This window comes from Cognatundibacterium rugosum (assembly GCF_014284365.1).
Taxonomy (GTDB): Bacteria; Pseudomonadota; Gammaproteobacteria; order Burkholderiales; family Burkholderiaceae_D; genus Undibacterium; species Undibacterium rugosum.
Genome location: NZ_JACOGG010000006.1, coordinates 1 through 57,671 on the forward strand (window position 1 = coordinate 1; position 57,671 = coordinate 57,671).

Below are 57,671 nucleotides of genomic sequence, written 5' to 3' on the forward strand. Positions count from 1 at the left end.
GACTACATCCACTACTATAATCATGACCGTATAAAACTGAAATTAAAAGGGCTGAGTCCTGTTCAATACAGGAATCAGCCCTTGGCCACGTAACTATCAAGCTGTCCAACTAAATGGGGTCACTTCAAACCTGGGTGCCGTTTTTTTATTTGTCGACGAAGGACTAGCGCCCCGGCAAACGGTCTCCGACTATCGGCCCAGAACCACTGTATTTATCCAAAGCCAGATAAATCACAGGCGTAATGAACAGCGTAATCGCCTGCGAGAAAATCAAACCACCAACGACGGCAAGGCCCAGTGGCTGACGCAGTTCAGCACCGGCGCCCAGCCCCAGTGCAATCGGCAACGCGCCGACCAACGCCGCCAGTGTGGTCATCATAATCGGACGGAAACGCTGAATACAGGCTTCGCGTATCGCCTCTGCTGGTGTCATGTGTTGATGGCGCTGTGCATCGAGCGCAAAGTCGATCATCATGATCGCATTCTTTTTAACGATACCAATCAGCATCAAAATACCAATGGTCGCGATCAGCGTCAGATCTTCGCCAAACCACTTAAGCGTGATCAGCGCGCCGACTGCAGCCGATGGTAAACCGGCCAAGATTGTAATCGGATGGATATAGCTCTCATACAGCACGCCCAGCAGTACGTAGATCACCAGCAAAGCCGCAACGATTAACACCACCTGACCGGACTGCGAGTCTTTAAACACCGCAGCATCACCACCGTAAGACGTAATCACCGAAGGTGGTAATTTGATTTGTTCACGGTATTGTTCTATACGCCTGGTCGCTTCACCCAGTGCCATATCCGGGGCCAGATTGAAGGACACCGTCACTGCCTGCAACTGTCCGACGTGGTTAATCGCAGTCGGGCCCACTGTACGTTTGACCGTCGCGATACTGTTTAAAGGCACCAGCGTGCCGGTATTGCTGCGCACATAGATGCCATTGATCGCACTCTCATCTTTACGTGCCTCGGCAGCCAGTTCCATAATCACTGAATAGCTGTCAACACTGGTGTACATGGTCGATACCTGACGCTCACCAAATGCGCTGTACAGCGCTGAACGTATGCTGTCCATCCCCACACCCAGGCTATTGGCGCGGTCACGGTCAATATCGACCGATGCCTGCAAACCTTTGAGCTGAGAATCGGTGGTCACATCTTTGAAGCCAGGATCATTGCGCAGTTTATCCACCAGCTTAAGCGCCCAGTCATTCAGCTCACCCGCTTCCACACTTTGCAGGATGTACTGATACTGACTCTTACTCGGACGGCCTCCCAGCTGTAAGTTCTGGGTAGGGCGCAGGAATACGGTGATACCGGGAACAGCGGCGACTTTTTTGCGCAAGCCATCGACCACTTCCTTCATCGGCTTACGCTGATCGCGCGGCTTCAGATTGATAAACATACGGCCATTGTTCTGCGCACCGCTACCGCCATTGAAGGAGGTGGCGGTAGCCACATTCGGATCATCACGTATGATCTTCGCTACGCGATCCTGCAACACCACCATGGCCGGGAACGAGGTTTCTTCTGCCGCCTCGGTCGTCACATTGATCTGACCGATATCTTCTTGCGGGAAGAAGCCTTTAGGAATCACATTAAACAGGTAAGCTGTCGCTACGAAGGTAGCCAGCGCCAATATCAGGATCAGCTTGCGATAGCGCAGTGACCAGTCCAGGCCACGTGTGTAAATGCGCAAGGACGCATCGAAGCCACGCTCAAATGCGCCTAGCATGGCGCCGACCAAGCGCGGTGGTGCAGCCATTTCATGCTCGCTCTTCAAAAAGCGGCTGGCCAGCATAGGAACCAAGGTCAGTGAAACGAAGGCGGACGCAACAATCGCCAGACTAACGATCACAGCGAACTCATGGAACAACTGACCGATCACGCCCGGCATGAAGAAAATCGGGATAAACACCGCGATCAGCGAAGTAGAAATCGAGATAATCGTGAAGCCAACTTCACGTGAACCTTGCAATGCAGCCTTGAATGGTTCTTCACCATTTTCGACGTGACGCATAATATTTTCCAGCATCACAATCGCATCATCCACCACCAGACCCACAGCCAGCGTCAGACCCAGCAAAGACACGTTATCCAGTGTATAGCCAAAGCCCCACAACAGACTGATCGCACCAACCAGCGAGACCGGCAGCGACAGCGTAGGAATCAGGGTGGCCACCATGCGGCGCAGGAACAGGAAAATCACCAGCACCACCAGGAAAATCGTGAACAGCAGCGTCAGATTCACGTCGTGCAAGGCATCGCGAATCGAGACTGAACGGTCATTGACCAGATTCATATTCACCGAAGCGGGCAACTGGGCCTTGAACCCCGGTAAAGCGGCTTTGATCGAATCCACCACTTTCACGGTATTGGCATCCGACTGGCGCTGAATCGCCAGCGTAATCGAGCTCTCGCCATTAAAGTTTGCGCTGGTTTTGACCTGTTCGTAGCTGTCTTCGACCTTAGCCACATCGCGCAGACGCACTACCTGGCCACCTTTGTTGCTGACCACCAGATTGGCGAACTCCTGTGCATTTTGCAATTGCTTATTCGCAGTCAGGGTCAGGGTTTGCTTATCACCATCCAGCGTACCAACCGGCGTATTCGCATTTGAAGTGCGAATAGCAGCGGACAACTCATCCAAAGTCAGATTACGCGCAGCCAGCGCATCTGGCATCACGCGGATACGCACCGCATAGCGTTTGATACCGAAGATATTGACCTGTGCCACCCCTTCCAACGTAGACAAACTCGGTGAAATCAGATGCTCGGCATAACTGGTCAACTCTGCCAGACTTAAAGACGGCGAAGTCAGCGCGATAAACAAGACCGGAGCATCCGCCGGATTCACCTTGCGATACGATGGTGGCGAGGTCATATCGATAGGCAGGGAACGCTGTGCGCGCAACAGAGCAGCTTGCACATCAACCGAGGCGGCATCGATATTCCGGTTCTGATCAAACTCCAGTGTCAGTGAGGTATTCCCCAGCGTATTGCTGGAACTGATCACCGATAAGCCGGGTATAGTCGCGAATTGCTTTTCTAATGGTAGGGCCACCGAGGTCGCCATCGTTTCAGGACTGGCTCCCGGCAAATTGGCATTGACGCTGATGACGGGTGTGTTATAGCTAGGTAAGGCCGCAATCGGAATATAGCGGTAGGCCAGAATACCCGCTACCACGATAGACAGATTGAGCAAGACCGTCATCACCGGACGGCGGATAAATAACTCAGATAAATTCATGATGCACTCGCTGCAGAGGCGCTGTGTGCTTCAGCGGCTTTGGCTGGCTTGCCTTCTTTAGCCTCTTTACCATCCTGAGCTTTAGCGCTGTCTTTGTCATCCGCACTACGCTCTTTCAGCAAACCACCCGGACGCAGGTTCTGCTTACCATCCAATACAATTTTGACGCCAGCATCGACACCGGAAATCACCGCTTCATTGCCATAGCTTTCCAGCACAGTCACAGGTTTCACTTCGGCTTTTGACTCTGCATTCACGACATAGACCGACTTACCGCGTGCACCGACCACAATCGCATCCTGCGGCACTACTACGGCATCTTTGATGGTGCGCACACTCATGTCCAGATTGACGTAAGCACCCGGCCATAATTTCATCTCTTTATTGTCAAATACCGCTTTGACTTTGACTGTGCCGGAGGCTGCATCGACCACATTATCAACAAACTGTAATTTGCCTTTATATTTGCCCTGACCATCCGGCAGGCTGGCCTGCACAAAGCTGTCTGCATTACGCATACTTTGCAGCGCATCGTTCAGATGGCGCTGCGGCAGCGGGAAAGTCACGGCGATCGGATCGATCTGAGTGATGGTGACCATAGGCGTGGCTGTCGCATTAGGCTGCACCAGGGACCCCACAAACACGCTGATGATGCCGGTGCGTCCAGATGCGGGAGCAATGATGCGGTTGTAGCTGAGCGCGACCTTAGCGGCATTCACTGCGGCCTTATCCGAGGCGATCACTGCCTGCTGTGCATCGACCTGAGTCTGTGACGTGTCGAGCGCACTTTGCGCGACAAACTTTTTACTGACCAGATCCTTGCTGCGAACCAGCTGACGCTGTAAGTCAGCCAGCGTGGCCATATCCTTGTCCAGCTGCGCCTGCGCCTTAGCCAGGTTAACTTCGTCATTGCGGCTGTCCAGCGTAACCAATAACTCACCGGCACGTACAAACTGCCCTTCCTTGATATGTACGCGGGTGACCGTGCTGGTGATTTGTGGCCGGATATCGACGGTGTTCAGACTGGACACCACGCCGTTAGCCTGCAGGCGGACTGGGAAATCTTTTTTCTGCGTCAGGATGGTGGAAACACTGACCGGGCGGCTATCGCCTTTACCAGCCAAGGCGCTGGCGGAAGCCGATGCTGATGATTTTGCGCTGGCGTCAGCGTTCTTGGTATTGGCGCTTTCAGGATTTTTGGGTGCAGATGACTGGTACGCATAATAGCCGCCAGCGGCCAGGGCGGCGATCGCCGCAACGAGTGTGATGGTTTTCAGTTGGCTCATTTTTTCAATTCTTTTTTTACTTTGCGGACGCTAGGACTGACTTAGAGACATAAAGTTCGCAGAAGCTAAGCTGATTTGCGGTCAATTCCGGCAAATGAAGTAACAAAACCGGTTTCGCGAACGGGATCATGGCGAGTTAGTGAGCAAAGTACACTGTCGCGTCAAACGCTCATTTTGCCGATGTTTCACTCTGAAGTGCACGGCTTGCATACATTTTGTATGCTAACAAATAAAAAGCCAGCGTTTCCGCTGGCTTTCAGTGTAGATACTTTCCGTTACACGATAAAGACAAGTTTTATACAACAGCACCGTCTGTATCGTCTTTTTCTTTGACCGGCTTGATCAGATCTTCTCTGGTCACACCCAGCCACATCGCAATCGCTGCCGCCACAAAGACCGAAGAGTAGATACCGAAGCAAATACCGATGGTCAGCGCCATGGCGAAATAGTGCAGCGTCGGACCACCGATCAGCAACATGGACAACACCATCATCTGCGTACTTCCGTGCGTGATGATGGTACGTGAAATAGTGCTGGTGATCGCATTGTCGATCACTTCAGTCACCGACATCTTGCGCTGTTTACGGAAGTTCTCACGGATACGGTCAAAAATAACCACCGATTCATTGACCGAGTAACCCAATACCGCTAACACCGCAGCCAGCACGGACAGATTGAATTCCCATTCAAAGAAGGCGAAGAAGCCCAGAATGATGATCACGTCATGCAAGTTCGCAATGATCGCTGCCACCGCGAATTTCCATTCGAAGCGTATCGCCAGATAGGCCATGACGCCCAGCACCACAAATAACAAGGCCATCAGGCCATCGTGGGCCAGCTCATCACCCACCTGAGCGCCAACCTGTTCTACACGCTGCTTTTTAACTTCCGGGTCTTTTGCAACCAATGCTGCCATCACCTGATCGGCCTGCTGCGTAGAACTCAGGGTTTTCGACAGCGGTAAACGGATGACCACGTCCTGCGCCTTACCAAAAGTCTGCACCGAAGCATCCACATAACCCAGACTATCGACGGTACGGCGTATGCCGTCCACGTCTGCCGCCTTGGTGTAGCTCACTTCCATCACCGTACCACCGGTGAATTCGACGGAAAAATGCAGTTGTTTTTGTACCAGGAAAAACACAGCAGCGACAAAAGTCAGTGCAGAGATGACATTGAAAATCAGCGCATGGCGCATGAAAGGAATGTCTTTTTTAATGCGGAATAATTCCATGATAAATGCCTGTGTCCTTTAAAATTACTTCGCAGCGTCTTCGCTGGGTTTCCAGATCTGACCGATAGAAATTGTGCTCAGTTTTTTCTGACGTCCGTACCACAGATTCACAACACCGCGCGAGACAAACACGGATGAGAAAATCGAGGTCAGAATACCCAGGCAGTGCACCACGGCGAAACCACGGATAGCGCCAGAGCCAAATATCAGCAGGGCCAGACCGACAATCATAGTCGTCACGTTAGAATCGAGAATCGTCGCCCAGGCGTGCGCAAAACCTTCTTCTATCGCCTTTTGTGGCGCACGGCCAGCACGCAGCTCTTCACGAATACGTTCATTAATCAGCACGTTGGCATCAATCGCCATACCCAGCGCCAGCGCAATCGCCGCGATACCAGGTAAGGTCAGGGTTGCCTGCATCAGCGACAGTATCGCCACCAGCAACAGCAAGTTAACCGATAAGGCCAACACGCTGAAGAAACCAAACAGCATGTAATAGGCGATCATGAACACCGAGATCGCGGCAAAACCATACAGCGTGGCATTCTTACCCTGCTTGATGTTTTCCACGCCCAGTTGCGGTCCTATGGTGCGCTCTTCGATGATTTCCATCGGTGCTGCCAGCGAGCCAGCGCGCAGTAACAGCGCCAGATCGGCTGCTGCTGCAGGCGTACCCATACCGGTAATATTGAAGCGGGAACCCAGTTCACTCTGGATAGTTGGCGCGATCAGAACTTCGCCCTTGCCTTTTTCAAACAGCACGATGGCCATGCGTTTGCCGACGCGGCTACGGGTTGCATCGCGCATTTTGCGGCCACCGTCACCATTCAGTTCAACCGATACCGCTGGCTGCTGGTTCTGGTCAAAACTGGCGGTAGCACCGGTAATGTAATCACCTGTGACCACCGGATCTTTAACCAGCATCAGCCATTCACCGTTGCGGTCAGAACGGAAACGTTCTGCACCAAAAGGTGCCGGTGTATTTTCATCCACCGCACCCAGTACGCTTTCATCCAGCACACGGACTTCCAGGGTCGCGGTACGACCGATAATTTCTTTGGCACGTGCCACATCCTGCACACCAGGCAACTGCACCACGATGCGGTCAGGACCTTGCTGCTGGATGATAGGTTCAGCCACGCCAAGCTCATTCACGCGCTTGGACAAAGCCGTAATATTCTGTTTCACACCCTCACTGATGACGGCTTTCAAGGCTTCCGGTTTGAGTGCGACCTTCACTTCAAATTCAGTCGACTCTGGCACGTCCTGCAGGCTGACGTCCTGCATCTGATCAGCCAGCACGGCTTTCGCCTTGTTGCGGGTCTCCGCATCACGGAACTTAACAGAAATCACGTCACCATCGCGGCTCAAACCCGCATAGCGGATTTCTTTGTCACGCAAGCTGGTTTTCACTGTGGATTGCAGACCCTGGATCCGCTTGTTCATGACTGCCTTGGTGTCAACCTGCATCAGGAAGTGCACACCACCACGCAAATCCAGCCCCAGGTACATAGGCAACGCATGGATGCTTTGCAGCCATTTCGGCGTATTCGATAACAGATTGAATGCGACGGTATAGGTCGGATCATTATGATCGGCATTCAAGGCTCTTTCGAGTGCGTCCTTGGCCTTGAACTGGGTATCTGTATCGGCGAAACGCGCACGTACCGAACCCTGCATACCGTTGAAATCATAAAAAATGCCGCTGTCTTTGAGTGCTGCCTGTTGCAGTACCTGCTCAACGCGTTTGCTCATGCTTTCATCGATCTTAACGGTCGACTTGGCGCTGCTGATCTGTACCGCAGGAGACTCACCAAAGAAGTTAGGCGCCGTGTATAAAGCGCCGAACAGCAGGGCAATCAGGATCAGGACATACTTCCAGAGTGAATAGCGATTCATAATTATCTAAGAATGGGATGCTGAAAAGCACAACGCAGTCCACATTAAACATGGACTGCGTTGCCTGTACGATGCGCTTAAATCGCCTTGATTGTGCCTTTTGGCAGCAGGGTCGAAATCGCGATTTTCTGCACCACGACTTCGGTACCGTTAGCGACTTCCAGCGTGACATAGCTTTCGTTCACCTTGGTCACACGACCCAGTATGCCACCGGCGGTGACGACTTCATCATTCTTTGCCAGCGCATCCATCATGGATTTCTGTTCTTTCTGGCGCTTCATCTGTGGACGTATCATCAGGAAATACAGCACCACAAACATCAACACCAGTGGCAAGAAACTCATCAGACCACCATCGACACCTGCACCCGCAGTTTGCGCATAAGCGTTAGAAATAAACACGTTCAGACTCCAATCGTTGTAATAATCCACAGTATGTGATCAAACCGATAATCAAACCGACATACTGTTTTCGTTGCAATTCCAGATAAGCAGGATGGCAAATACCCGTCAGGCGGAAACTGATCCGGGCGGATGAGCCAGCTACGCGACTGCGCAAGTCAACTCTCCGGGAGGAATCACCGCAAGCCCACATCTGATGCCAAAAGCCATTTTTTCAATTGGCAAAGCGCCACATTCTAGCACCCGCTATCGAAAAAACAGCGTTTTCCTGCTTTTTACTACCCTTTCCTGCTTTTCCCTGTCTATTTCAGCATCTCAGCAGGCAAGTTTGCTACTTTAGAGCGCAGGCTCAGATTCCGCGCTGACGATCAGCATGGAATTGCTGTACAAATTCCGGGAAACGCTCGTCATCCAGCGCACGACGGATGTTTTTCATCAAATCCAGGTAGTAGTGCAGATTGTGGATAGTATTCAGACGGGCACCCAGAATTTCGCCGGTACGGTGCAAGTGATGCAGATAAGCGCGTGAGAAATTCTTGCAGGTATAGCATTCACAAGTCGCATCCAGCGGCTCTTTATCTTCTTTGTAACGTGCATTCTTGATTTTCACATCGCCAAATCGGGTGAAAATCCAGCCATTACGCGCATTACGGGTTGGCATCACGCAATCGAACATATCGATACCATTCGCAACACCTGCTACCAGATCTTCCGGTGTGCCTACGCCCATCAGGTAATGTGGTTTATTTTCCGGCAATTTTGGGCCAGTATGCGCGAGGATGCGCATCATGTCTTCTTTTGGCTCCCCCACCGATAAACCACCGATGGCTATGCCATGGAAGCCGAGTTCATTCAGGCCTGCCAGCGACTCATCGCGCAGATGTTCAAACATACCGCCCTGCACAATACCAAACAGGGCGTTTGGATTTTCGGTTTTATTGAATTCATCGATAGAACGTTGCGCCCAGCGCAGCGACATGCGCATGGATTTACCGGCTTCTTCCGTCGTCGCCGGACGGCCATCGATTTCATAAGGTGTGCATTCATCGAACTGCATCACGATATCGGAATTCAGCGAACGCTGGATTTGCATGGAAATCTCTGGCGACAGAAACAGGCGCTCGCCGCTGATCGGGGAAGAAAATTTCACACCTTCTTCGGTAATTTTGCGCATCGCGCCCAGCGAGAACACCTGGAAACCGCCGGAATCAGTCAGGATAGGCTTATCCCAGCCCATGAAACCATGCAAGCCACCGAATTTATTCATCACCTCCAGCCCTGGGCGCAGCCACAGGTGGAAGGTATTACCCAAAATAATGTGGGCATCGATTTCCTTGAGTTCCAGCGGCGACATCGCCTTTACCGAGCCATAGGTACCGACCGGCATAAAGATAGGCGTTTCAATCACACCATGATTGACTTTCACGCGGCCACGGCGCGCTGCTGTGGTTTTGTCTTTTTTGATTAAGGTAAATTCAAGCATGATCTTTCCCGGAAGTATTGGTCAGCAACATGGCATCACCATAGCTGAAGAAACGATATTGGTGTGCGATGGCGTGTGCATAAGCCTGCTTAACACGCTCATAGCCGGCAAAGGCCGACACCAGCATCATCAATGTCGATTTAGGTAAATGGAAGTTGGTAATCAGACGGTCTACCGTCTTGAATACATAGCCCGGCGTGATAAACAGGCAGGTATCGTCGCTGCCCGCCTGCAGACTGCCGGATTGCGAGGCAGATTCCAGCGCACGCATACTGGTGGTGCCGACTGCCACCACCTGGCGTCCGGCTGCCTTGGCGGCCCGGATCAGATCCACCGTCTCTTGCGATACGGTGTACCACTCACTGTGCATCACGTGTTCCTTCAGGTTTTCAGTACGTACCGGCTGAAACGTACCGGCACCAACGTGTAAGGTCACATAGGCCAGCGTAATCCCTTTATCGCGGCAACGCTGCAGCAAGGCTTCATCAAAATGCAAGCCTGCTGTCGGCGCAGCGACCGCGCCTGGCACACGGTTGTACACGGTCTGATAACGCTGCTCATCAAAAGCATCGGCATCGTGCTCAATGTACGGTGGCAATGGCAAACGGCCATAGGTGTCGAGCAGGGTAAAAATATCCTCAGGGAAGTGCAGTGTAAAAAATTCACCAGCACGCTCACCAACGGTCACATCAAACGCATCGGCCAGGCGAATTTTACTGCCCACTAACGGCGCTTTTGAGGCGCGCATCTGGACCAACACACTGCGGTTTTCCTCCGTATTGGACAAAATGCGTTCCACTAGCAACTGTACTTTGCCACCAGTTTCCTTGACACCGAAGAAGCGCGCTTTGAGCACACGGGTATCGTTAAACACCAACACATCACCAGCCTGCAATTGCTCCAGAATGTCAGGAAACTGGCGATCGAGCAGACGATCGCCATCCACATGCAATAAGCGCGATGCCGTCCGGTCTGGCAAGGCAGTCTGCGCGATTAAGGCATCAGGCAAATCGAAATCAAAATCACTCAAAGAATAGTTCATGCTCGGGAAACCGTATTAAATGGAACAAAATGCTGCGCACTGTATAAAAAATCAGTAAAATAAAGCGCAACAACCTGCCCCTCAGTAGAAACTCAGGGGGAAGTGCGCATGCGGTATGCTGATTTTTTAGCAAACTTGTTTATAACCGACCAGGCAAAGCCGACGGCAAAACCCACCATTTTACACCCATGGCAGCGGAACACCCAAATGCACAGGATGAGATCGCCCTGACTACGGCAACGCCCGCAGCGGAAAATGCGCTAGCAAACCACGCCAGTGGGTCAGCGCAGACTTCAGCGCGTACGAAAACCGGCGCAAAGAAAACTGCCAAAGCCCCCGCAAAAGCTCCCGTTAAAGCCAGTGATAAGCTGGCCAGGCTGGGCTTACGTAAAGACATGGATTTTATCCTGCATTTACCGATGCGCTATGAGGACGAAACCCAGATCCTGAGTATGCGCGAAGCCAGTCTGCGCGGCGGCAGCCAGGTGCAGATCGAAGGCGTGGTCACTGCGGCAGACGTGCAATACCGGCCAAGGCGGCAACTGGTGGTCACCCTCAGCGATGACAGCGATCAGGTTACGCTGCGTTTTTTGAATTTTTATGGCAGCCAGACCAAGCAGCTAGCGATAGGCACCAGGGTGCGCGCGCGCGGCGAGCTCAGGCATGGCTTCCTGGGGGCGGAACTGGTGCACCCTAACTATAAAATTGTCAATGAAGGCGCGCCGTTGCCTAAGGCATTGACGCCGGTCTATCCATCTGGGGAAGGCGTGCCGCAAGCCTTGCTGCGTAAGGCCATCAGCAATGCGATAGAACGCGTACACTGGCGCGACACCCTGTCCGCAGCGCGGCTGGCCAGCCTGCAATTGTGTGGCTTTGAAACTGCCGTCCGTACCCTGCATCACCCACCGCCCGATATCGATCAGTACAGCCTGATGGAGCACGAACACCCGGCCTGGCTGCGCATGAAGTTCGATGAACTGCTGGCACAGCAACTCTCGCTCAAGCGCGCCCAGCTGACAAGGCGCAGCAAAGGCGCACCGGCAATGCCACTGGTCGGTGAACTCAGCAATGCTTTTCTGATTAATCTGCCATTCTCTCTGACTGGGGCGCAGGAAAAAGTGCTGGCGGAAATCCGTGCCGATCTGCGTCAAGACTACCCTATGCAGCGCTTACTGCAAGGCGATGTAGGCAGCGGCAAAACCATCGTTGCAGCACTCGCGGCGGCACAGGCGATCGACAATGGTTTTCAGGCGGCATTGATGGCACCGACTGAAATTTTGGCAGAACAACATTTCCGCAAAATCGCCGCCTGGCTGGAACCGCTGGGTGTGAAAACAGCCTGGCTGACCGGCAGCCTGAAAAAGAAAGAAAAAGATCAAGCCAATGCCATGATCAGCTCTGGCGAGGCACAACTGGTGATAGGCACGCATGCACTGATCCAGGACAGCGTGCAGTTTGCTCATCTGGGACTGGTGCTGGTCGATGAGCAGCATCGCTTTGGCGTAGGGCAGCGTTTAAATCTGGCGAACAAAGCCGTGGCCGGTAAAGTACCGCATCAACTGATGATGTCCGCCACGCCTATCCCGCGTACGCTGGCGATGACGTATTTTGCGGATCTGGAAGTCTCCGTAATTGATGAGCTGCCGCCTGGCCGCACGCCTATCGTCACGCGCGTGATCGACCAGAACCGGCGTGATGAAGTGATCGCCCGGGTCCACGCGGCAGCGCAGGAAGGTAAACAAGTCTATTGGGTTTGCCCATTGATCGAAGAGTCGGAAACCCTGCAATTACAAACCGCGACCGATACCCATATGATGCTGGCCGCCGCCTTACCTGGCATACAGGTCGGCCTGGTGCATGGGCGTCTGAAACCAGCTGAAAAACAAACCGTCATGGATGACTTCATCCACCAGCGCAGTCAGGTACTGGTCGCCACGACGGTGATTGAGGTCGGGGTTGACGTGCCGAATGCGAGTCTGATGGTGATCGAGCATGCCGAGCGCTTCGGCCTGTCGCAGTTACATCAGTTGCGCGGCAGGGTCGGTCGCGGCGCGGCGGCCTCGGTCTGTTTGCTGCTTTACCAGGGCCCGCTGGGCGGTACAGCCAAACAGCGGCTGGCCACGATGCGCGAGAGTAACGACGGCTTTGAAATCGCCAGAAAAGATCTGGAATTACGCGGCCCCGGTGAATTCCTTGGAGCCCGCCAATCCGGCGAAGCCATGTTACGCTTTGCGAATCTGGAAACCGATCAGTGGCTGGTCGAAAAAGCGCGCAATCTGGCGCAGGAATTACTTAAACATGATCCGGTCACCGTCGCCGCCCATCTGGAACGCTGGCTGGGGAACAAAGAAGAATTTCTGCGGGTCTGAGATCGCCGTGCGCCATGCCCACATTAGCCACGGGATCAGGGCAGCCTCGGGCAGCGCTACCTTAACGCCATCGCAACAACACCATTACCTAAACTACGTATGCTGACACTGATCAAAGCCGATCTGCACAATCCTCGTCATACCCAGGACTTGCTGCAGCAATTGAATGCCTATGCGCTCGACCCTATGGGTGGTGGCGCAGCCCTGTCGCCGTACAGCCAGGCGAATCTGATCGCCGAACTGCAAAAACGCCAAGCAATGGTGCATGCTTTTCTGGCGTATGAAGCGGAACAGGCCGCTGCTTTTTCCATTTGCATAGAGGGCTTTTCTACTTTCGCATGTCAGCCCTTATTGAACATTCACGACTTTGCGGTACATCCCGATTTCCGTGGACGGGGTATCAGTCAGCAACTCATGCGCTATATCTGCGATTATGCGCAACAACTAGGCTATTGCAAGCTCACACTGGAAGTCCTGGAGGGCAATCATCCGGCACGTCAGTTGTACCTGCGCCAGGGCTTTGCCACGTATGAGCTTGATCCTGCCATGGGTGGCGCCATCATGATGCAGAAAAAACTGAGCTGAGCAAGCGGGCTATCATGTCTTGCGGTGCAGGTTACAATGCATCGCTGCAGCCTGGTTGGACTTAAAACCAGACCCGGACTGACACAAATACAAGACACTAATTCAGCAACTCTATTTCAACGACAAATATAAAGGATGACAGCATGAGCATAGACTTGACAGGACGCGTAGCGATCGTCACCGGCGCAGGTGGCGGACTGGGGCGTGAACACGCACTGGCACTGGCTGCCAGAGGCGCCAAAGTCGTGGTCAACGATCTGGGCGGTGCGCGCGATGGTTCCGGCGGCTCATCCGCTGCAGCGCTCGCTGTGGTTGAAGAAATTCTTGCTGCCGGTGGCGAGGCGATCGCCAACGGTGCATCAGTGACCGATTACGCGGCAGTACAGGCCATGGTGAGTGAGACGATTGCGAAGTGGGGCCGCGTCGACATCCTGGTCAACAATGCCGGCATCCTGCGTGACAAGAGTTTCGCCAAAATGGAGCTGGACGAATTTAAACTGGTGATGGATGTGCATCTGATGGGCGCGGTGCATTGCTGCAAAGCCGTCTGGCCCATCATGACAGAACAAAAATATGGTCGTATCGTCATGACAACCTCTTCGTCTGGCCTGTACGGTAACTTCGGACAATCCAATTACGGCGCTGCGAAAATGGCGCTGGTCGGTCTGATGCAAACCTTGTCGCTGGAAGGCGCCAAATACGATATCCGCGTCAACAGCCTGGCCCCGACAGCGGCCACACGCATGACAGAAAGCCTGTTCCCTCCTGAGTTTTTACAAGCCTTACAACCCGCAGACGTGGTTCCGGCTATGTTGGTACTCGCTTCTGAACAGGCGCCGAACAGAACCATACTATGCGCCGGTGCCGGCAGCTTTGAGGCCGCCCACATTACCCTGACCCAGGGTGTACACATAGGCCATGCCAGCGACGCGCCGGAACAGCTCGCTGCACGTCTGGCAGAAGTACGTCAGCGTGAGCACGAAACCGTGCCGGAAAGCGGCATGGCACAAGGGCATCTGGAATTGACTAAGGCCATGGCAAACAAAAAATAAGCAGGCAATCGTGACCATAGGGGACTGGGCTTAGGGCTTCATATTGCAAATCCTACAAATCAAACCACGCCTGGTCCCATTTCAAGTAGCAAGAAACTGCTTTAGTCACGCAGCATTGACCGGAATTCTGTTTTTTTTATCTTTGGCTGAATAGTTTGCTGACGAGCCGCCAAGTCTGTGCCAAACTAAGACCATGACACTCACCGAATTAAAATACATCGTCGCCGTCGCCCGACAAAAACATTTTGGCCATGCCGCTGAGGCCTGTTTTGTGGCGCAACCGACCTTGTCTGTCGCAATCAAAAAGCTGGAAGATGAGCTGGGCGTCACCATTTTCGAGCGTGGCGGCACTGAAGTGTCGACCACCCCATTGGGTGCACAAATCGTTGCACAGGCTGAGCGGGTATTAGAGCAAACCGCTGCCATCAAAGAAATTGCCAAACAAAATAAAGATCCGCTGGCTGGCCCTTTTCGCCTTGGTGTGATCTATACCGTAGGTCCTTATCTGCTGCCCTCTCTGGTCAAAAATATGATAGAGCGGGTGCCGCAGATGCCTTTGGTGCTGCAAGAAAATTTCACGGTCAAATTGTTGGAATTACTACGTCAGGGTGAGCTCGACGCAGCTATCATGGCGTTGCCCTTGCCCGATCACGGCATGATGATACAGGCTTTGTATGACGAGCCCTTTGTGGTCGCCATGCCGAAGGACCATGCCTGGGCTGAACGTGAAGAAATATCAGCTGCTGAACTCAAGACGGAAACCATGTTATTACTCGGGAACGGACATTGTTTCCGTGATCAGGTATTGGAAGTCTGTCCCGAAATGGCACGTTTTTCCACGACCGGCGATGGTATCGCACGCACTTTTGAAGGTTCTTCGCTCGAAACCATACGCCATATGGTGGCATCCGGTGTAGGTCTGACTGTATTGCCGGCAGCGTCAGTCGCTGACTTGCGCAGCAAAGATGGCATGCTGCGGTATGTTCCGTTTTCCGCACCGGAGCCGGAGCGCAGAATCGTGATCGCCTGGCGCAAAAGTTTTACCCGTCAGGCTGCCATCGAAGCAATACGTCAGACTGTGCTGGCCTGCACCTTACCGGGCGTCACGATGCTCAGTGAAGACGCCAGCGTGCAATAGCAAAAAACTGCCATATAAACAACAAAAGTTGTATACTTCGGCCACTGCCATTTTCTGAGGCCGCTATGCCCTATCCTATCCTGCAAACCGAAAGACTGACCTTACGTGTATTGCAATTGGAGGATAGTCCATTCTATCAGCGCTATTTGCTGGACAATCAGACCCATCTGCAGCCCTGGGAACCTGAACGTCCATCTGATTACTTTTCATTGCAGGCTTGCGAAGCACGTATTGCTCAGTTCAATCAGCAATTTATCAGTGGTGCAGGATTTCCTTTCTCAATCTGGCTTGAGGACAGGATGATAGGCATCTGCCACTTCAGCAATGTCGTTCGTGGCGCATTTCAGGCCTGCCATCTGGGCTACGCCATTGCTGCCGACTGCGAGGGCAAAGCCTTAATGCGCGAAGCAGTGCAGGCTGGCCTGGACTACGTGTTCCGACAACAAGGTTTGCACAGAGTAATGGCAAACTATGTTCCTGAAAATGCACGCAGTGCTGCTTTGTTGCGTAGCCTGGGATTCGAACAGGAAGGCTATGCCAAAGCTTATCTGCACATCAATGGCAGTTGGCGTGATCACGTACTGATGGCGCTGATCGACCCGGTACGTCCAGACTAAAGCCTGAGCCGCCATGCGATCTATTGGCAAGCGTCAACTATTTTTCTCTCCAGTTCGTTGTTCGTTTTTTTCGGATTCATCCTCTCATGAAGCTATCACGCCTGATGTCCTTATTTCCTACGCTGCTGTCTGGCCTGCTGCTCTGCCTCTGCCTTCCCACCAGTGCACAAATCCAGGTACTTAACCCTGGCGGCAATGCTGCCTCCACGCTCCCAACGGCAAATGCCTTAGCGCGTACCTCGACGAATACCGCAACGGATACCACGTTGACCCAGCGTCCGAGGATAGCATTGGTATTGTCTGGCGGCGGCGCTCGCGGTTTTGCGCATATCGGCGTGTTACGGGCTTTGCAAAAAATGCGGGTGCCGGTTGATGTGGTAGTCGGAACCAGCATGGGAGCGGTGGTCGGAGGTGCGTATGCAGCGGGCAGAACGGCAGATGAGCTGGAACGCATCGTGATCGAAACCGACTGGGATCATGTGATGGCAGACCGCCCTGCACGTTACGACCTCGACTATCGCCGTAAAATTGAGGATACGATTATTCCCACCCGGCTGGAACTGGCCGTCACCAAATCCGGTGTATTTTTACCGGCAGCTGCAGCAGGCAATGCTACCCTGGATCATGCTCTGGGCCGACTGGTACCGGAAGGAATGCGAGATCATGCGGTCAATCAATTAGCACTGCCTTTCCGGTCTGTCGCCTCCGACTTACTTACTGGCGACCTGGTGGAGTTATCAGATACCCCTCTGCTGGCCTCGATGCGCGCTTCGCTGGCCGTTCCCGGTGTATTTGCCCCGGTGCGTATCAAAGATAAGCTGGTGGTCGATGGGGGTCTGGTCAGTAATCTGCCGGTCGAGCTGGCGCGCTCTATGGGTGCGGATGTGATCATTGCAGTCAATGTGGGAACGCCGTTGGCAAAGGAAAGAGATTTGCATAGTGCGATTGATGTCGCGACCCAGATGTTGCAGATATTAACTGAGCAAAATGTACAGCGTTCCATCAAGGAGCTGAAAGTAAATGATGTATTGATCGCCCCCAAACTGGATGGCATCAGTTTCCTGGACTTTTCTGCTTACCGCCGCGCGATTTCTGCGGGAGAAAATGCCACCTTCCAGCTACAAAGCAAACTACGCAATTATGCGGTCGATGAAGCGCAATACCAGGTAGTCGATGCCCAGCGCACCCACGCCACCCGTACTGCCAAGACCAGTCTGGTCGCTATGCCGATTACCCAGATCGAAGTCAAAGGCACGCAATACATTAATCCACAGGCACTGATTTCACAGACTGGACTGGAGACTGGCCATAGCCTGACCCAAGACCAGATCCGCGCCGCAACGGCAAAGTTATATGGACGCGGTGATCTCGATACCGTAGAAGCCAAGATTGAAGACGTAGTCACTGAGCGTAAGGTCACGATAGAAGCGAAAGAATCCGAATCCAGCCGCAACCGTCTGCGCCTGGGGGTAGAATTATCCAGCGACTTTGCAGAAGATAATCGTTTTTCCCTGAGCGTCATGCATGTGGCCTCTTCGTTGAATCGTTATGGCGCGGAATTGCGCTCAGTTGCCAGAATCGGGAGTCACCAGGAATTCAGCACGCAATTCTGGCAACCGCTGGCACCGGCCTCCCCCTGGTATGTCGCGCCTGGCTTTGATTACAATGCGACGGGACTGGACAACTACAGTCAGGGATTACGCGTAGGCAGGATTAATGCCAGTGAGACCAGCGTCTCGTTCTTGCTGGGGCGCCAGCTCGGCAACTGGGGAAGCATCGAGGCAGGTATCCGGCGTGGCTATGCAAAATTGAACAGTGTCATTCCGGTGGCACCGATTGATCCCAACACCAAATTCTTTGATACCACACAGTTCCTGAGCTTCCGCGCTGATACGCTCGATTCGCTTACATTCCCGAGCAAAGGCTCGCTGCTGACTTTATCGTGGCAGCGCTCCCCCAGCAAAGACAGCGGTGAGCCTTCGCAGGCCAGTTCGGAAATCAGTATGATGCGTGCTTTCCAGTACGGTGACTGGGCCGGTCACATATATGGTGAATGGGGGCGCTCACAACATAGCAATGCCCCCTCCGCACTGGGTGGTTTTTTACGCCTGTCCGGCTTACCCAGAAATTCATTGACGGGTGACGCTAACGTTTTTAGCCGCATACTGATCGCAAAAAAAATCGGTGCTTTGCCTGCGACAGTGGGCGGTGCCATACGATTGGGCTTTTCCGCAGAACTGGGTGGTGCCTACGGCAATGAAAACAGCTTCCGTTTACATGAACTGAAGCAGGCAGCCAGTACCAGCTTATCGGTCGACACCCGGTTTGGCCCCCTGTATTTCGGTGTAGGAGCAACCCGCGGTGCGGGTTCTTCAGTTTATCTTTTCTTAGGACCGATCTGGTGAGTCATACTGGGTAATTCAGGTTTGGCTTCCGGACGGCGTAAAGCAGTAAATGCGGAAAATTCCCAGGAGCGGAAGCCAACCAGCAAAGTAAATCCATCCCGCTCGTCGGCTTTCAGGCGCCGGTCTTCCTGATGCAAACGCGCCAGCTCCGCGACTAATTGCTGAATTTTTTGCACCACCTCCTGCGCACTGCGGCTGGATACCCGGGCCGGGACACATAACAAAGTTTCCCCTTTATGATCGAAGCTGCCGTTGAAATAATCAGCCACGACATAATCGCGGAAATACTGCTGTACCGGGCCATCTGGTAACCAGTGAAAAGCCGGTGATACGTTCAGTCGGTAGCGATTATTGGGGCGTAATTCAATCAATTCCAGCTTGTCGAGTGCGATCAACTGCAAGATGCACTCTGATTCTGTCATCTGATAAGTCTCAACAATCTGTTCCATCGTCCAGTTACCAAGGCAGCAAATCGCCACCAGTAAAAGTTTGGGCGCAGCGATCAGGGATTTTTCCTGTGCCAGCGTCAGCGTATCTGAGTGCGGTGTGACATCGGCAGCCTGACGCAATATATCTTCCATCGCCACTCCGGATGCCTTACAGATTTCAGCCAGCCGTGACAGACTCATATCCTTCTGACCGAACATGCGTTTAACGCTGGATTCACTCATATGGATACGCTCGGCCAGCACTTTATAGGTGACGCCGGCAGCACGTAATTCTGAACGCAAGACCTGCAACAGCAATTCCGGTGAACTCATTTTATCTCCTGATCAGTTTGCATTATTGGCATGGTAGCGCTGCACGCTACCTGAGATTGGAAATCTTACACCTTTCCAAATGCTATGGTACTAATTTTCTGAACTTGCGACACTATTTCTTTTTTCTTATTCACGCAGTCTCAGCAATCAGCACGCTCATCGATCGCTGCCCGCGCTCAGACCGCATTCTGCAAAGTACAGCAAACCAGCATGAAAAATTTCACTCTCTATGCCATTTGCCTCCTTCTGTCCGGGATCATTTTTCTGGCTGGATTTCTGACCGGACGCGAACAGGCTGGCAATACTCCCGCCGCAACGTCCAACTGTCCGGCCAACACCGATATGTTGATGAGTGATGAACAGATTCCGGAAGAACCTGGCACACCCTTGCCCTCTTTTACTCGCCCGCAAAGGGTACTGATGTAAAACTTAAGCCTTATAATGGCGGGCATCGCTTACTGGAGTATGCCCTTCATGTCTGTTACGGAACGTCTTTATTGGTATTCACGTCTGATACGTCTTGATAAACCGGTCGGTACGCTGCTGCTGTTGTGGCCGACACTGGCTGCGTTATGGCTCGCATCTGGCGGTGTTCCTGACTGGAAGCTGTTGCTGATTTTTAGCCTGGGCACCTTACTCATGCGCTCAGCCGGATGTGCCGTCAACGATTATGCCGACCGTGATTTCGACAAATACGTTAAACGCACCGCCGAGCGCCCCATCACCAGCGGAAAAATCTCTGGAAAAGAAGCCCTTGCGGTCGCTGCGGCGCTGGCACTGATCTCGTTCGCACTCATTATTCCACTCAACACCCTGACCAAACAGCTGTCGGTCTGTGCCGTACTGATCGCGGCCAGCTACCCGTATTTCAAGCGTTTTTTTGCTATTCCTCAGGCCTACCTGGGCATTGCGTTTGGTTTCGGCATTCCTATGGCGTATGCATCAATACAGGGTTTGTTGCCGGTCAGCGCCTGGCTCCTGTTAGTCGCCAATGTGTTCTGGGCAGTCGCCTACGATACCGAATATGCGATGGTCGACCGTGATGATGACTTAAAAATAGGTATCAAGACTTCCGCAATTACCTTTGGACGCTTTGATGTGCTGGCTGTGATGCTGTGTTATGGCATCAGCCTGAGTATCATTACACTGGTTGGCCTGAACAACGGTCTGGGAAAAATTTTTCTGCTTGGTATCGCCGCTGCGGCGCTATGTGCGTTTTATCACTATGTACTGATCAAAGATCGTGATCGTATGTCTTGTTTTGCAGCGTTCCGCCACAATAACTGGTTAGGAGCGGCAATCTTCGCTGGAATTGCCTTTGACTATGCTTTAAAGTAAAGGTAACTCTGGCCGCTGTATCCGGCGTCGCTTTGTTTGACTTGTCGCAAATTGTCTTACCCATACTTGCCTAGACTAAGAGTTGCAGCTATTTCCTGTCTGACCGCCAGGCGGTATGTGTGGATGTGGTTAACGATGTTTTTTACAAAGGAAAAAACTATGAGCTCAGCAGAACAGCATAAAGAAAAACTGATGCACGATCTGAATCAGGTCATCAGAGATGCAGAAGACTTGTTACGCAACAGTGAACAACAAGGCAGCGAAGGCTTTAAATCTGCCAAAGAACGTTTTGAACACACGCTGCGCAATGCCAAAGCCGAAGTGGCAAGGATAGAAGATCTGGTTGTGACACGTACCAGAGACGCGGCCAAAGCAACGGACGTCTACGTCAAAGAAAATCCATGGCAATCCGCCGGTATCGCAGCCGGTATCGGCTTGCTGGTCGGCTTACTCGTTGGCCGCAGTCGCTGATCCATGGCGGTTCTGGACTCCATCCGGCAATTGACAGCCACGTTTGCAGATATGCTGCAGACGCGGCTGGCATTGGCTTCTGTGGAAGTAGAGGAAGAACTGCAGCGTTTTTCCTCTATGCTGTTATGGTCTTTAGCGGCCTTATTCTGTGCCTGCTTCGCGACCATGCTGGCCGCCCTATTATTGATCGCCGTATTTTGGGAAACACACCGGGTCGCTTTAATCAGCGGAATGATCCTGTTTTTCGTAACTGGCGCGGTCGGTATCGCACTCAGGGTTCGTCAGCAATTGAGTCAACGCCCACGTTTTCTGAGCGCTACGCTGGGTGAACTCGATAAAGACGTACAGGGATTGCAAGTGCCCACAAGCGCTACGACGCAGGAGTAAATGATGCATAAGCAAGCTCATCAACTCGCGCGCAGGAAACAGGCATTGCTCGTCAAAATTCAGGCTCAGCGTCAGCTGTTCAGCCTGCAAAAAAGTGAATTATCCGGCTCGTTAAACCTGGCGGCCGCAGGTCAGAGACTGGGCATCAATCTGTTCGGTCGCGCCAAGCAGCATCCCTTACTCACAGCGACATTGGCCGCAGGCCTGGTATGGCTCAGACCACGGCGCGTGTTAAGCATCGCCAAAACGGCATTACAGGCCTGGATGATCTGGCGCGAAATCAATCCGTCTAATTCAGCTTCATCCAAAGATGTCGCATCACCGTAAAGCCTGGTGGCGATCTATGGCGGCAAACTGGTGATGAATTTTGCGTGAAGCAAATAACCATAAGCGCTCGCGCTGATCCCCCGGACGTGCACCTTCCCATACCAGTTGCCATTCCGGATGTGTGAGAAATTCAGCAGGCTTGATCTCATTCAAGCCGTTGACCAGCAATAAATCACATTCTTGATCTGGCTGTACCTCCTGGCGAGAAGTAATGATGCCGGAAAAATAGCGCAGCATTGCCCGTTCAGACTCGCCCAGATCTTTACTGGCCATACAGTCGAAACGCTCAGGCAACGCCGTCTCCATTTCAGCGAACACGCTACGATAACTTTTGGCATGATCGACCCAGGGTAAAAGCAGACTGACCAATAACATCCAGCAAACGCTGACACCTGCCATCCAGTTCGTCAAACCACGGCCACGGCTATTACGGGTTGCAATCACCAAGTACAGGCAAGCAACGCTCAACAGGAATGCGATCGCTGCCGAAGACCAGGAAAGTACAGGACTGAAATCTTCAGGCAGCATACGGGTCAGCCAGCCCCATGCAGGCGGTTTCCCCTCGGTCAGCATCACGCCCCAGATCCACCACAGTCCAATCGCAGCTGACGTAAACACGATGCGCGCACTCCAGCTCAACAAGCTATCCCAACGCTGGCTCAGACTGCCAGCGGCAGGTGCTGCCAGCAAAGCAAAAGGCAAAATTAAAGGCAATGCATAATTATCCCTGGCGGATGCCGACTTCCACAATACCAGCATCATGAGTCCGGCAACCAGTACGCAACACTGCAAAGCTGCGTTGCTTTTCCATTGCTGACGATAACGCCAGAGTGTCAGTAAAGCCAAAGGCCATGCGGGAAACAAGAACCAGGGCAAGGTTGTACGCCAGAATGCATAGGTGTGCGGCGCACCCAGCTGGGCGACAGAAAAACCAAAAAAACGACCCACATTATTCAGCCAGAACCAGTCCATAAACAACGGATAAGAACGCAAATATAAGGCCAGCGGCCAGATCAACATCCAGGGCAAAGCGAATAAAAAGGCGTAGCACAAAGCCTTCAGATAGTGACGGTGACGCCAATTGGCAAACAGTAGGGGCAACAAAAGCGCCGTCAACCCGAAAATAGCAAGCCCGAGCACGCCTTTTGCCATGAAGCCGATACCGATACCCGTTCCTAGCAAGCATCCTGAGCGCAGGGGAGATTTTTCCGGGTGCACCAAGCCAGCCATCGCCACAGCAAAACCGGTCAGCAAAGGTACGTCCGTCAACATCATATGGGAATGCAGTATCAAGCCTATGCATCCCAATAAGGCAAATATGGCAAACCGTCCCTGCTGCCGCCCCCACCATTGCTGACTGGTCCAGGCAGTTGCCCAGCAGGTGATCAACATAAAAACGCCCGTTGCCAGACGTGCACCATCATGTAAAGGTAAGAAAGAGGAAAAACTAACCGCCAGCACACTCGCCAGCCAGTAATACAAAGGCGGCTTTTCCATAAACGGTTCACCAGCCATCGTCGGCACGATCCAGTCACCGGTTTCCACCATGTGTTGAATAATGCCAAATATATAAGTTTCATCCTGTTTCCAGGGATCATGCCCGATCAGGCCAGGAAACAAATAGACCATACCCAGCAGGAGTACTAAGGCGGCACCACGCTCCATACGCAGGAAACGCACATTCGTCAACGAACGGCAAATACCCGATACAGCAGTGTGTATCCAGACTATGGGACTCCATCGCGCGTCACTCTCAGCCATCATCTTTTGTTTGCCTATCCTAGCATCCAGGTTCAGGTGGCTGAAGGCACTCAAAAGTTAAGTAACGCTCCGCCAGTTAAAGTAACGGATTGTATCGGATTTGCGGCAGATGTTTCCAGTATTTTTGAGAAATATATTTAGTTTTTCCTATAAAATCATAGACTTATATTTCACAATTACAACTTCCTCCTCAATACCACGTATTCACATAGCTACTCTCACCCATCTTACTGGTAACAATGTTGTAACAACTACCAGGGAATGGGCATGACGCCAGCAATTGTCCAGGTACAAACCGGCGCTCTTGCCGCGAACATGCGGGGGCTGCATCGTATCAAACACAAACTAAGCAGTCGGGCAGACACTCAGGATTGGCGACCGAATTCATCACCTAGCTCGGTGGCGCGCTGTGCGGCTGCTATCGTTGCGCGCACGATAGCGGCCTGAATACCCGCCTCCTGCATGCTGCTCACGGCTGCAAAAGTAGTCCCACCTTTTGAAGTGACTTTCTCGCGTAAAGTGGCTACCGGTTCATCCGCATGTAAAGCCAGGCTGGCTGCGCCTTCAAAAGTAGCAATTGCGAACTGGCTGGCTTGCGCAGCTGAAAAACCTAACTCCAGCGCAGCCTGTTCCAGCGCTTCAATGAAATAAAAGACATAGGCCGGGCCACTGCCGGAGATCGCAGTCACCGCGTCGATTTGAGCTTCATCCTCAAACCAGGAGGTCATGCCCACTGCAGACAGAATAGTTTCTGCGATCTGCTTTTGATCCTGCGTGACACCAGCAAGCGCATAGAGGCCCGTAATACCCTTCCCTACCATTGCGGGTGTATTTGGCATAGAGCGCACTATATGCGGATAGCTATTCAGCCAGCGCGACATATCCGCAGCGCGTATGCCAGCTGCGATTGAGATCAGGAGTTGCTTCGTCAGAAAAGGCTGCAGACTCTGAATCACATCGCGCATTTGCTGCGGCTTCACCGCCAACACAATCACATCGGCGTCAGCCACTTTTTGGTCTGCCTGCAGTGCAGTACTGACGCCATACTCCCCTTCCAGCCGTGTCAGACTCAACTGACTGACATCAACCACGTGCACATCACTGGCAAGCGCCACTGCAGGAATGATGCCTCCCATCAGCGCAGCCGCCATATTGCCGCCGCCAATAAAGGCGATTTTCAATTTAGGATGATTGGTTTTATTTGGCATAATCTCTTTTCCCGAAAATAGCGGTTCCGATACGAACCATAGTACTACCCTCAGCAATCGCAGCGTCCAGATCGCTGCTCATCCCCATCGATAGGGTGTCCAGCGCCAGCCCACGTTGCTGCAGTGTCTCCTGAATCTTTCTGAGTGCAGCAAAGGCAGCGCGCTGCTCTGCCAGGTTCTCGCTGGGCTCAGGTACAGCCATCAGGCCCCTTAAGCGTAACTGAGGCAAACCGGCAATACGCAAAGCCAGATCGACCGCCTCCGCAGGCGGCACCCCGCTCTTACTGACCTCGCCACTGATATTAATTTGTAAGCAAATGTTAAGAGGAGGCAGCGTGGCGGGGCGCTGTTCAGATAATCTTTGTGCGATTTTTTCACGGTCGACTGAATGCACCCATTGAAAATGTTCAGCGATAGCTCGTGTTTTATTACTTTGTATCGGCCCAATGAAATGCCATTCCAGCGCCAGCTCGGGCTGATTTTCCCTCACAAATTGTATTTTATCGAGCGCTTCTTGCAGATAATTTTCACCAAAAGCGACTTGCCCCCATTGCGCCGCCTCAATAATTGCCTGGACCGGGAAAGTTTTTGAAACAGCAAGCAAGCTTACCTCCCGCGGCTGGCGGTTATACTGCTTCTCAGTGGCGCGGATATGCTGGCTGACGGCTTGCAAGTTGTCAGATATTAAGGACATAATCAACTACTCTTCTGTGCTGGTCTGGCATAGGCGGGCCTTGTGGCCGTCTGCAGCCATATCAGTAAATCAATCGGCATCAATACTTTCCGGAATTATAAATGGACATTTCTGAACTGCTGGCGTTCTCGGTCAAGAATAACGCTTCCGATCTTCACTTATCCTCAGGATTGCCGCCGATGATACGCGTGCATGGGGATGTGCGCCGCATTAATCTGCCGCCACTGGAACATAAAGATGTGCATGAGCTGATCTATGACATCATGAATGACGCTCAGCGTAAAACTTATGAAGAAACGCTGGAATGCGACTTTTCCTTTGCTATCCCCGGTCTGGCCCGCTTCCGTGTTAATGCATTTAATCAGGAGCGAGGACCGGCAGCGGTCATGCGTACCATTCCATCTAAAATCCTGACACTGGAACAGTTAAACACGCCGCGTATTTTTGCCGATCTGGCGCTGAAACCGCGTGGTCTGGTACTGGTAACCGGCCCGACGGGTTCGGGTAAGTCGACCACGCTGGCGGCCATGGTGAATCATCTCAATGAAAATGAATACGGCCACATTCTGACCGTCGAAGACCCGATAGAATTCGTACACGAATCAAAAAAATGCCTGATCAATCAGCGCGAAGTCGGCCCGCACACCATGTCCTTCAATAATGCTTTACGCTCGGCGCTGCGTGAAGATCCGGACGCGATACTGGTCGGTGAGTTGCGTGATCTGGAAACCATACGCCTGGCACTGACTGCTGCAGAAACCGGCCATCTGGTGTTTGGCACATTGCATACCTCATCCGCTGCAAAGACTATAGATCGTATTGTCGACGTATTTCCGGCAGAAGAAAAAGAAATGGTACGCTCCATGCTATCCGAATCACTGCAGGCGATCATTTCCCAGACGCTGCTAAAGACCAAGGATGGCTCCGGACGGGTGGCTGCGCATGAAATCATGGTGGGTACACCGGCTATTCGCAATCTGATCCGTGAAGCCAAAATCGCACAGATGTATTCCGCGATTCAGACAGGTAACAATGTCGGCATGCAGACCCTGGATCAGAATCTGACCGATCTGGTCAGACGTAATGTGATTTCTGTCGCCACCGCACGTGGCGCAGCAAAAATCCCTGAAAACTTCCCTGGCTGATGCTGAACTGGAGATAAACACATGGAACGCGATCAGGCTACCAAATTTATGCACGACCTGCTGCGGCTGATGCTCAGCAAAAATGGTTCCGACTTATTTATCACAGCGGACTTCCCACCAGCCTTCAAAATTGATGGCAAGGTGACGCCCGTATCGAATCAGCCGCTGACGCCCGCACACACCGTCGATTTGGCACGCGCCATCATGAACGACAAGCAGGCCGCTGAATTTGAATCGACCAAGGAATGCAATTTCGCGATCAATCCGGCTGGCATGGGACGCTTCCGCGTATCAGCTTTTATGCAGCAAGGCCGCGTCGGTCTGGTGCTGCGTACCATCACGACTGCCATTCCTAAATTAGAAGATCTGGGACTGCCGGATAATCTGAAGGAAGTCGCCATGACCAAGCGTGGTCTGGTCATCATGGTGGGTGCGACTGGCTCAGGTAAATCAACTTCGCTGGCCGCCATGGTCGGCTACCGCAATCAGAACAGCCACGGTCATATTATTACGATCGAAGATCCGATTGAATACGTGCATCCACATGCGAATTGCATCGTGACCCAACGTGAGGTAGGCATTGATACCGAAGACTGGGGTGCAGCGCTGAAAAACTCTCTGCGGCAGGCACCGGACGTCATTCAGATTGGTGAAATCCGCGACCGAGAAACCATGGATTTTGCAGTCGCCTTTGCTGAGACAGGCCATTTGTGCCTGGCTACACTGCATGCCAACAGCTCGAACCAGGCACTGGATCGTATCATTAACTTTTTTCCGGAAGAACGTCGTGCTCAGTTATTGATGGATTTATCGCTGAATCTGAAAGCTGTGATTTCGCAGCGGCTGATCCCACTCAAAGGACGTAAGGGCCGCGTTGCTGCGGTTGAGATCATGCTCAATTCCCCGTTGATTTCAGATCTGATTTTCAAGGGTCAGGTACATGAAATTAAAGAGATCATGAAAAAATCGCGTGAACTGGGTATGCAGACTTTTGACCAGGCGCTGTTCGATTTGCACGAAGCAGATAAAATCTCGTATGAAGACGCTTTACGCAACGCAGACTCGGTCAATGAACTGCGACTCGCTATTATGCTCAACGGCAAAGAGGCCAAAGAGCGCGACCTGAGCGCCGGAACCCATCATTTAGGAATCGTCTGATATGCACGCACTCGCCTTTTCTGCTAACGACCTCAGTGGCAAACCTGTTGATCTGAGCCAGTATCTGGGTCAGCTGGTGTTGGTTGTGAATACCGCGAGCCAATGTGGCTTTACGCCGCAATACAAGGGACTGGAAGCGGTGTACCAGCAATTCAAAGAACGTGGTGTGGAGGTACTCGGTTTCCCATGCAATCAGTTCGGTCATCAGGAACCCGGCAACTCCTCAGAGATAGGCAGCTTCTGTGAAAAAAACTTTGGTGTAACCTTCCCTTTATTTGAAAAAGTAGAAGTGAATGGTGCTCACGCGCATCCGTTGTATCAGCACCTGAAAGCAGCCGCTCCCGGCCTGCTTGGAACTCAGGCCATCAAATGGAATTTCACTAAATTCCTGATACGCCAGGATGGCAGTGTATATAAACGCTATGCACCGCAAACGACGCCTGAAGACCTGATCAAGGATATTGAGGCTTTACTCGCGAAATAAGAACCCGTCTGCTGCTTTCAAACTAAGTACAACCCAGCACACATCAGGTGTGCTGGGTTCGTTTCAGGGGCAAGCTAGTGCATACAAAGCGCCGCAGCAATGTTCATGCAGACGCAGAAAAAGCCTGATCTATCCATTCTATCCAATGCTGCACTGGCGTATCCGTTCCGGATTGCAGATGCGTGATACAGCCGATGTTGGCTGACACCACTGCGACCGGCTGACTGGCCAGTAATTGCTTTAACTTCTGGTCGCGCAACTGGTAAGCCAGGCGCGGCTGTAACACCGAGTAGGTACCCGCTGAACCACAACATAAATGGCTGTCGGCACACAGGCTGACATCCACGCCCACCGCACGCAGCAAGGACTCTACCTTGCCACGTATTTGCTGGCCATGCTGCAAAGTACATGGCGGATGCCAGACTATCTTTTGTTCAACAGGGCGTTTCACCAGCGCGCGTATCTGCGGCTCACGCTCTGCCAATACCTCACTCAGGTCTTTGCACAAGGCCGTGACCCTGGCTGCTTTCTCCGCATAGGCTGGGTCATGTGCCAGCAAATGGCCATATTCCTTGACCGTCACACCGCAACCTGAAGTCGTCATCAAAATGGCATCCACACCCGCTTCGATCGCGGGCCACCAGGCATCAATATTACGGCGCATATCCTGTAGTGCAGCCTCCTGCTCATTCAGATGATGACGTATCGCGCCACAGCAACCGGCTTTCGGTGCCACGATCAGTTCTGTGCCCAGTGCGGCCATTACACGCCGCGCCGCCAGATTGATTTCCGGCGCCATCGCAGGCTGGACACAGCCATCCAGCAACAGCATGCGACTATTTGGCCGCACAGTCACAGACAATGGCAATACAGGCTGTGCCGCTTTGCGTAACGGGATTTTATTTTTTAGGAACTGTGGCAATACCGGGCGCAGTAATTGTCCAGCCTGCATCGCTGGCCGGAATATCCATGGACGCGGCAGAGCCGTGCTGAGGCTTTTACGCAGCAAGGTCTGCGTGACCGATCGACCGACTTGCTGCTCAACTACGGCGCGCCCTATATCCAGCAAGCGGCTGTATTTCACTCCGGATGGGCAAGTGCTTTCACAATTGCGACAGGTCAGGCAACGGTCCAGATGTTGCTGGGTTTTCTCAGTAGCGGGTTGCCCCTCAAGTACCTGCTTGATCAGATAGATGCGCCCCCTTGGTCCATCAAGCTCATCACCCAGTAACTGGTAGGTGGGACAAGTCGCAGTACAAAAACCGCAGTGCACGCATTTGCGCAGGATTTCGTCCGCTTCCTGACCGGCATGGCTGTCTTTAATAAAATCGGCGAGTTTGGTTTGCATAAGCGTCAAATATCCTTGTACATACGGCCAGGATTGAAGATTCCTGCGGGGTCAAATGCCTGTTTCAAATGCTGGTGTACGCGCAGCAAAGGGGCAGATAAGGGCGCGAACACCTCAGCCTGACGGTCGCCCCCGCGGAAAATACTTGCATGTCCACCGGCTTCGCGTGCCAGTGTCTGTATGCGTTCAGGGCTTTCATCGCTATATAGCCAACGCTGCGCCCCCCCCCATTCGATCAGGGATTTTCCGGTCAAAGACAAAGCCGGCGTTGTCGGTGGCAAGGACAAGCGCCATAAAACATGCGCCTCATCCTGGGAAAAATAGTCCAGCGTCTGCTCACGCAAAGCCTGCCACCAGGTGCTGGCATCGGTAATCTCTTCTCCCCCCATGCTGAGGCGTGCAGCATCGACCGCAGCCTGCGCACCTGACAGGCGCACCAGCAAGCGCCCCACATACCAGCAAGTCGCTGATATGGGTAAGGGCTGTCCAGCCCAGGTATTCATTTTTCGTAACGCATCGGCTTCGGACAAGGCAAATACCAGCGTGGTTTCTGCCACTGGCTTCGGTAACACTTTGACTGAAGCATGCAGGATCAGACCCAAGGTACCCAAAGAGCCTGCCAGCATGCGTGATACATCATAGCCAGCGACGTTTTTCATGACCTGACCACCAAATTCCGCAATCTGGCCACGGCCGTCCATGAATGCTGTACCCAACACAAAATCCTTTACAGCACCCGCATACGGACGACGTGGGCCAGCCAGGCCCGCTGCCAGCATGCCGCCAAAGGTGGCATGCTCTGAAAAATGTGGCACTTCACAGGCCAGCATTTGCTGCTGCTCCGCCAACACCGCTTCAATCTCACGCAAGGGAGTACCGGCGCAGGCAGTAATGACCAGCTCGGTCGGCTCATAAGACAAAATACCACGGTAAGCCCGCGTATCCAGCAATTGCCCGCTGCTGTGCCGTCCATACCAGGCTTTGCTGCCGCCGCCTTGTAGGTGTAATGGCTCAGCATGCGCAGCGGCAGTCAGTACCTGTTCGCGGAAATCATTTAGGACGGGATTAGTCATTGCACTCATGCGTATACTGGCCTTTCATTAAAAACGCGGCAAATCCGGAAATTTCAGTTGCCCATTCCTGACGTGCATACGTCCGTATTCGGCGCAACGGTGCAGGGTAGGAATCGCCTTATCCGGATTGAGTAAGCCAGCCGTATCGAATGCCTTTTTGACGGCAAAGAAAGCGTTTAACTCGGTTTGTGTAAACTGTACGCACATAGAGTTAATTTTCTCTATTCCCACACCGTGTTCACCGGTGATGGTGCCGCCTACAGCAACGCACAATTCCAGGATTTCCGCACCAAAAGCCTCGGCACGTAAAAACTCGCCTTCCTGATTCGCATCAAACATGATCAGCGGATGCAGGTTGCCATCACCGGCATGAAACACATTGGCACAGCGCAGCCCATATTTCTGCTCCATCACAGCGATCCCGGTCAACACTTCAGCCAGCCGTTTGCGTGGAATCGTGCCATCCATACAGTAATAATCAGGCGATATTCTGCCTGCTGCAGGAAAGGCATTTTTACGGCCAGACCAGAAACGCAAACGCTCAGCCTCGCTCTGTGATACCGCAATCGCGCTGGCACCGGCTTGCTGCAATACCGCAGTCATGCGTGCGATTTCCTCTTCCACTTCAGCCGCTGTACCATCCGACTCACACAGCAGTATGGCCTCGGCATCCGTGTCGTAACCCGCATGAACAAAGGGCTCCACCATGCGCGAGGAAGTCTTGTCCATCATTTCCAATCCGGCCGGAATAATGCCGGCCGCAATCACTTCCGCCACCGCATTGCCGCCCGTGACCACATCGTTAAATGAGGCCATGATGACTTTTGCCACTTGTGGTTTCGGCACCAGTTTCACCGTCACTTCGGTCACAATACCCAGCATCCCCTCGGAACCGACGAAGACCGATAACAGCTCCAGACCCGGCGCATCCAGCGCATCGCTGCCGAGCTCGACGACCTCACCATCCATCAGCACGACACGAACCCGTAGCACATTGTGTACCGTCAATCCGTATTTCAGGCAATGCACACCACCCGAGTTTTCCGCCACGTTGCCACCGATGGTGCAGGCGATCTGAGACGAAGGATCAGGTGCATAATACAAGCCATGCCCGGCAACGGCTTCAGAAATGGCCAGATTACGCACACCGGGCTGTACCCGTGCAGTCCGCGCCAGCGCATCGATCCGCACGATACGGTTTAACTTAGCGGTAGATAATACCAAGCCATCAGCGATAGGCGTGGCTCCGCCCGATAAGCCTGTCCCTGCGCCGCGTGGCACGATCGGGATTTGCAGACGGGAGCAAATACGCAGCACTGCCTGTACCTGTGCCTCGTCTTCAGGCAGACAAACCACCATTGGCAATTGGCGGTAGGCGGTCAGGCCATCGCATTCATACGGACGCGTATCTTCTTCATGGTACAGAATGGAATGCTTAGGTAAGACCTGGTGTAAGGCCTGCACCAGCTCGCGCTGACGCTGCCGGATGATAGGCCCCTGCTCTGTCTGCTGCATATTCACCTCTTTGTTATTGCCGCATTCAACATTAGTCATGCTCAGGCACAGGCTGCAAGCCCACCCGCGTGCAGACGCAAGCGTTACAGCGCTCTGAGTTAGATGGATCTCAGTGTAATCAGCTTTATGGGCTTTGGGATGAATAGTTTCAGCGGCTGCCGCTGAATTGTTTTCAAGGCATAAAAAAAGGACGCCGCAGCGTCCTTAGTTTTTTGCATCCAGTTTTTGCATTCAGCGTGCTTACACGGAGAATGAAGATCCGCAACCACAAGTGGTGGATGCATTCGGATTTTTAATCACAAACTGTGCACCTTCGAGATCGTCTTTATAGTCGATTTCGGCACCGACCAGATACTGGTAGCTCATAGAATCGATGAGCAACTGCACACCGTTTTTTGTCATGGTGGTGTCGTCTTCGTTGGTGATTTCATCGAAAGTGAAGCCATACTGGAAGCCGGAACAACCACCGCCTTGTACGAATACACGCAGTTTCAGGTCAGGATTGCCTTCTTCTTCGATCAGTTGCGCTACTTTGGCAGCAGCGCTGTCGGTAAAAATAATTGGTGCTGGCATTTCTGCAACGGCGTTCATTTCTTGCTCCTTGTATCTAAGATTATGCCATTATAGACCTGAGTGCAGATCTATGCAGCGGATGCCGCCAGCTTAAGTACCGGCTCCTGTATCACGTCATGCGTGAGCTTACCGGACACCAGCGCGCCGCTCATCATTTCCAGTGTCTTGTAATGTACATCACCGGAAATACGGGCCTTAGGTTGCAACTCCAGCAAATCACTGGAAAACACCGGCCCGTTAATAACACCATTCACGACCACATGCGAGGCACGCACTTCACCCTCAATCACCGCCTGTTCAGAAATGATCAGCATGCTGGCTGCATCCGGCTCAGCGATTACATTGCCGCTGATATGTCCATCGATACGAAGACCACCTTTGAAATGCAGATCCCCGGCAATACGTGTGGTCGAGCCTATCAGGCTGTCTATGGTATTTTTTGCTTTGCGATTAAACATGTGCATTCCCTCTTCAGGATATCTAAGCAGCGCCTGCGCACTGAACAAGCGGTCAGACCAGTTGCTGATTCAAGTGCTTAAATTGATCGTCTGTTGAGCACGCTGCTGTCCGTGCTCCAGCACTCTCACCTGAACCGATTTGACCGTTACATCTTCAGGCAACGGTATGACACCTTCCATACGCTGATAGTGCTTAAACGATAATTTAAGCTTAGCAGCATCGCCGGATTTAGGATCAGGGAACAGCATCGTAACAGGTTTACCGGCCTGTACCAAATTCAGGGTCAATTGCATTTCACCGGAAAATTCGCTGCTTTTTTTCACGCCCTGCACCAACAAGGCGCGATAACGCAATTGGCCCGGCGCCACCAACTCGGCCTTCAGGTTTTGTACAGCCACGCCATCCGGCCCGGTACCTGCCTGCATAAAGCTTTCAAAAAAAGCCAGATCATCTTTCAGCTTTTGATTATCGGCCGTCAGCGTCTTGACCTGATCCATCAGCTCTTTTTGCATAGAGCGATCAATATTGAGCTTACTGTCGATGGTATTGGTTTGCTGGCGCAACTGATCGCGTTCATTGCTGAGCTCGGTAATCTGCTCCTGCAACTGCAAAACGCTGATGCCACCCGGCCCCACTGCACTGACGCTGCGCTTACCCATGACAAAAGCGACATAGAGCAAGGCCAGCACAAGCACGGTCACCAATGCGAGCAAAGCAATCCTGGCATGCCAGGATTGCTCCTGGCGTACCGTCAGTTTTGCTGATAGCAGCGGATGATGACGCAACGGACGCTTGGCCATGCTTATGGCATGACCGGAACGTGTTGCAAACCTGTGTTTTCAGCCAGGCCAAACATCAGATTCATACACTGTACGGCCTGACCGGAGGCACCTTTAACCAAATTATCCTGTACCACCAAGATCACCAGGGTTTTGCCATTGCCAGGGCGATGCAAAGCCAGACGCAACATATTCGACGCACGTGTGGAGCGAGTTTCAGGATGTGAGCCAAATGGCATTACATCGACAAATTCTTCATCTTTATAGGCGTCTTCAAACAAGGCCTGCAAGGCTTCATTGCTGATATCCGTCTTCAGTTTTGCATACAAAGTTGAGTGCATGCCACGTATCATGGGTACAAGATGCGGCGTGAATAAGAGCTCGACCGGTTCCGCGGTCAGACGCTGCAACTGCTCAGTCGTTTCCGGCGTGTGACGATGTCCTGATACGCCGTAGGCTTTGAAGGTATCGCTGGCTTCTGAGAACAGGATGCCGATTTCCGCCTTGCGACCGGCGCCCGACACACCGGACTTGCAATCGGCAATCAGGCTGCCCGCATCAATCACTCCGGCTTTGAGCAAAGGCGCAAAGCCCAGCTGCATCGTGGTTGGATAACAACCAGGATTGCCGATCACACGCGCAGTTTTGATCGCGTCACGATTCAGCTCTGGCAAACCGTACACGGCTTCTTTCAATACATCCTGGCAGGTATGCGGAATGCCATACCATTTCTCAAACTGCGCCACATCCTGTAAACGGAAATCCGCCGCCAGATCGATGACCTTGACTCCGGCAGCCAGCAATTCAGGCGCCTGCGCCATGGCCACACCGTGTGGTGTAGCAAAGAAAACCACGTCACAGTCGGTCAGTTTGGCTTTATCCGGGGAAGAAAATGCGATGCCCACTTTGCCACGCAGCGATGGATACATATCGGCGACCGGCAAGCCATCCTCTTTGCGCGATGTGATCGCGGTCAGCTCGACTTCGGGATGGGTGGACAAAATACGTAATAACTCGACACCCGTATATCCAGTGCCGCCGACAATACCAACTTTAATCATGGACGTTCCTTGCAAGAAATTTTCCGTTATTTTAACAGCAGATCCGACGTGGGCAACGTTGATATTGCTGTGCGAGACTGAACTCTGTAAAAGCAAAAAGCCGCCCAAACAGGCGGCTTTTTGTTTCCAGCGATAAAAAATTAACGCTTGGAGAATTGTTTTGCGCGACGTGCTTTGCGCAGACCAACTTTTTTACGTTCAACTTCACGAGCGTCACGAGTAACGAAGCCAGCTTTGGACAATTCAGATTTCAAAGTTGCATCGTAGTCGATCAGCGCACGAGTGATACCGTGACGAACTGCACCGGATTGGCCGGATTCGCCGCCGCCGTGAACGTTAACCATAATGTCGAAAGTTTCGAGATTATTAGTCAGTTCCAGTGGTTGACGGATAACCATCAGGCCAGTTTCACGAGAGAAGTATTCGCTCGCTGGTTTGCCGTTGACAACGATCTTGCCGCTGCCAGATTTCAGGAATACACGAGCAACTGCGCTCTTGCGACGGCCAGTACCGTAGTTGTAATTACCGATCATGGCTAATCCTTAGATGTCGAGTACTTGTGGTTGCTGAGCAGCGTGCGGATGTGTTGCATCTGCATATACTTTCAGCTTCTTGATCATTGCATAGCCGAGTGGGCCTTTAGGCAACATGCCTTTAACAGCTTTCTCGAGTGCACGACCTGGAAAACGCTGTTGCATTTTCGTGAAGTTTGTTTCATAGATACCGCCTGGGTAACCAGTGTGACGGTAGTATGTTTTGTTCAGAGCTTTAGTACCAGTCACGCGCAGTTTAGCTGCGTTAACAACAACGATAAAATCGCCTGTGTCTACGTGTGGTGTAAATTCTGGTTTATGTTTGCCGCGCAAACGGAGTGCCACTTCGCTGGCAACACGTCCGAGTACTTTATCTGTCGCGTCAATCACGAACCAGTCGCGCTGAACCTCATGGCCCTTAGCGGAAAAGGTTTTCATGTTGAATCCTAAATAGTTAAATGCGCCCTGTTGCGGTGGTTCTGCCTTTGTTCCGGCAGACTCTCCCTTGTTCATTTCTCGCGTGGGCAAATCGAGAATCGAAAATTATAAAGCCTTTCAAAGACTTAAGGCAAGAAATGTTTAAAATTTAGGCAGATATTTTTGCCTACACCATGCTGAAAGGCAAAAAAATACCCGAAGACCAGGCTTCGGGTGGAATCCACCAAAGGAGTAGGTGGAGGAGACAAAGCGTGGTTAGCTGCTCAAAATGAATAACTAACCGATGAGTCAATAATAGGCGAAGAAATTGTGCAGTGCAAGAAAAATTCTGGGATTTATGCGAAGATTCCCTCTAAATACAAGGGGTGCAGCCGGACTCACGACCCTGGATTGTAAGCCCTGCCCGCTCTGGGCTACACTTTGATGCAAGTCACTCAACAAGAAGGAAAGAATATGGAAGCAACAGTACGCTGGACAGGAACATCCGGTATGTCTTTTTTAGCAGAAACAGGCTCGGGTCATGCTGTATTGATGGACGGTGCACCAGAGGGAGGCGGCCGCAATCTGGCGCCGCGCCCTATGGAGATGCTGTTACTGGGAACGGGTGGATGCACCGCTTATGATGTAGTGTTGATTTTAAGGAAGAGTAAGCAAGACGTGCGTGGTTGCGACCTTAAATTGAGTGCTGAACGCGCAGACACCGAACCGAAGGTGTTTACGAAAATTAATTTTCACTTCGTGGTGCGTGGCCGCAATCTGAAGCCTGCGACTGTAGAGCGTGCAATCAAACTATCGCATGAAAAATATTGCTCGGCATCCATCATGCTGGAAAAAACGGCCAGCATGACGCACAGCTTCGAAATTATTGAAGACAGCGAATTGCCTTCAGAGCACGAAGTTCAGTCCTGAGTTTCCACATCCGGTACACCGAACACATCGGTGTAGCTTGGATAAAACGAGCAATAGCGTATTGTGGTCAGCACAGAAAGCACAGGAAGCATAAACAGCAACAACATCGCTTCCTGTCCGGCAATCGCAACCAGCACCTCCAGTATCAATGCAGGCAACAGGCCAGCCAGTAGCATCCAGCTCAGGCAATACACCAGAAAAACGCGCCAGGCTCTCTTTACAGAGACAAAACTGAAAAATAAGGCCTTAGCAATCGACATTTTCCGCCACAAAATTAATGGGCCGGCATACCAAAACGCCATTAATGCAGGCAAAAACACCAGACCCATCACCAGCAAACCTTGTAGCAAATTGCCGGCGTCCACCTCTTTCGGATCTGGCGGCTCACTACTAGTCAATACGGTGAATAATTCTGCATTGCCAACGAGCTTAGACGCCGCTACCGCTATCGTCATTGCTAACAAAAACAGGACACCCAGATTCAACAGCGTCAGCCAACGCCTGGCACGGAAACCGCTAAACAAGACCGGCAGTGTCACTTTTTTCTTCAAATCAATATCCTGACAAGCCTGCATGAAACCCATAGAAAAAACCGGCATCAGCAAAAATGGCAGCACTGCGCCGAGCAAGGGAATAATCCCTGCCAGCAGCAAACAAAACATATAGGCAAAAAACAGGCTCAGCATCTCAGCTGGCTGTTGTTTGAAATAGGCAAAGCCGCGCTTTACCCAAGACCATCCGGTCAAGGCAGGCATCGCATTCATTGTGTGACAGGTAGAGGTGGAACAGACTGAGATTCACGCAAGCGCAAGATACGCTCAAAATGCGCAGGATCATGCGGCGTAAGCATTTCTGCATCACGTGGCTGATAGTAATCGTACAAACGGGAGAGCCAGAAACGTAAAGCCGCAGCGCGCAACAACGGTTGCCATGCACTGCTTTCTTCGCGACTGAACGGACGAACTGCATGATAGGCATTCAGCATGGCAACGACGCGCGAGCTGTCCAGAACACCTGTCGCTACATCGATACACCAGTCATTGACCGTCACCGCCACATCGAACAGCCAAGTATCGCAACCAGCAAAATAAAAATCAAAAAACCCGGTGAGCTGCTCACCTGAAAACATCACATTGTTACGAAACAAATCGGCATGCACAGGTCCGCGTGGCAAGGCTTTATATACGGCACTGGCCTCAAACGCATCCTGAAAATGGATTTCTGCACGCAATAAGTGTTGCAAGTCGTCGCTAATGAATGGCAGCACTTTAGGTACGGTCAAATGCCACCAATCCGAGGCACGCAGATTTTTTTGAAATAAGGGGAAGCTGTTGCCAGCTAAATGCATTTTCGCCAGCATTTGACCCACGGCAGCGCAATGTACAGCCTGGGGCTGCATTTGTGAACTCCCCTCCAGCTTACTGACGATCGCAGCTGGCTTACCATGCAGGGGGACGACCAGTTCTCCGTCACGATTGGCGACGGGTGCAGGCACCAGCACCCCATGATCCGCCAGGTGACGCATCAGCTTCAGGTAGAACGGCAATTGCTCGAAATTCAGATTCTCGAAAATGGTCAGTACATATTCACCCGCTTCAGTGGTGATAAAGAAATTACTGTTTTCTATGCCTGAAGAGATACCCTTCACCGCACTGACTTTACCTAATGGGAACTGATCTATCCAAGAACTCAGATCTTGCAGAGAAACGGGGGTAAAAACTGCCATTATTTTTTCTTATCAACGATATTATTTCGCTACTGCGCTGGCAGGAGCTGCTTTGACTGGCGCTGGCGGTAACACAGGTAAGGGTTCAGGCGCTTCTTTTACTTCTTTTTTTCCACCAAACTCCAGGAGTTTCCATTGCGCAGCGCGATTGCCTTGCCCCTGCACAGTACCAGGCTGGGCATTCCCCGCCTGAGGGTCCGCTTTCAGCGTGTAACTGCTTTTTCCAGACTTCACTTCGACTTCAGTGACTTTGCCTGCATTATTCTTTTTTTCAACAACTTTATTTTTTTGCTCAGGTTTACCGACCGACAAACTCTTTTCAGTTGGCCCCTCTTCCAGTTTTTCCATTTTCGGCGGTGGTGGCACCTCTGCTTTAGCTGGCGTCTGCGCAAGCGCAGGGATAGCAAGCTGGGCAGAAAAAATCACGGCGATGACGGATGAGAGGGATTTATTCATGATGATCTTTCGGTGAAGCCAGAATTCTTTCATTGTAACAAACAGCAGGACTCCATGCCTGCGTACGCTAAGCATTTACTTGAAATCCAATAAAAAAGAGCAGCCTGAGCTGCTCTTTTTCTATCAATACAGGCTAAGCCCGCAAAGATTAGAAGCGGTGTTGAACGCCAGCTGTCAGTTCGTGAACTTTAGAACCAGCAACGCCACCGAATGCTGAGCTAACCAGGTCAGCTTTAGCATCTTGTTTAGCATATGCATATGCAGCATACAGGTCAGTACGCTTGGACAGACCGTGGACATAGCCCAGGGAGAACTGTTTAACGTCTTTAGCTACTGCAGAGTCAGACACTTTAGTGAAACCAGCCAATACTTTACCAGTTGCAGTTACAGGTGCGCTAACAGCCACAGTGTAGATCTTACGATCCAGACCTTGGTCATTTTTCTGTTTTTGGAACAGAACGACTGGCTTAGCTACGCCGAAATCGTAGGCAGCAGCAACTGTGTTAGCAGAAATAGCATTGCCAACAACATTGTCTTTTGCATAGTTGTAGCCAACTTCCAAAGCGTCAACTTTGTAGTTTGCTGTCAGGCCAACGGAACGGTTAGCAGAGTTGTCGCCAGCTGCTTCACCAGCGCCGTAAGATACAGCTGCTTTGAAACCACTCAGATCTGGCGTGTTGTAGAAAATCGCATTGCTAACGCGGCCATTTGTATCTTGTGCTGTTTTGCCAGCTACGAAATACAGAGCACGTGTGCCGTTACCGTTGTTAACCAGCGCGGAGCCGAACGGATCGTAGCTGTCGAAGAATTTCAGAGTTGTAGTCTTGTCACGACCCAGGTTCACAGAACCGAAATCGCCAGACAGACCAACCAGAGTTGTACGACCGAATGTACGGCCACCTTGGTCAGAAGAACCGTCATCCAACTTAACGCCTTGTTCCAGAACGAAGTTAGCTTTCAGACCGCCACCCAGATCTTCAGTACCTTTGAAGCCCAGACGGGAACCGCCTTGTTGGCCGCTAGTTACCAATGCTTTTTTACCAGCACCAGCGCTAACGCCTTGAACGCCGATATCAGCAACACCGTAAATAGTTACGGAAGATTGAGCGAAAGCCGCACCAGAGAAAGCACCCATCAGAGCGAGCGCGAGGAAAGATTTTTTCATTGTCTAGTATCCAAAAATGAATGTTAATTTTTGCTGACACCAAAGAGCCAGGCACAGCAAAAAACAGATTGCAGGTTCTTTACAGCCTTGAACCAAGATTGATTCAATGACAAGCGACACCTTACCTGCACAAAATGACGCTTTGATGAAATCGAACAAATTCACAACAAGGCACTACAAAGCGTCGCAATATAAAGACATGACAGACACCGATAAGTTCACAACAAATTAGCATCTATTCACGACTTAAGGCCACATTATAGGCAATTTTTGCAGATGCTGCACAGCACCATGCATATAAGGGAAATCACCTAGATTTCAAGACCCTGCCAAAAGATTGTTTTTTAGCAGCTGGTTAACGCGGCAATCCCTTGTTTGGTTTACATCTGGGAACGCGAAAAATGCCTGCTCGAGTACCATAATCCTGCGGCAATTAAACAACAGACGAGCTGCCCTAAAGCCAGTGATACAACGGCATGATCAAGCGCCGGTGCAACCAGACCCGCAATGAGTGCACTGATAAAAGTCACACTGGCAGACTGACAGGACGCCACCACCCCACGAATATCCGGAAACAGATCCAGCACGAGTAAAGTCGCACCCGGCGCCACCAGCGACATGCCAAATGCATAAAAAAACAAGGGTAATACTGACCAGAAAACCTGAGGAGGAAACGCCGCATGATAAGCGACGTTAAGGCATGCTGCACCGATTAAAAAGCAAAAGCCAGCATTCACCTGAGTCCAGACCCTTAATTTACCAGCCATACGATTGGCAGCCAGCGCGCCCAGAAAGATACCGCCGACGGTAGGTACAAATTGCCAGCCAAACTGGTCAGCCCCCAATTTCAGGTGTTGAGTAATGAATGCGGGCGCTGCAGAAATATACAGAAACAAACCCGCAAAATTAAAGGCGATGGTACCGGCTTTTAAATAAAACAATCGTGAACGAAACACCTGGCGGTAACTGGTCCACAAAAAATCCGCACTAAAAGCTTGCCTCTTATCAATTGTTAAAGATTCTGGCAGCCAGCGATAACATGCAATCCACAGCACAACAGTGTAGCCAAATAACAACAAAAATATTGCGCGCCACCCCCAAATTCCCACTAACCAACCACCCAGAATGGGTGCAATAGCGGGCGCGATCGAAAAAATCATGGTCACGAGTGACAATAATTTCTCAGCCTCCGGGCCTTCATATAAATCCCGGATAATCGCGCGACCAACCACCATACCTGCACCGGCGGACACGCCCTGGAGTATCCTGAATCCCCATAAATAATGAATACTGTGTGCTGAAGCGCAACCAAAACTGGCGACAGCAAATACCGATAAGGCAATCAGGATGACATTGCGGCGACCGAAGGAGTCCGATAAGGCACCATGCCACAAAGTCATTACCGCGAACGACAGCATATAAGCCGTCAGCGTCTGCTGCACTTCCAGCGCATGTGCCTGCAAACTTTGCTGAATAGCCGGAAATGCAGGTAAATAGGTATCAATAGCAAACGGGCCGAGCATCGCCAGCGCAGCCAGAATGCAGGCCAGCGCAGTGCTGTTCAAAGGCGTCGAGGAACGCATAAAGTCTTTCTTTTTTAACTTAAAAGGTCTGAGCCTACGTGTTGTGCCAGGCAGGCTCAAGTGATGAGCACTATTGCATCTGGCCCATACACAGGTATTTCATTTCCAAATATTCATCCATCCCGTAACGAGAACCTTCGCGTCCCAGGCCCGACTGCTTCACGCCACCGAACGGCGCTACCTCGTTAGACATGAGACCTGTGTTAATACCGACCATGCCGTATTCGAGTTTTTCCGCCACCCGCCACACGCGTGCAATATCCCGTGAATAGAAATAAGAAGCCAGACCGAAATCCGTCGCATTGGCGGCAGCGATCACCTGTTCTTCGGTATCAAACGCCATCACCGCAGCGACTGGCCCGAAGGTTTCTTCTTGCATGACTAGCATGTCGTCTGTGACATCTGCCAATACCGTGGGTTCGAAAAATAAGGCACCGGCTGCATGCTGCTGTCCGCCTGTACACAGTTGCGCGCCTTTGCTGAGGGCATCGCTGACATGCTCCTGTACTTTAGCAATCGCCTGCGCATCGATCATCGGCCCCTGTTGCACGCCAGCCGTCAAGCCGTCACCGACCTGAATTTTGCGCGCGCCTGCCACCAGCTTTGCGACGAATTCCTGATACAGCGAACGATGCACATAAAAGCGATTCGTGCAGACGCAAGTCTGCCCCGCATTGCGATACTTTGATTGCAATGCCCCCTCGACTGCAGCCTCCAGATCCGCATCCTCGAAGACGATGAAAGGCGCATGGCCACCGAGTTCCAGCGCCAGTTTTTTAATCGTAGGCGCAGATTGCTGCATCAGGATGCGGCCAACCGGCGTCGACCCTGTGAACGACAAATGCCGGACTACGGTGCTATTGCACAAATGCTTACCGATGTCGACAGAACGTGCGCCGTCTGCAGTCAATACATTGACCACCCCAGCCGGTATGCCCGCCCTATGCGCCAGCTCCGCCAATGCCAATGCGGATAAAGGGGTCTGTTCAGCAGGCTTAATCACGATAGTGCAGCCAGCCGCAATGGCCGGAGCAACTTTGCGGGTAATCATCGCAATCGGGAAATTCCAGGGTGTGATGGCCGCGCATACGCCTATGGGCTGGCGTAAGACCAGCATGCGCTTGTCTGCCGCAGTCGTACTCAGCACATCACCCGCCACCCGTTTCGCTTCTTCAGCAAACCACTCTATAAAACTGGCACCATAGACCACCTCGCCCTTGGCTTCGGCCAGGGGTTTGCCCTGCTCCGCTGTCATGATGCGCGCCAGATCATCAGCATGCAGGTTCATCAGATCGAACCAGCGCCGCATCAGTTGCGCGCGTTCCTTACCGGTCTTGGCCGACCAAGATCCAAACGCTGCCTGCGCTGCCTGAATCGCGTTCTCTGCGTCGTCGCTATTCAGATTGCTAACCCGTGCCAGCAAGCTGCCATTGGATGGATTCATCACGTCGAAGCGATCTGCACTGTCGTGCCATAGGCCATTGATATAGGCGGACTCCCTCAATAATGCAGGGTCTTGCAAAGCTAAAGTTTGTGTTGCGTGCTGCATCTTGATCCCTTTCTTATTGTTGACATGGTTGATGAGCCTGACTCATCTCACTATCCAAAATATCAGCGTAAAGCCGAGAGCCTAAAGCAAAACAGCCAGTTCTGCAGAGAGCCGGCTGTTTTCTTAATGCGATTGCTAAATCAAACCTTTAGCATTCAATCCTGTGCTTTAGGCTTAGCCTCTTCACGGCGGTTGAAGCCTGCCACCATATCGAAGCGGAACAAGCGGCATTCCAGCGCACCATTGAAAAACGGCGTTTTACGTGCTTCTTTCAGACGCAGCAGCTTAGGTACACTCAGATCGGCGGTAAACAAGAACACGCTCCAGCCAGCAAAGCGCTGCTTCAGCGTCGCGCTGAACGCGCTGAAAAACTCCCTGGCCAGTTCATCCGATTCCAGGTTACTGTCACCGCGCACACCGATACGCTCACCGTACGGCGGATTCGTCAGCAGTATGCCGGGTTGCGTCGTCGGCGCTTTGATTTCCTGCGCCTCGATCTGCTTGAGCGGCACCTCAAAGCGAATACCGGCTTTATTCAGGTTATTACGCGTCATCACGACCATATCGCCAGAAATATCACTACCGAACAAAGTTGGCTCAGCCGGTAAAGGATGCGGCTTAGCCTGCGCCTTGATCGCGTTCCAGGCATCCTGATCAAACTGATGGAATTTTTCGAACGCGAATTCGCGCTTCAGGCCTGGCGGTATACCAGCCAAAATTTGCGCTGCTTCGATCAGGATAGTGCCCGAGCCGCACATAGGATCGAACAGCGGTGTGCCTGGTTTCCAGCCTGCGGTACGCAGCAAACCCGCCGCCAGATTTTCACGCAAAGGTGCATCACCTGTTTCCAAACGCCAGCCGCGTTTGAATAAGGGCTCGCCAGACAAGTCCAGATAAATCGTGAAATTTCTCGCATCCAGAAAACCGACGATGCGCATATCCGGATTGCGGGTATTGACCGATGGACGCTGGGTGAACTGATCACGAAAACGGTCGCAGATCGCATCCTTGATTTTTAGCGTCGTGAATTCCAGACTCTTGAGTGGCGATTTCACCGCAGTCACATCCACCCGTATGGTGTGGTGATAACCAAACCAGTCTTCCCATGGCTGTTCCAGCACCAGATCATAAATATCATTTTCGTTGGCGTAGCTGGAGTGGCCCATGCGCATCAATACGCGCGAAGCAATGCGTGAATGCAGGTTGATACGCCAGCCATCCTGCAAGCTACCGGAGCAATGCACGCCGCCCGGCACCTGATTGTGGACAGCCATGGTTTTATCCATCGCCGCGATTTCAGCCAGCTCTTCAGCCAGCGCGATTTCCATGCCGCGCGGGCATGGACAAAAATAAGAGTAACGTGTCATGGGGAACCTTTTATCCGTTAAATAAACACAAGTACAAGCGCAAAAATAAAAGCAAAAATAAGCGCCAAGAGAAGGTGATGGTCTGTGCTAAGCACACTATCCGTTAATAGCACGCTCAGGATCAGACACCGTTCAGAATGGCTTCACCACCACCAGAATTAATACAGCTAACAACAACAGTACAGGTACTTCGTTAAACCAGCGGAACCAGACGTGGCTGCGCGTGTTTTTGCCCTGTTCAAATTTTTTCAGCAAGCTGCCGCAGGCATGGTGGTAACCCAGCAGCAGCACGACACACAAGAGTTTGGCATGCATCCAGCCATTGCCGGGACCGCGCCCTATGCCTATCACCAGCCACAGATACAGACCCAAGGCCAGCGCCGGAACTGCGAGTATGGTCATGAAACGGTAGAGCTTACGTGCCATCAGTACCAAACGCTCAGTACTCGTCGCATCATTTTCCATGGCGAGATTGACCAGGATACGTGGCAGATAAAACAGCCCGGCAAACCAGGAGATCACAAACAGTAGATGAAAAGCTTTAATCCAGAGCATACTGACTTTCAAAAAATGAGGGCAGACTGAGAACCGCTTTTACTGACGCACTTCACCATGACCAAACACGATGTACTTGAGCGAAGTCAGGCCTTCCAGTCCAACTGGCCCACGCGCATGCAGCTTATCATTGGAAATACCGATTTCCGCTCCTAAACCATATTCAAACCCATCGGCGAAACGGGTCGATGCATTCACCATCACAGAAGCCGAATCCACTTCGCGCAAAAAGCGCATGGCACGGCTATAGTCTTCAGTCACGATCGCCTCTGTGTGTTTTGACGAATAGTGATTGATATGGGCAATCGCTGCATCCAGTTCAGGCACCACTTTCACTGCCAGCACCGGAGCCAGATATTCGGTACTCCAATCTTCTTCGCTAGCCCGTACCAGATAAGGGTAATCAGCCAACATGGCCGCGGAAGCCGCATCGCAGCGTAGTTCCACCTGTTTGGTCTGGTAGCGCTGCGCCAATGCAGGCAGTATCTGCGCTGCGATGCCCTCTGCCACCAGCAGGGTTTCCATGGTGTTGCAGGTGCCGTAGCGATGACATTTCGCGTTGAATGCGACATCCAGTGCTTTCTGCTGATCAGCCTTATCATCGATATACACGTGGCAGTTCCCATCCAGATGCTTAATCATCGGTACGGTCGCTTCCTGCATCAGGCGTGCGATCAGGCTTTTGCCGCCACGCGGCACGATCACGTCGACATATTGCGGCATGGTGATTAGTTCACCGACCGCTGCACGATCCGTGGTCTCCACAATTTGCACCGCATCGGACGGCAAACCGGCGCCGGATAAACCTTCCATGACCAGACTTGCGAGTGCGCGGTTGCAATGTATTGCCTCTGAACCGCCGCGCAATATGGTCGCATTGCCACTTTTAATGCACAGGCCGGCCGCATCCACCGTGACATTCGGACGGGCTTCATAAATGATGCCGATCACCCCGAGTGGCACGCGCATTTTGCCGACCTGAATACCGCTGGGGCGGAATTTCATGTCAGAGATTTCACCGACCGGATCAGGCAAGGCGATCATTTGTTCGAGTCCGGTTGCCATCGTCGTAATGGCCTGATCAGATAAAGTCAGGCGATCCAGCATCGCTGCATCCATACCATTGGCGCGCGCAGCAGCCAGATCCTGCTCATTGGCAGCACGCAAAATAGCAGCGTCACGCCGTATCGCTGCAGCGATCAGTTTCAATGCCTGATTTTTTGATGCACTATCGGCCTTGGCCATGGCGCGTGATGCAACACGTGCCCGCTGGCCCAGCCCATTCATATATTGCTTGATATCGCTCATAGTTGTTGAGAGCCTGCTACGCTCTCCCGGAATTGACGGATGCCTGCGCACCCGAATTGGTTAATCATGAAGACTCAGACCCGACGCGAGGCGCTCTGACCGCTACAACGTGGCCGGTTCAGCTTCACGCTGCGCGCGCGACTCTGAGTCCTAATTGTAGTAGCGCATCCCAGGCATCACCTGCAAATACCTTACTGCGCAGACCCTTCACCATCTTATCGACTTGTGATGCTTCCTGTAGCGCAATCTGCAAGGTCTGCAGAGTGACACGACGCAGAGCCGGGTCCATGAGTTTTTCCCTTGGTCCCCAGATCCTGAATTCTTTTAATAGAGCTGACAGAGGACGCCCCTGACTCATGCCGGTTTTCAGCTTCAGCAGAGTGCGGATTTCTTCCGCCATAGCCCATAACACCAGTGGTAAAGCTTCGCCTTCACCTTTGAGCCCATTGAGCATTCTGACCAGTCTTGCCACATCGCCAGTCAGCATGGCTTCATTGAGTTTGAACACATCATAGCGTGCCACGTTTAAAACCGCATCGTGGATTTGCTCAAAACTCAGCTTGCCCGGCGGATGCAGTAAACCCAGCTTTTGGATTTCCTGATGTGCTGCGAGCAGATTGCCCTCAACCCGGTCTGCAATAAAGTCCAGACTCTGGCGGTCTGCGCTCTGCTGTTGCTGTCCCAGCCTTTGCTGTATCCAGCCCGGCAAATGGGGGCGCTCCACCAGCGGTATGTCGATATAGACAGCCGCCTGCTGCAGACTGGTCACCCACGCTGCTTTCTGACTGGCCCAGTCCAGTTTGGGTAACGTGATCAGCGTCAGATTATCGGGGGACAGATTGGCCACATACTCTTGCAAAGCCTGAGCGCCATCCTTGCCAGGCTTACCGGAAGGAATACGCAAATCGATGAGTTTTTTATCTCCGAACAGGGATTGCGACTGGTTTGCGGCAAGCAAAGCACCCCACTTGAAACTACGCTCCACACTCAGAATTTCACGCTCATAAAAACCTTGAGCCTTTGCCGCGCGCCGGATTTTGTCTGCAGCTTCCAGCGCCAGCAGATGCTCGTCACTGGTTACCACGTAGAGCGGCGCCAGTGATTTGGCTAAATGCGGTTCGAGGGCGTCGTAGCGTAACTGCATAAATTTTCCGTAACCTACACTGAGAAGCGCTTACTGATCTAATTTCACGACCGACAAACGGCGCATGATCTGCTGTACCAGATCGGACTGCATATCGCGGTACAACAAGGCATCTTCAGCCTCTTTCGCCAGCACCTGCGATTCATTAAACGTCACCGTACGCTTGAACTGCATGCTGACCGGAGCCAGATATTCGCGCCCATCCGGACTGCGCAGACGGAAGCTGAAGGTGTACAGCAAATTGTATTCACGCACCCGGCCCTGGCTATTGAGCGACAGGATTTGCTTTTCCCTGCTTTCGCCCATCACTTCCAGTATCACCTGGGCCTTTTCCGGTGAACTCAGTATCTCTGTTTTTCCATTGGCACGAATCTGGCGCTTCAGTTCGCCACCTAAAGGCGAGGCATCAGGCAAGGCAATATACAGACTGGAAAACGGAAAACTGACAGGGCCGCGCAAGGCGAAGCCACATGCGCTCAGGATAAAAACCAGCTGCAACAGCAGCAGTTTTTTCATGACTGAACTCAGACTAATTCGCATGTGACGCACTCCGGAAATAAACAACATAAGCTAGATAAACTGCTGCGGTCAACATCTGAAGACCGCAGCTTGATTGGCGTTCAGGCTCGTGCCTCAGGCAACGATATTGACCAGTTTGCCAGGGACCACGATGATTTTCTTCGGTGCGCCTTCCAGGAAGCGTTGTACTGCTTCCGAAGCCAGCGCAGTCGCTTCTATCGTTGCTTTATCGGCGTCCTTAGCGACCTTGATACTGCCGCGCAGTTTGCCGTTGACCTGAACCACCAGCTCGATTTCATCCTGTACCAGCGCGGCTTCATCCACGGTCGGCCACGGTGCATCGATGAGTTCGCCATGTTCCGCCGCCAGACCAAGCTCCTGCCACAAAGCGTGCGTGATATGTGGGCATACCGGATACAAGGCACGCAGCAAAATGCCGAAGGCTTCACGCAATGCGAACTGATAGCCTTCCGCTTCCGATTTGAACGACTCTATCGTATTGAGTAACTTCATCGCGCCGGAAACAACCGTGTTGTATTGCAGACGGTCATAGTCAGCATCGATCTGCTTCAGGGTCAGATGGACTTCGCGTCGCAACACCTTCACATCGGCGGCAAAGGCTGGCGCGCTGGTCGCAGCCACGGCACCGGCGGCTATCGTATCCGACAGCTTCAGTGCTGAGGCCCACAGACGACGCAGATAACGCGACGCGCCTTCAACACCGCTGTTGCTCCAGGCTGCACTTTGATCTGGTGGACCGGCAAACATGGTGAACAGACGTGCTGTATCGGCACCGAACTGAGAAATGATGTCCTTAGGCTCGACCACATTGTTCTTAGACTTGGACATTTTTTCTATGCCACCCATCTGTACCGGCTGACCATCGCTCTTCAGGATGGCGGCAACTGGACGACCTTTGTCATCGTGCTGCACTTCGATTTCGTTCGGGTAGAACCAGGTCTTCTTACCATTCGCCTCTTCACGATAGAAGGACTCATTGAGCAGCATGCCCTGCGTGAACAGATTTTTAAATGGTTCATCGATGCTGACCAGACCCAGATCACGCATGGCCTTAGTCCAGAAGCGCGCATACAGCAAATGCAGTACAGCATGCTCTACGCCACCGATGTACTGATCCATCGCCATCCAGTAGTCATTGCGTGCATCTACCATGTCGGTCGCATCCGGGCAGGTATAGCGCATGAAGTACCAGCTGGAATCGACAAAAGTATCCATGGTGTCGGTTTCGCGCTGCGCCGGTTTGCCACATTTTGGGCAATCGACATGCAGGAAATCGGTACGGGTTTTGAGCGGATTGCCGGAACCGTCAGGAATACAATCCGTCGGCAATACCACTGGCAAATCCTGGTAAGGAACCGGTACATCACCACAGCTGTCGCAATGGATGATAGGGATAGGCGTACCCCAGTAACGCTGACGGGAGATACCCCAGTCGCGCAAACGCCAGGTAGTTTTCTTTTCGCCCAGACCTTTGGCTGCCAGGTCAGCGGCGACTGCGTCCACAGCAGCCTTATAGCTCAGGCCATCGTACTTACCGGAATTAACGGTCAGACCTTTTTGCTTATCGCCATACCATTCGGCCCAGGCATCGGTCGTAAACTCTTCGCCTGCGACCTGTACCACTTGCTGAATCGCGATCTGGTATTTTTTAGCAAACGCAAAATCGCGTTCATCATGTGCCGGTACGCCCATCACTGCGCCGTCACCGTAAGTCATCAAGACGTAGTTCCCGACCCAGACTTCAACCTGCTGACCAGTCAGTGGATGCGTGACGAACAAACCGGTAGGCAGACCTTCTTTTTCCTTGGTCGCCATTTCCGCTTCGGTGGTGCCGCCTGCTTTGCATTCTTCGATGAAGCTGGCCAGTGCAGGATTGTTTTTTGCCGCCAGCGTAGCAAGCGGATGCTCAGCGGCCACTGCGCAGAAAGTCACGCCCATGATGGTGTCTGGACGGGTGGTGAACACAAACATTTTGCCGTCTTGTACCAAGGCACCGTCCGCATCGCGAATAGTATGCGTGAATGCGAAACGTACGCCTTCGCTCTTGCCTATCCAGTTACGCTGCATAGTGCGCACTTGTTCCGGCCAGCCATCCAGCGTATCGATGCTATTCAATAATTCATCGGCGTATTGAGTAATACCGAAGTAGTAACCTGGAATTTCACGCTTTTCCACCAAAGCGCCAGAGCGCCAGCCGCGGCCATCAATCACCTGTTCATTGGCCAATACTGTCTGATCAATCGGGTCCCAGTTCACCACCTGAGTCTTTTTGTAAGCGATGCCTTTTTCCAGCATTTTCAGGAACAGCCACTGGTTCCAGCGATAGTATTGCGGATCACAGGTAGCGACTTCACGGCTCCAGTCGAAAGCCAGACCCAGTGGTTGCATCTGGGATTTCATGTCTTCGATATTGGCGTAAGTCCACTCGGCCGGCGATTTTTTATAGGCGATCGCTGCATTTTCCGCTGGCAGACCAAACGCATCCCAACCCATAGGCATCAGTACGTTATAGCCCTTCATGCGCAGCTGGCGTGCCAGCATGTCATTGATGGTGTAATTACGCACATGGCCCATATGCAGCTTGCCGGAAGGGTAAGGCAGCATAGAACAGGCATAGTATTTCCCCTTGGGGAAACGTGGATCATTCTCCACCGCCTGGTAGGCATTCGTGTTTTTCCAATGAGTTTGCGCCGCTTGTTCGACGTCGGATGGGATGTATTTTTCTTGCATGGCGTGGCCGGAAGTAGGTGCGGAAATAAACAGAACCTTTGATTATAACTGCTTCGGTCGCGACTGACGCAAAATTGCGCCTGCCCGCCAGCGTATCAGCTGAACTGTACGCGGAAATCTACGCTAACTGTCTGACGGATTGAGAGACTCAGGGCCAGGCAGGCTGGACGCTGTCAGTCACAAAACTGATCTGATTCAGGCCTGCAGCCTGGGCTGCCGCCATGACTTTTGCCAATTGTTCATAGGGGGTGGCCTTATCCGCCTGCAGGCTGATTACGGTTTGCGGTGACTGTCTGGCCTGGGTCTGCAGGCGCACGGGCAATTCTTCAGCCGAAATCCGGCTGCCGCCCCAGTACAGGCTTTGGTCAGCCGCAATCGCGATTTGCACTGTCACTGCGGGCGCCGGTGCCGGACGGGCCTGGGTGGCGGGTAATTCCAGTTGAATCGCAGGCAGCATCAGCGGCGCTGCCATGATGAAAATGACCAACAAGACCAGCATCACGTCGACCATGGGTGTCACATTGATGTCTGCCAGCGCAGAGTTATTTTCCTGGGCCGATGAGCCGGTTTGACTGAAACGTCCTATGCTCATGCCGGGCTCGCAGGCTGAGTCGCACTGAAATGCGCATGTAAGTCATGGGCAAAGCCATCGAGTTGTGCCAGATGCAGCCTGATCTGGCGTCCCAGCGCGTTATAGGCCAGTAAGGCAGGAATCGCAACGACTAAGCCAAATGCCGTCATGATCAAAGTTTCTCCGACCGGACCGGCCAGTTGATCAATTTGCACTGCACCGCTGTCAGCGATTTTTAACATTGCTTGATGGATGCCCCATACGGTACCCAGTAAGCCGACAAATGGCGCACTGGACGCGATTGAGGCTAAGACTGTGAGACCGGACTCCAGCACCCGGGTTTGTGCCTGCAAGGCTTGACGCAAAGCGGCGATCAGGCGATCACTGAGTGGCGCAGGCCGGCCCAGATGTTGCACAGGATGGTCCAGCAAAGACGGCAATGCTGAGGCCAGAAACAGGTATGGAGAGCGGCGCCCCGCCACTTGCAGCAACTGACAGCCGGCCTGCAGGTCAGGGGCGGCCCAGAATGCCGCCAGACTGCCGGCACTGCGCGATAAACTGCCAAGTTGCCAGGCCTTCGCCAGTATGATGGTCCAGCTGATTAAAGACATCAGCAACAGCAGCAGCGCCAGTGCCTGGGCAAAACTGTCTGCCTGTTGCCAGTATTGCGCAATAGTCTGACTCATCATTCTTTGCTTTCAGTCCGAAAACGCCTCAGGGTTTCAACTCAGGCCGGGGAGTTAACGCAAACCCAGCACATCATACATATCGAATAAGCCAGTCTGCTTATCTTGCAGGAAGCGTACCGCACGCAAGCTGCCATGGGCATACGTCACACGGCTGGAGGACTTATGGGAAATTTCCACTCTTTCACCAATACCCGCAAACAGCACGGTATGGTCACCCACGATATCGCCACCACGGATAGTCGCAAAGCCAATCGAGGATGGATCGCGTTCGCCGGTGACGCCTTCGCGTGCAAACACGCCGACTTCATTGAGGTCGCGGCCCAAGGTATCAGCGATAACTTCGCCCATTTTCAATGCTGTACCAGAAGGTGCATCGACCTTGTGGCGGTGATGCGCTTCGACGATTTCGATATCGTAGCCATGGGAAAAACTCTTAGCCGCCATTTCCAACAATTTCAGAGTGACATTCACACCCACACTCATATTCGGAGCGAACACGATGGCGGTCTTCTTGGCTGCCTCAGCAATCGCTGCTTTACCCGCTTCATCAAAACCGGTCGTACCAATGACCATCTTGATACCATGTGCTGCGCAGTATTCCAGATGCTGGAGCGTGCCTTCAGGGCGGGTGAAGTCGATCAGGAAAGCCGCATCTTTCAAGCCTTCCGCAAAGTCACTGGAAATCAGCACGCCGGACGGCTTACCTAAGGATAAGCCAGCATCCGTCCCCAACGCAGGGGAAGCAGCGACATCCAGCGCACCTGCGAGTTGCATATCGCCCGCATCGGTGATCGCTTCAACCAGCATTTTTCCCATACGACCGGAGGCACCGGCCACTGCAACTTTAATTTCGCTCATAATTTCTTCTTCAGTCATGCTGTCATTCTTGCGGATGACGCGACAATGTCGACGTCATCCCAACTACCCGATACGGCGCAGCATTGTTGCTGCCGGGTACTTATTTTTTATCTTTTTTCTTAGGTGTACCGTCCAGATCGGTCACTGATTCGACGCGATTACCGGTGAGTGCAGACTCGGTAATACGGGCCAGATATTCTTTCTCATTTGGCAGATTGCCGCCTTCAAATTTCGACACCAGATTATTCTTAAAATGGATCGTGACACGGCTTACCACCCGCTCACCATTTGGCTTGGTCAGGTTGAAAGGATAATCCCAGCGGTCTTCATGAAACATATCGGTCAGCAAGGCCGTACCGAGCACTGTTCGCACCTGCTCACGATTCATGCCCTCTTTGATTTGAGACATCATTTCCTGTGAAACGAAGTTACCTTGCTGTACGGTAACGCGATATGGCGAGATATAACCCAAAAACTTTTTAGCACCGGTAGGCGCGTACACCTGAGTGCCAGAAGTGGTGGTCGCTGCAGGATCTGCTTTATTTGCATCATCCGCCAGCAAAGGCGTCTTGGATGCACAAGCGCTTAAGGCTGTCAGCAATAATATCGCTGCGAACCGGCCAGCGTTGACTGGGATGGATTCTGAAAACAACATTCGCATAGGTAACCTCAGTAATCGAGCAACATGCCCTAAAACCCGATATCATAAAGCAGATAGCACTCTTTTGAATGAAAACATGACAAACAGCACCTCAAACCTGAAAGCCAGCGGCTTGAAAGCGACTTTACCCCGTCTGAAAATTCTGGAAATTTTTCAAAACAGCAAAGTACGCCATCTGACGGCAGAAGACGTCTATAAAATTTTGCTGAACGAAAATATGGATGTGGGCCTGGCGACCGTGTATCGGGTACTGACGCAATTTGAGCAGGCTGGTTTATTGCATCGCAATCATTTTGAGACGGGCAAAGCAATTTTTGAGCTCAATGAAGGCTCACACCACGACCATCTGGTCTGTCTGGATTGCGGACGCGTAGAAGAGTTTTATGATGAGCAAATTGAAAAGCAACAACATGCGATTGCACTGGATCGCGGCTTCAAAATTGCTGAACATGCGCTCGCGATTTACGGAAACTGCACCAAAGAAAAATGTGAGCACAAAGACAAAGAAAGTAAGGAAAATTAACTGATTAGCGATCAAAACAAATTGCAAAGTAGCCGAATTTACACCCTTCAGTAGCTTCAGCGTACACCAACTTTGCGCAATATTTTGACTTTTAGTTATTTTTATTTCCGTCGCGGCATCATTTACCCATTTTAGCGACGACTCCGGCCACGGTATCTATAATTTTTTGTGCATTAAATGGCTTCTCGATGAAGCCATGTATGCCAGCTGTCACCGCCTCATTGATGGTCTCCTGATCTTTGCTCGCAGTCACCATCAGAATACGTGCCTCGGGCACCATGTCTTTCATTTTCGGTAAAATTTCCAGGCCACTGATTTTTGGCATCACCACATCCAGCAGGATGATGTCAGGCCTCAGCTTCAACGCCAGATCCAGACCGCTGCCGCCGTCCGTGGCTTCGCCCACCACGTTATAGCCTTGACCATCCAGCACCACACGCAAGACCTCGCGTGTGATGTCATTATCGTCAATCAACAGGATAGACACGTTTTTGCTCATCATATTTCTCGTTTCTCAGATTGGATACGAAAACAATTCAGTGGCTTGTTGGCTGCAATAGAGTGGACTTATTGACTCAACGCGTTAGAAAGCAGTCTGGCAGTGATATCGACAATCGGAATCACACGTTCATATGCCATCCTGGTCGGCCCTATCACACCCAAAGTTCCAACTATTTTTCCATTCACACCATAGGGTGCAGTCACAATACTCATTTCATCCATAGGAACTAATTGCGACTCTCCACCGATAAAAATCTGCACGCCCGTTGCCTTACTCGACACATCCAGTAATTGCAGCAGACCGCTTTTTTGCTCAAACATATCGAACAACTTACGCAAAGAACTCATATTCGACGATAAGTCCTGCACATTCAGTAAATTGCGCTCACCGGAAATCACCATGCCGTCTTCCTGATCGGATAAAGCATCACTGCCAGCCTCGACCGCCGCCTGCATCAGCCTGGTCATATCTGTCTGTAACTGCCGTAATTCACCATTCAAACGTAACCTGGCCTCATCGAAACTGATACCACTGAAATTCTGATTCAGATAATTAGCCGCCTGCGTCAGCTGGGATGGGGCGTAATCGACATCAGTCAGCAATAGGCGGTTATGTACTTCACCATTGGGCGCCACCACGACCAGCAAAATCCGTTTTTCAGACAAGCGTAAAAATTCCACCTGCTGAAATACCGAGCCGGTCTTAGGTGTCATCACCACGCCGGCAAACTGGGATAGCGATGACAATATCTGCGCCGCATTGGCGATAATTTTTTGCGGTGGCTGAGAAATACCACCAGATTGCAAACGTGATTCCAAACCAGGTTCACTGATTTCCTGCACCGTAAGCAATTCATCAACAAACATGCGATAACCGCGCGGCGTGGGTATGCGTCCAGCCGACGTATGCGGACTGGCGACAAAACCCATCTCCTCCAGATCGGCCATCACATTGCGTATCGTGGCTGGCGATAACTCCAGGCCGGAAATGCGCGATAAGGCGCGCGATCCTACCGGCTGGCCGTCAGCAATATAACGTTCAACCAAGGCTTTTAATAAAGTTTGAGCACGGATATCAAGTTGCATCATGTCATTCTAAACCAAGCTGTTATAAAGACACATTAACGGTCACACTAAAAGGACACACTAAAGGACACATTATTGTTTCTCAAGAATTTGCACCAGCTCATGCAAATTGCTAACCTGCAGATCAATACGGATGTGCGCCAATTCTGCAGGCAGCCCGGATATCGGCTGACGATTCATCCATGCACTACGCAAACCTGCTTGTTGCGCCCCCAGCACATCAAGCTGCACATCGTCACCAACATACAGTGTCTGTTCTGGTAACACGCCTAGGGCATCGCAAGCCGCATGAAAAATGCGCGGATCGGGTTTGGCACAACCAAAGCGGTGCGCGGCCAATGACACCTGGAAGTGCTGTGCCAGACCTATGCTGTTCAGATCAGCAAATCCATTCGACACTGTGCCAAGCCGGAAGCGCTGTCCCAGGCTGTGCAAACCAGGCTGTACATCCGGGAAGAGCTGTACCTGATTGCGCGCATGGGCAAATACCTGCATCGCCGCATCGGCGCGTGCCTCTGCCTCAGGCTCGCCATGTTCACGAAATACCTGCGTCAGCAAAGTATGGCGTAAAGCCCATAAGTTATAAGAAAAACGCGCATCGGTACTGACCAGTTGATTGCGACGCTGACGCAGGCTGTCTATGCTATGTGCCGCACAGACTGCCGGGGTATGTAGACACATCCAGTCATACAGACTTTGTTCAGCGTGCCGGATGACGGGTGCAACTGGCCATAAAGTGTCATCCAGATCGAGCAACACCGCTTTTATTGTCATATTCAGCACTCATTTGATTCAAAACTCTGTGAATTATGGTCTAATCTGAGCAAGCTCTCCTAGCATTTCGAAAAAATAGCTGGAAAACGGCGTTAGCAAAGGCGCTGTTTGCATACAAATAGCTCAGTGCCGGCCGCAGCAGCGCAGAACTCAACGTGAATTTATGACTGTACACCCAAAAACGATTGCACTTGTTGGTAAGCATAATGCCGCAGGCATCTTCGAATCCATGAGCGAGCTGGCCACTTTTCTGTATGAGGCAGGCCATGCGGTCGTGATCGAAGCAGAGACTGCACAGCATCTGCATATGGATCAGTTTACCGTCATGTCCGTGGCTGAAATCGGAAAAAATGCAGATACGGCGGTTGTCATCGGCGGCGACGGAACGATGTTAGGCATAGCACGCCAGCTGGCACCATATAACATTCCGCTGATCGGCATTAACCAGGGCCGCTTGGGTTTCATTACCGATATTCCACGCGACCGCATGTTACCCGTGCTGACGGATATGCTGGATGGAAAATACGTCTCGGAACGTCGCTCGCTGTTACAAGCCATCGTCGTGCGCGCAGGTGATCAGATTTTCAGCGGCGTAGCTTTTAACGATATCGTCGTATCACGGGGTGCTGGTTCCGGCATGGTCGAATTGCGGGTCGATGTCGACACCCACTTTATGTATAACCAGCGCTCTGA

At 52.1% G+C, this 57,671-nt stretch carries 57 protein-coding genes (1 of these 57 running past the window's edge); 18 read left to right on the forward strand and 39 right to left on the reverse strand.

The window, feature by feature from the left end; translation table 11 throughout:
* Positions 1-93, forward strand: a 93-nt coding sequence (locus H8K47_RS06955) for an IS3 family transposase (RefSeq protein ID WP_186880672.1), incomplete at its 5' end; no start/stop codon positions are given.
* 70 nt (positions 94-163) lie between these two features.
* Here the strand turns inward: H8K47_RS06955 and H8K47_RS06960 are convergent.
* From H8K47_RS06960 to queA, 7 genes are all read right to left on the reverse strand, one after another.
* Positions 164-3,259 carry an efflux RND transporter permease subunit gene (locus tag H8K47_RS06960; RefSeq protein ID WP_186880693.1) on the reverse strand — a complete coding sequence of 1,032 codons (3,096 nt, stop codon included), beginning with the start codon at positions 3,257-3,259 and terminating at the stop codon, positions 164-166.
* A complete protein-coding gene (locus H8K47_RS06965; protein WP_186880694.1) occupies positions 3,256-4,545 on the reverse strand; it encodes an efflux RND transporter periplasmic adaptor subunit in 1,290 nt (429 codons plus the stop codon). Before H8K47_RS06965 ends, H8K47_RS06960 begins: the two co-directional genes overlap by 4 nt.
* Before the next feature lie 295 nt (positions 4,546-4,840).
* Positions 4,841-5,779 (reverse strand): protein translocase subunit SecF, encoded by a 939-nt coding sequence (secF, locus tag H8K47_RS06970; protein ID WP_186880695.1) that lies wholly within the window; start codon positions 5,777-5,779, stop codon positions 4,841-4,843.
* A 24-nt stretch (positions 5,780-5,803) separates the two neighbouring features.
* Entirely contained in the window at positions 5,804-7,678 is a 1,875-nt protein-coding gene (gene secD / locus H8K47_RS06975; RefSeq protein WP_186880696.1) for a protein translocase subunit SecD, read from the reverse strand.
* A 77-nt stretch (positions 7,679-7,755) separates the two neighbouring features.
* Positions 7,756-8,079, reverse strand: a complete 324-nt coding sequence (gene yajC, locus H8K47_RS06980) for a preprotein translocase subunit YajC (RefSeq protein ID WP_162020438.1) — start codon at positions 8,077-8,079, stop codon at positions 7,756-7,758.
* Between the two features lie 349 nt (positions 8,080-8,428).
* Positions 8,429-9,562: a tRNA guanosine(34) transglycosylase Tgt gene (tgt, locus tag H8K47_RS06985; RefSeq protein WP_186880697.1), complete on the reverse strand. Its 1,134-nt coding sequence runs from the start codon at positions 9,560-9,562 to the stop codon at positions 8,429-8,431.
* Positions 9,555-10,604: a tRNA preQ1(34) S-adenosylmethionine ribosyltransferase-isomerase QueA gene (gene queA / locus H8K47_RS06990; protein WP_186880698.1), complete on the reverse strand. Its 1,050-nt coding sequence runs from the start codon at positions 10,602-10,604 to the stop codon at positions 9,555-9,557. Before queA ends, tgt begins: the two co-directional genes overlap by 8 nt.
* A gap of 188 nt (positions 10,605-10,792) precedes the next feature.
* Between queA and recG the strand changes: the two genes are divergently transcribed.
* From recG to H8K47_RS07020, 6 genes are all read left to right on the forward strand, one after another.
* The gene (gene recG / locus H8K47_RS06995; protein ID WP_186880699.1) at positions 10,793-12,973 is read left to right on the forward strand and encodes an ATP-dependent DNA helicase RecG; all 2,181 of its coding nucleotides are present in this window, start codon (positions 10,793-10,795) and stop codon (positions 12,971-12,973) included.
* Positions 12,974-13,072: 99 nt separating this feature from the next.
* Positions 13,073-13,558 (forward strand): GNAT family N-acetyltransferase, encoded by a 486-nt coding sequence (locus H8K47_RS07000; protein ID WP_186880700.1) that lies wholly within the window; start codon positions 13,073-13,075, stop codon positions 13,556-13,558.
* Between the two features lie 143 nt (positions 13,559-13,701).
* Positions 13,702-14,610, forward strand: coding sequence for an SDR family NAD(P)-dependent oxidoreductase (locus H8K47_RS07005; protein WP_186880701.1), 909 nt, complete (start codon positions 13,702-13,704; stop codon positions 14,608-14,610).
* A 193-nt stretch (positions 14,611-14,803) separates the two neighbouring features.
* Complete coding sequence (locus H8K47_RS07010) at positions 14,804-15,748, forward strand: hydrogen peroxide-inducible genes activator (protein ID WP_186880702.1); 945 nt, start codon at positions 14,804-14,806, stop codon at positions 15,746-15,748.
* A gap of 65 nt (positions 15,749-15,813) precedes the next feature.
* On the forward strand, positions 15,814-16,365 hold the full coding sequence (locus H8K47_RS07015; RefSeq protein WP_186880703.1) for a GNAT family N-acetyltransferase: 552 nt from the start codon (positions 15,814-15,816) through the stop codon (positions 16,363-16,365).
* Positions 16,366-16,451: 86 nt separating this feature from the next.
* Positions 16,452-18,770, forward strand: coding sequence for a patatin-like phospholipase family protein (locus H8K47_RS07020; protein WP_186880704.1), 2,319 nt, complete (start codon positions 16,452-16,454; stop codon positions 18,768-18,770).
* On the opposite strand, the gene H8K47_RS07025 is transcribed toward H8K47_RS07020, so the two are convergent.
* Positions 18,743-19,531: a helix-turn-helix domain-containing protein gene (locus H8K47_RS07025; protein WP_186880705.1), complete on the reverse strand. Its 789-nt coding sequence runs from the start codon at positions 19,529-19,531 to the stop codon at positions 18,743-18,745. The two genes, H8K47_RS07020 and H8K47_RS07025, sit on opposite strands and share 28 nt — an antisense overlap.
* A gap of 210 nt (positions 19,532-19,741) precedes the next feature.
* Here H8K47_RS07025 and H8K47_RS07030 point away from each other — a divergent pair, with 210 nt between their 5' ends.
* The 5 genes from H8K47_RS07030 (at position 19,742) to H8K47_RS07050 (ending at position 22,054) form a co-directional block, all read left to right on the forward strand.
* Positions 19,742-19,957, forward strand: a complete 216-nt coding sequence (locus tag H8K47_RS07030; protein WP_186880706.1) for a hypothetical protein — start codon at positions 19,742-19,744, stop codon at positions 19,955-19,957.
* 48 nt (positions 19,958-20,005) lie between these two features.
* On the forward strand, positions 20,006-20,869 hold the full coding sequence (gene ubiA / locus H8K47_RS07035) for a 4-hydroxybenzoate octaprenyltransferase (RefSeq protein WP_186880707.1): 864 nt from the start codon (positions 20,006-20,008) through the stop codon (positions 20,867-20,869).
* A gap of 159 nt (positions 20,870-21,028) precedes the next feature.
* Positions 21,029-21,340: an ElaB/YgaM/YqjD family protein gene (locus tag H8K47_RS07040; protein WP_186880708.1), complete on the forward strand. Its 312-nt coding sequence runs from the start codon at positions 21,029-21,031 to the stop codon at positions 21,338-21,340.
* 3 nt (positions 21,341-21,343) lie between these two features.
* A complete protein-coding gene (locus H8K47_RS07045) occupies positions 21,344-21,727 on the forward strand; it encodes a phage holin family protein (RefSeq protein ID WP_186880709.1) in 384 nt (127 codons plus the stop codon).
* Complete coding sequence (locus tag H8K47_RS07050) at positions 21,728-22,054, forward strand: YqjK family protein (RefSeq protein WP_186880710.1); 327 nt, start codon at positions 21,728-21,730, stop codon at positions 22,052-22,054.
* Here the strand turns inward: H8K47_RS07050 and H8K47_RS07055 are convergent.
* The 3 genes from H8K47_RS07055 to H8K47_RS07065 all read right to left on the reverse strand — a co-directional run bounded on the left by H8K47_RS07055 (position 22,046) and on the right by H8K47_RS07065 (position 25,717).
* A complete protein-coding gene (locus H8K47_RS07055) occupies positions 22,046-23,818 on the reverse strand; it encodes an ArnT family glycosyltransferase (RefSeq protein ID WP_186880711.1) in 1,773 nt (590 codons plus the stop codon). The genes H8K47_RS07050 and H8K47_RS07055 overlap by 9 nt on opposite strands.
* A 362-nt stretch (positions 23,819-24,180) precedes the next feature.
* A complete protein-coding gene (proC, locus tag H8K47_RS07060; protein WP_230405276.1) occupies positions 24,181-25,023 on the reverse strand; it encodes a pyrroline-5-carboxylate reductase in 843 nt (280 codons plus the stop codon).
* Positions 25,013-25,717, reverse strand: a complete 705-nt coding sequence (locus tag H8K47_RS07065; protein WP_186880712.1) for a YggS family pyridoxal phosphate-dependent enzyme — start codon at positions 25,715-25,717, stop codon at positions 25,013-25,015. Before H8K47_RS07065 ends, proC begins: the two co-directional genes overlap by 11 nt.
* A 101-nt stretch (positions 25,718-25,818) precedes the next feature.
* Here H8K47_RS07065 and H8K47_RS07070 point away from each other — a divergent pair, with 101 nt between their 5' ends.
* Genes H8K47_RS07070 through H8K47_RS07080 form a run of 3 tightly spaced genes read left to right on the forward strand, consistent with a single transcriptional unit; the run spans position 25,819 to position 28,504 of the window.
* Entirely contained in the window at positions 25,819-26,862 is a 1,044-nt protein-coding gene (locus H8K47_RS07070; protein WP_186880713.1) for a type IV pilus twitching motility protein PilT, read from the forward strand.
* Positions 26,863-26,883: 21 nt separating this feature from the next.
* Positions 26,884-28,020: a PilT/PilU family type 4a pilus ATPase gene (locus H8K47_RS07075; RefSeq protein WP_186880714.1), complete on the forward strand. Its 1,137-nt coding sequence runs from the start codon at positions 26,884-26,886 to the stop codon at positions 28,018-28,020.
* A gap of 1 nt (position 28,021) precedes the next feature.
* Entirely contained in the window at positions 28,022-28,504 is a 483-nt protein-coding gene (locus H8K47_RS07080; RefSeq protein WP_186880715.1) for a glutathione peroxidase, read from the forward strand.
* Between the two features lie 103 nt (positions 28,505-28,607).
* Here the strand turns inward: H8K47_RS07080 and glcF are convergent, their stop codons facing one another.
* From glcF to rplM, 9 genes are all read right to left on the reverse strand, one after another.
* Entirely contained in the window at positions 28,608-29,852 is a 1,245-nt protein-coding gene (gene glcF, locus H8K47_RS07085; RefSeq protein WP_186880716.1) for a glycolate oxidase subunit GlcF, read from the reverse strand.
* A gap of 5 nt (positions 29,853-29,857) precedes the next feature.
* On the reverse strand, positions 29,858-30,925 hold the full coding sequence (glcE, locus tag H8K47_RS07090; RefSeq protein WP_186880717.1) for a glycolate oxidase subunit GlcE: 1,068 nt from the start codon (positions 30,923-30,925) through the stop codon (positions 29,858-29,860).
* A gap of 27 nt (positions 30,926-30,952) precedes the next feature.
* The gene (locus H8K47_RS07095) at positions 30,953-32,440 is read right to left on the reverse strand and encodes an FAD-linked oxidase C-terminal domain-containing protein (RefSeq protein ID WP_186880872.1); all 1,488 of its coding nucleotides are present in this window, start codon (positions 32,438-32,440) and stop codon (positions 30,953-30,955) included.
* Between the two features lie 240 nt (positions 32,441-32,680).
* On the reverse strand, positions 32,681-33,031 hold the full coding sequence (erpA, locus tag H8K47_RS07100; protein ID WP_162020414.1) for an iron-sulfur cluster insertion protein ErpA: 351 nt from the start codon (positions 33,029-33,031) through the stop codon (positions 32,681-32,683).
* Between the two features lie 50 nt (positions 33,032-33,081).
* The gene (locus H8K47_RS07105) at positions 33,082-33,471 is read right to left on the reverse strand and encodes a bactofilin family protein (protein WP_186880718.1); all 390 of its coding nucleotides are present in this window, start codon (positions 33,469-33,471) and stop codon (positions 33,082-33,084) included.
* Between the two features lie 69 nt (positions 33,472-33,540).
* On the reverse strand, positions 33,541-34,272 hold the full coding sequence (locus tag H8K47_RS07110; protein ID WP_186880719.1) for a DUF6776 family protein: 732 nt from the start codon (positions 34,270-34,272) through the stop codon (positions 33,541-33,543).
* Positions 34,273-34,274: 2 nt separating this feature from the next.
* Positions 34,275-35,312, reverse strand: a complete 1,038-nt coding sequence (gene argC / locus H8K47_RS07115) for an N-acetyl-gamma-glutamyl-phosphate reductase (protein ID WP_186880720.1) — start codon at positions 35,310-35,312, stop codon at positions 34,275-34,277.
* 140 nt (positions 35,313-35,452) lie between these two features.
* Complete coding sequence (rpsI, locus tag H8K47_RS07120; RefSeq protein ID WP_162020410.1) at positions 35,453-35,845, reverse strand: 30S ribosomal protein S9; 393 nt, start codon at positions 35,843-35,845, stop codon at positions 35,453-35,455.
* 9 nt (positions 35,846-35,854) lie between these two features.
* Positions 35,855-36,283 (reverse strand): 50S ribosomal protein L13, encoded by a 429-nt coding sequence (gene rplM / locus H8K47_RS07125; RefSeq protein WP_162020409.1) that lies wholly within the window; start codon positions 36,281-36,283, stop codon positions 35,855-35,857.
* 453 nt (positions 36,284-36,736) lie between these two features.
* Here rplM and H8K47_RS07130 point away from each other — a divergent pair, with 453 nt between their 5' ends.
* Complete coding sequence (locus H8K47_RS07130) at positions 36,737-37,192, forward strand: OsmC family protein (protein WP_186880721.1); 456 nt, start codon at positions 36,737-36,739, stop codon at positions 37,190-37,192.
* Here H8K47_RS07130 and H8K47_RS07135 read toward each other — a convergent pair.
* The 16 genes from H8K47_RS07135 to H8K47_RS07210 form a co-directional block, all read right to left on the reverse strand.
* Positions 37,183-37,947 carry a BPSS1780 family membrane protein gene (locus tag H8K47_RS07135; protein ID WP_186880722.1) on the reverse strand — a complete coding sequence of 255 codons (765 nt, stop codon included), beginning with the start codon at positions 37,945-37,947 and terminating at the stop codon, positions 37,183-37,185. The genes H8K47_RS07130 and H8K47_RS07135 overlap by 10 nt on opposite strands.
* A 5-nt stretch (positions 37,948-37,952) precedes the next feature.
* Complete coding sequence (locus tag H8K47_RS07140) at positions 37,953-38,918, reverse strand: homoserine kinase (RefSeq protein WP_186880723.1); 966 nt, start codon at positions 38,916-38,918, stop codon at positions 37,953-37,955.
* Between the two features lie 21 nt (positions 38,919-38,939).
* Entirely contained in the window at positions 38,940-39,374 is a 435-nt protein-coding gene (locus H8K47_RS07145) for a hypothetical protein (RefSeq protein ID WP_186880724.1), read from the reverse strand.
* Positions 39,375-39,522: 148 nt separating this feature from the next.
* Complete coding sequence (locus tag H8K47_RS07150; RefSeq protein ID WP_186880725.1) at positions 39,523-40,539, reverse strand: porin; 1,017 nt, start codon at positions 40,537-40,539, stop codon at positions 39,523-39,525.
* Positions 40,540-40,919: 380 nt separating this feature from the next.
* Positions 40,920-42,122: a multidrug effflux MFS transporter gene (locus H8K47_RS07155; RefSeq protein ID WP_186880726.1), complete on the reverse strand. Its 1,203-nt coding sequence runs from the start codon at positions 42,120-42,122 to the stop codon at positions 40,920-40,922.
* A gap of 70 nt (positions 42,123-42,192) precedes the next feature.
* On the reverse strand, positions 42,193-43,671 hold the full coding sequence (locus H8K47_RS07160) for an NAD-dependent succinate-semialdehyde dehydrogenase (RefSeq protein WP_186880727.1): 1,479 nt from the start codon (positions 43,669-43,671) through the stop codon (positions 42,193-42,195).
* Between the two features lie 155 nt (positions 43,672-43,826).
* The gene (locus H8K47_RS07165) at positions 43,827-45,038 is read right to left on the reverse strand and encodes a THUMP domain-containing class I SAM-dependent RNA methyltransferase (protein ID WP_408057840.1); all 1,212 of its coding nucleotides are present in this window, start codon (positions 45,036-45,038) and stop codon (positions 43,827-43,829) included.
* Between the two features lie 132 nt (positions 45,039-45,170).
* A complete protein-coding gene (locus H8K47_RS07170; protein ID WP_186880728.1) occupies positions 45,171-45,593 on the reverse strand; it encodes a CopD family protein in 423 nt (140 codons plus the stop codon).
* 39 nt (positions 45,594-45,632) lie between these two features.
* Entirely contained in the window at positions 45,633-46,901 is a 1,269-nt protein-coding gene (locus tag H8K47_RS07175; protein WP_186880729.1) for a glutamate-5-semialdehyde dehydrogenase, read from the reverse strand.
* A 124-nt stretch (positions 46,902-47,025) separates the two neighbouring features.
* On the reverse strand, positions 47,026-48,045 hold the full coding sequence (gene holA / locus H8K47_RS07180; RefSeq protein WP_186880730.1) for a DNA polymerase III subunit delta: 1,020 nt from the start codon (positions 48,043-48,045) through the stop codon (positions 47,026-47,028).
* 30 nt (positions 48,046-48,075) lie between these two features.
* On the reverse strand, positions 48,076-48,561 hold the full coding sequence (locus H8K47_RS07185; protein WP_222612745.1) for an LPS-assembly lipoprotein LptE: 486 nt from the start codon (positions 48,559-48,561) through the stop codon (positions 48,076-48,078).
* A 117-nt stretch (positions 48,562-48,678) separates the two neighbouring features.
* Positions 48,679-51,315 (reverse strand): leucine--tRNA ligase, encoded by a 2,637-nt coding sequence (gene leuS, locus H8K47_RS07190; protein WP_186880732.1) that lies wholly within the window; start codon positions 51,313-51,315, stop codon positions 48,679-48,681.
* Positions 51,316-51,463: 148 nt separating this feature from the next.
* Positions 51,464-51,907 (reverse strand): ExbD/TolR family protein, encoded by a 444-nt coding sequence (locus H8K47_RS07195; protein WP_186880733.1) that lies wholly within the window; start codon positions 51,905-51,907, stop codon positions 51,464-51,466.
* Positions 51,904-52,575, reverse strand: a complete 672-nt coding sequence (locus H8K47_RS07200) for a MotA/TolQ/ExbB proton channel family protein (RefSeq protein WP_230410164.1) — start codon at positions 52,573-52,575, stop codon at positions 51,904-51,906. Before H8K47_RS07200 ends, H8K47_RS07195 begins: the two co-directional genes overlap by 4 nt.
* A gap of 51 nt (positions 52,576-52,626) precedes the next feature.
* Positions 52,627-53,433 carry a 4-hydroxy-tetrahydrodipicolinate reductase gene (gene dapB / locus H8K47_RS07205; RefSeq protein WP_186880734.1) on the reverse strand — a complete coding sequence of 269 codons (807 nt, stop codon included), beginning with the start codon at positions 53,431-53,433 and terminating at the stop codon, positions 52,627-52,629.
* A gap of 100 nt (positions 53,434-53,533) precedes the next feature.
* The gene (locus H8K47_RS07210; protein ID WP_230410165.1) at positions 53,534-54,088 is read right to left on the reverse strand and encodes an outer membrane protein assembly factor BamE; all 555 of its coding nucleotides are present in this window, start codon (positions 54,086-54,088) and stop codon (positions 53,534-53,536) included.
* A gap of 82 nt (positions 54,089-54,170) precedes the next feature.
* Between H8K47_RS07210 and fur the strand changes: the two genes are divergently transcribed.
* Complete coding sequence (gene fur, locus H8K47_RS07215) at positions 54,171-54,617, forward strand: ferric iron uptake transcriptional regulator (RefSeq protein WP_186880736.1); 447 nt, start codon at positions 54,171-54,173, stop codon at positions 54,615-54,617.
* 118 nt (positions 54,618-54,735) lie between these two features.
* On the opposite strand, the gene H8K47_RS07220 is transcribed toward fur, so the two are convergent.
* From H8K47_RS07220 to H8K47_RS07230, 3 genes are all read right to left on the reverse strand, one after another.
* Positions 54,736-55,119: a response regulator gene (locus H8K47_RS07220; RefSeq protein WP_186880737.1), complete on the reverse strand. Its 384-nt coding sequence runs from the start codon at positions 55,117-55,119 to the stop codon at positions 54,736-54,738.
* 65 nt (positions 55,120-55,184) lie between these two features.
* Positions 55,185-56,204 (reverse strand): heat-inducible transcriptional repressor HrcA, encoded by a 1,020-nt coding sequence (gene hrcA / locus H8K47_RS07225; RefSeq protein WP_186880874.1) that lies wholly within the window; start codon positions 56,202-56,204, stop codon positions 55,185-55,187.
* 72 nt (positions 56,205-56,276) lie between these two features.
* Positions 56,277-56,978 carry an HAD family hydrolase gene (locus H8K47_RS07230; protein WP_186880738.1) on the reverse strand — a complete coding sequence of 234 codons (702 nt, stop codon included), beginning with the start codon at positions 56,976-56,978 and terminating at the stop codon, positions 56,277-56,279.
* 163 nt (positions 56,979-57,141) lie between these two features.
* Here H8K47_RS07230 and H8K47_RS07235 point away from each other — a divergent pair, with 163 nt between their 5' ends.
* Positions 57,142-57,671 carry the 5' portion of an NAD kinase gene (locus H8K47_RS07235; protein WP_186880739.1) on the forward strand. It continues 364 nt past the right edge of the window, so only the first 530 of its 894 coding nucleotides appear in the window; the start codon lies at positions 57,142-57,144; the stop codon falls past the right edge of the window.

Coding starts and splice junctions, on each gene's coding strand:
- H8K47_RS07080 (WP_186880715.1), top strand. CDS start 28,022: ATGCACGCACTCGCCTTTTCTGCTAACGACCTCAGTGGCAAACCTGTT.
- H8K47_RS07185 (WP_222612745.1), bottom strand. CDS start 48,561: ATGAAAAAACTGCTGCTGTTGCAGCTGGTTTTTATCCTGAGCGCATGT.
- H8K47_RS07195 (WP_186880733.1), bottom strand. CDS start 51,907: ATGAGCATAGGACGTTTCAGTCAAACCGGCTCATCGGCCCAGGAAAAT.
- H8K47_RS07155 (WP_186880726.1), bottom strand. CDS start 42,122: ATGCGTTCCTCGACGCCTTTGAACAGCACTGCGCTGGCCTGCATTCTG.
- H8K47_RS06960 (WP_186880693.1), bottom strand. CDS start 3,259: ATGAATTTATCTGAGTTATTTATCCGCCGTCCGGTGATGACGGTCTTG.
- glcF (WP_186880716.1), bottom strand. CDS start 29,852: ATGCAAACCAAACTCGCCGATTTTATTAAAGACAGCCATGCCGGTCAG.
- H8K47_RS07230 (WP_186880738.1), bottom strand. CDS start 56,978: ATGACAATAAAAGCGGTGTTGCTCGATCTGGATGACACTTTATGGCCA.
- H8K47_RS07130 (WP_186880721.1), top strand. CDS start 36,737: ATGGAAGCAACAGTACGCTGGACAGGAACATCCGGTATGTCTTTTTTA.
- ubiA (WP_186880707.1), top strand. CDS start 20,006: ATGTCTGTTACGGAACGTCTTTATTGGTATTCACGTCTGATACGTCTT.
- H8K47_RS07200 (WP_230410164.1), bottom strand. CDS start 52,575: ATGATGAGTCAGACTATTGCGCAATACTGGCAACAGGCAGACAGTTTT.
- recG (WP_186880699.1), top strand. CDS start 10,793: ATGGCAGCGGAACACCCAAATGCACAGGATGAGATCGCCCTGACTACG.
- erpA (WP_162020414.1), bottom strand. CDS start 33,031: ATGAACGCCGTTGCAGAAATGCCAGCACCAATTATTTTTACCGACAGC.
- H8K47_RS07150 (WP_186880725.1), bottom strand. CDS start 40,539: ATGAAAAAATCTTTCCTCGCGCTCGCTCTGATGGGTGCTTTCTCTGGT.
- H8K47_RS07015 (WP_186880703.1), top strand. CDS start 15,814: ATGCCCTATCCTATCCTGCAAACCGAAAGACTGACCTTACGTGTATTG.
- H8K47_RS07005 (WP_186880701.1), top strand. CDS start 13,702: ATGAGCATAGACTTGACAGGACGCGTAGCGATCGTCACCGGCGCAGGT.
- H8K47_RS07000 (WP_186880700.1), top strand. CDS start 13,073: ATGCTGACACTGATCAAAGCCGATCTGCACAATCCTCGTCATACCCAG.
- H8K47_RS06965 (WP_186880694.1), bottom strand. CDS start 4,545: ATGAGCCAACTGAAAACCATCACACTCGTTGCGGCGATCGCCGCCCTG.
- H8K47_RS07160 (WP_186880727.1), bottom strand. CDS start 43,671: ATGCAGCACGCAACACAAACTTTAGCTTTGCAAGACCCTGCATTATTG.
- glcE (WP_186880717.1), bottom strand. CDS start 30,925: ATGACTAATCCCGTCCTAAATGATTTCCGCGAACAGGTACTGACTGCC.
- H8K47_RS07110 (WP_186880719.1), bottom strand. CDS start 34,272: ATGGCCAAGCGTCCGTTGCGTCATCATCCGCTGCTATCAGCAAAACTG.
- holA (WP_186880730.1), bottom strand. CDS start 48,045: ATGCAGTTACGCTACGACGCCCTCGAACCGCATTTAGCCAAATCACTG.
- H8K47_RS07055 (WP_186880711.1), bottom strand. CDS start 23,818: ATGATGGCTGAGAGTGACGCGCGATGGAGTCCCATAGTCTGGATACAC.
- dapB (WP_186880734.1), bottom strand. CDS start 53,433: ATGAGCGAAATTAAAGTTGCAGTGGCCGGTGCCTCCGGTCGTATGGGA.
- H8K47_RS07070 (WP_186880713.1), top strand. CDS start 25,819: ATGGACATTTCTGAACTGCTGGCGTTCTCGGTCAAGAATAACGCTTCC.
- H8K47_RS07140 (WP_186880723.1), bottom strand. CDS start 38,918: ATGGCAGTTTTTACCCCCGTTTCTCTGCAAGATCTGAGTTCTTGGATA.
- H8K47_RS07020 (WP_186880704.1), top strand. CDS start 16,452: ATGAAGCTATCACGCCTGATGTCCTTATTTCCTACGCTGCTGTCTGGC.
- H8K47_RS07045 (WP_186880709.1), top strand. CDS start 21,344: ATGGCGGTTCTGGACTCCATCCGGCAATTGACAGCCACGTTTGCAGAT.
- H8K47_RS07075 (WP_186880714.1), top strand. CDS start 26,884: ATGGAACGCGATCAGGCTACCAAATTTATGCACGACCTGCTGCGGCTG.
- secD (WP_186880696.1), bottom strand. CDS start 7,678: ATGAATCGCTATTCACTCTGGAAGTATGTCCTGATCCTGATTGCCCTG.
- H8K47_RS07010 (WP_186880702.1), top strand. CDS start 14,804: ATGACACTCACCGAATTAAAATACATCGTCGCCGTCGCCCGACAAAAA.
- secF (WP_186880695.1), bottom strand. CDS start 5,779: ATGGAATTATTCCGCATTAAAAAAGACATTCCTTTCATGCGCCATGCG.
- H8K47_RS07165 (WP_408057840.1), bottom strand. CDS start 45,038: ATGACACGTTACTCTTATTTTTGTCCATGCCCGCGCGGCATGGAAATC.
- argC (WP_186880720.1), bottom strand. CDS start 35,312: ATGATTAAAGTTGGTATTGTCGGCGGCACTGGATATACGGGTGTCGAG.
- H8K47_RS07105 (WP_186880718.1), bottom strand. CDS start 33,471: ATGTTTAATCGCAAAGCAAAAAATACCATAGACAGCCTGATAGGCTCG.
- leuS (WP_186880732.1), bottom strand. CDS start 51,315: ATGCAAGAAAAATACATCCCATCCGACGTCGAACAAGCGGCGCAAACT.
- H8K47_RS07210 (WP_230410165.1), bottom strand. CDS start 54,088: ATGTTGTTTTCAGAATCCATCCCAGTCAACGCTGGCCGGTTCGCAGCG.
- H8K47_RS07095 (WP_186880872.1), bottom strand. CDS start 32,440: ATGCAGCAGACAGAGCAGGGGCCTATCATCCGGCAGCGTCAGCGCGAG.
- proC (WP_230405276.1), bottom strand. CDS start 25,023: ATGCCAAATAAAACCAATCATCCTAAATTGAAAATCGCCTTTATTGGC.
- rpsI (WP_162020410.1), bottom strand. CDS start 35,845: ATGATCGGTAATTACAACTACGGTACTGGCCGTCGCAAGAGCGCAGTT.
- fur (WP_186880736.1), top strand. CDS start 54,171: ATGACAAACAGCACCTCAAACCTGAAAGCCAGCGGCTTGAAAGCGACT.
- H8K47_RS07145 (WP_186880724.1), bottom strand. CDS start 39,374: ATGAATAAATCCCTCTCATCCGTCATCGCCGTGATTTTTTCTGCCCAG.
- H8K47_RS07175 (WP_186880729.1), bottom strand. CDS start 46,901: ATGAGCGATATCAAGCAATATATGAATGGGCTGGGCCAGCGGGCACGT.
- queA (WP_186880698.1), bottom strand. CDS start 10,604: ATGAACTATTCTTTGAGTGATTTTGATTTCGATTTGCCTGATGCCTTA.
- H8K47_RS07220 (WP_186880737.1), bottom strand. CDS start 55,119: ATGATGAGCAAAAACGTGTCTATCCTGTTGATTGACGATAATGACATC.
- H8K47_RS07065 (WP_186880712.1), bottom strand. CDS start 25,717: ATGTCCTTAATATCTGACAACTTGCAAGCCGTCAGCCAGCATATCCGC.
- tgt (WP_186880697.1), bottom strand. CDS start 9,562: ATGCTTGAATTTACCTTAATCAAAAAAGACAAAACCACAGCAGCGCGC.
- H8K47_RS07170 (WP_186880728.1), bottom strand. CDS start 45,593: ATGCTCTGGATTAAAGCTTTTCATCTACTGTTTGTGATCTCCTGGTTT.
- rplM (WP_162020409.1), bottom strand. CDS start 36,283: ATGAAAACCTTTTCCGCTAAGGGCCATGAGGTTCAGCGCGACTGGTTC.
- H8K47_RS07040 (WP_186880708.1), top strand. CDS start 21,029: ATGAGCTCAGCAGAACAGCATAAAGAAAAACTGATGCACGATCTGAAT.
- hrcA (WP_186880874.1), bottom strand. CDS start 56,204: ATGCAACTTGATATCCGTGCTCAAACTTTATTAAAAGCCTTGGTTGAA.
- H8K47_RS07030 (WP_186880706.1), top strand. CDS start 19,742: ATGAAAAATTTCACTCTCTATGCCATTTGCCTCCTTCTGTCCGGGATC.
- H8K47_RS07135 (WP_186880722.1), bottom strand. CDS start 37,947: ATGCCTGCCTTGACCGGATGGTCTTGGGTAAAGCGCGGCTTTGCCTAT.
- H8K47_RS07050 (WP_186880710.1), top strand. CDS start 21,728: ATGATGCATAAGCAAGCTCATCAACTCGCGCGCAGGAAACAGGCATTG.
- H8K47_RS07025 (WP_186880705.1), bottom strand. CDS start 19,531: ATGAGTTCACCGGAATTGCTGTTGCAGGTCTTGCGTTCAGAATTACGT.